General features: G+C 72.2%; 53 protein-coding genes (2 of these 53 running past the window's edge). 31 read left to right on the forward strand and 22 right to left on the reverse strand.

The window, feature by feature from the left end; genetic code table 11:
- The 7 genes from AC3WLB_RS14080 to AC3WLB_RS14110 form a co-directional block, all read left to right on the forward strand.
- Positions 1–595 carry the 3' portion of a mycofactocin-coupled SDR family oxidoreductase gene (locus AC3WLB_RS14080; protein ID WP_492506975.1) on the forward strand. Its footprint begins 248 nt before the window's first position, so 595 of the gene's 843 nt are visible here — the last part of the coding sequence; its start codon lies beyond the left edge, outside the window; its stop codon occupies positions 593–595.
- 41 nt (positions 596–636) lie between these two features.
- A complete protein-coding gene (locus AC3WLB_RS14085; RefSeq protein ID WP_492506977.1) occupies positions 637–1,563 on the forward strand; it encodes an AAA family ATPase in 927 nt (308 codons plus the stop codon).
- Positions 1,564–1,587: 24 nt separating this feature from the next.
- Positions 1,588–2,556: a vWA domain-containing protein gene (locus AC3WLB_RS14090; protein ID WP_492506979.1), complete on the forward strand. Its 969-nt coding sequence runs from the start codon at positions 1,588–1,590 to the stop codon at positions 2,554–2,556.
- Positions 2,557–2,622: 66 nt separating this feature from the next.
- Positions 2,623–3,969 (forward strand): pre-mycofactocin synthase MftD, encoded by a 1,347-nt coding sequence (mftD, locus tag AC3WLB_RS14095; protein ID WP_492506981.1) that lies wholly within the window; start codon positions 2,623–2,625, stop codon positions 3,967–3,969.
- 47 nt (positions 3,970–4,016) lie between these two features.
- Complete coding sequence (gene mftE / locus AC3WLB_RS14100) at positions 4,017–4,778, forward strand: mycofactocin biosynthesis peptidyl-dipeptidase MftE (RefSeq protein ID WP_492506983.1); 762 nt, start codon at positions 4,017–4,019, stop codon at positions 4,776–4,778.
- Complete coding sequence (mftF, locus tag AC3WLB_RS14105; protein ID WP_492506985.1) at positions 4,775–6,295, forward strand: mycofactocin biosynthesis glycosyltransferase MftF; 1,521 nt, start codon at positions 4,775–4,777, stop codon at positions 6,293–6,295. Before mftE ends, mftF begins: the two co-directional genes overlap by 4 nt.
- A 167-nt stretch (positions 6,296–6,462) precedes the next feature.
- Entirely contained in the window at positions 6,463–7,851 is a 1,389-nt protein-coding gene (locus AC3WLB_RS14110) for a sensor histidine kinase (protein WP_492506987.1), read from the forward strand.
- Between the two features lie 12 nt (positions 7,852–7,863).
- On the opposite strand, the gene AC3WLB_RS14115 is transcribed toward AC3WLB_RS14110, so the two are convergent.
- Complete coding sequence (locus tag AC3WLB_RS14115; RefSeq protein WP_492506989.1) at positions 7,864–8,328, reverse strand: anthrone oxygenase family protein; 465 nt, start codon at positions 8,326–8,328, stop codon at positions 7,864–7,866.
- A gap of 36 nt (positions 8,329–8,364) precedes the next feature.
- On the opposite strand from AC3WLB_RS14115, the gene AC3WLB_RS14120 reads away from it, so the two are divergent.
- On the forward strand, positions 8,365–9,021 hold the full coding sequence (locus AC3WLB_RS14120) for a TetR/AcrR family transcriptional regulator (protein ID WP_492506991.1): 657 nt from the start codon (positions 8,365–8,367) through the stop codon (positions 9,019–9,021).
- Positions 9,022–9,030: 9 nt separating this feature from the next.
- Positions 9,031–9,699, forward strand: a complete 669-nt coding sequence (locus tag AC3WLB_RS14125; RefSeq protein ID WP_492506993.1) for a response regulator transcription factor — start codon at positions 9,031–9,033, stop codon at positions 9,697–9,699.
- 19 nt (positions 9,700–9,718) lie between these two features.
- On the opposite strand, the gene AC3WLB_RS14130 is transcribed toward AC3WLB_RS14125, so the two are convergent.
- A complete protein-coding gene (locus tag AC3WLB_RS14130; RefSeq protein ID WP_031283483.1) occupies positions 9,719–10,594 on the reverse strand; it encodes a LysR substrate-binding domain-containing protein in 876 nt (291 codons plus the stop codon).
- Between the two features lie 112 nt (positions 10,595–10,706).
- On the opposite strand from AC3WLB_RS14130, the gene AC3WLB_RS14135 reads away from it, so the two are divergent.
- A complete protein-coding gene (locus AC3WLB_RS14135) occupies positions 10,707–12,026 on the forward strand; it encodes an MFS transporter (RefSeq protein WP_492506995.1) in 1,320 nt (439 codons plus the stop codon).
- A 113-nt stretch (positions 12,027–12,139) separates the two neighbouring features.
- Here the strand turns inward: AC3WLB_RS14135 and AC3WLB_RS14140 are convergent, their stop codons facing one another.
- A complete protein-coding gene (locus AC3WLB_RS14140; RefSeq protein WP_492506997.1) occupies positions 12,140–13,351 on the reverse strand; it encodes a geranylgeranyl reductase family protein in 1,212 nt (403 codons plus the stop codon).
- Between the two features lie 82 nt (positions 13,352–13,433).
- Here AC3WLB_RS14140 and AC3WLB_RS14145 point away from each other — a divergent pair, with 82 nt between their 5' ends.
- On the forward strand, positions 13,434–14,237 hold the full coding sequence (locus tag AC3WLB_RS14145) for an oxygenase MpaB family protein (RefSeq protein ID WP_492506999.1): 804 nt from the start codon (positions 13,434–13,436) through the stop codon (positions 14,235–14,237).
- Here the strand turns inward: AC3WLB_RS14145 and AC3WLB_RS14150 are convergent.
- Positions 14,228–15,070, reverse strand: coding sequence for an ABC transporter ATP-binding protein (locus AC3WLB_RS14150; protein WP_492507001.1), 843 nt, complete (start codon positions 15,068–15,070; stop codon positions 14,228–14,230). The genes AC3WLB_RS14145 and AC3WLB_RS14150 overlap by 10 nt on opposite strands.
- Positions 15,071–15,202: 132 nt before the next feature.
- Between AC3WLB_RS14150 and AC3WLB_RS14155 the strand changes: the two genes are divergently transcribed.
- The gene (locus tag AC3WLB_RS14155) at positions 15,203–16,084 is read left to right on the forward strand and encodes a manganese catalase (RefSeq protein ID WP_492507003.1); all 882 of its coding nucleotides are present in this window, start codon (positions 15,203–15,205) and stop codon (positions 16,082–16,084) included.
- A 45-nt stretch (positions 16,085–16,129) separates the two neighbouring features.
- Here the strand turns inward: AC3WLB_RS14155 and AC3WLB_RS14160 are convergent, their stop codons facing one another.
- Complete coding sequence (locus AC3WLB_RS14160) at positions 16,130–16,720, reverse strand: protealysin inhibitor emfourin (RefSeq protein ID WP_492507005.1); 591 nt, start codon at positions 16,718–16,720, stop codon at positions 16,130–16,132.
- Positions 16,704–17,852, reverse strand: coding sequence for a M4 family metallopeptidase (locus tag AC3WLB_RS14165; protein ID WP_492507007.1), 1,149 nt, complete (start codon positions 17,850–17,852; stop codon positions 16,704–16,706). Before AC3WLB_RS14165 ends, AC3WLB_RS14160 begins: the two co-directional genes overlap by 17 nt.
- 124 nt (positions 17,853–17,976) lie before the next feature.
- On the opposite strand from AC3WLB_RS14165, the gene AC3WLB_RS14170 reads away from it, so the two are divergent.
- Both AC3WLB_RS14170 and AC3WLB_RS14175 read left to right on the forward strand, forming a co-directional pair.
- A complete protein-coding gene (locus AC3WLB_RS14170) occupies positions 17,977–19,518 on the forward strand; it encodes an AlkA N-terminal domain-containing protein (protein ID WP_492507009.1) in 1,542 nt (513 codons plus the stop codon).
- Positions 19,515–20,015 (forward strand): methylated-DNA--[protein]-cysteine S-methyltransferase, encoded by a 501-nt coding sequence (locus AC3WLB_RS14175; protein WP_492507011.1) that lies wholly within the window; start codon positions 19,515–19,517, stop codon positions 20,013–20,015. The genes AC3WLB_RS14170 and AC3WLB_RS14175 overlap by 4 nt, the downstream gene beginning before the upstream one ends.
- A 123-nt stretch (positions 20,016–20,138) precedes the next feature.
- On the opposite strand, the gene AC3WLB_RS14180 is transcribed toward AC3WLB_RS14175, so the two are convergent.
- Positions 20,139–21,173: an LLM class flavin-dependent oxidoreductase gene (locus AC3WLB_RS14180; protein ID WP_492507013.1), complete on the reverse strand. Its 1,035-nt coding sequence runs from the start codon at positions 21,171–21,173 to the stop codon at positions 20,139–20,141.
- A 179-nt stretch (positions 21,174–21,352) separates the two neighbouring features.
- Between AC3WLB_RS14180 and AC3WLB_RS14185 the strand changes: the two genes are divergently transcribed.
- Entirely contained in the window at positions 21,353–22,060 is a 708-nt protein-coding gene (locus AC3WLB_RS14185; RefSeq protein ID WP_022897411.1) for an SDR family oxidoreductase, read from the forward strand.
- Positions 22,061–22,196: 136 nt separating this feature from the next.
- On the opposite strand, the gene AC3WLB_RS14190 is transcribed toward AC3WLB_RS14185, so the two are convergent.
- Positions 22,197–22,610: a DUF3224 domain-containing protein gene (locus AC3WLB_RS14190; RefSeq protein WP_492507016.1), complete on the reverse strand. Its 414-nt coding sequence runs from the start codon at positions 22,608–22,610 to the stop codon at positions 22,197–22,199.
- A 137-nt stretch (positions 22,611–22,747) separates the two neighbouring features.
- Between AC3WLB_RS14190 and AC3WLB_RS14195 the strand changes: the two genes are divergently transcribed.
- The 3 genes from AC3WLB_RS14195 (at position 22,748) to AC3WLB_RS14205 (ending at position 25,590) form a co-directional block, all read left to right on the forward strand.
- Positions 22,748–23,080 carry a nuclear transport factor 2 family protein gene (locus AC3WLB_RS14195; protein WP_022896699.1) on the forward strand — a complete coding sequence of 111 codons (333 nt, stop codon included), beginning with the start codon at positions 22,748–22,750 and terminating at the stop codon, positions 23,078–23,080.
- A 54-nt stretch (positions 23,081–23,134) separates the two neighbouring features.
- Positions 23,135–23,989, forward strand: a complete 855-nt coding sequence (locus tag AC3WLB_RS14200; RefSeq protein ID WP_492507018.1) for a universal stress protein — start codon at positions 23,135–23,137, stop codon at positions 23,987–23,989.
- 614 nt (positions 23,990–24,603) lie between these two features.
- On the forward strand, positions 24,604–25,590 hold the full coding sequence (locus tag AC3WLB_RS14205; protein WP_022897408.1) for a DnaJ domain-containing protein: 987 nt from the start codon (positions 24,604–24,606) through the stop codon (positions 25,588–25,590).
- 29 nt (positions 25,591–25,619) lie between these two features.
- Here the strand turns inward: AC3WLB_RS14205 and AC3WLB_RS14210 are convergent, their stop codons facing one another.
- On the reverse strand, positions 25,620–26,597 hold the full coding sequence (locus AC3WLB_RS14210; RefSeq protein WP_492507021.1) for an NAD(P)H-quinone oxidoreductase: 978 nt from the start codon (positions 26,595–26,597) through the stop codon (positions 25,620–25,622).
- 36 nt (positions 26,598–26,633) lie between these two features.
- Here AC3WLB_RS14210 and AC3WLB_RS14215 point away from each other — a divergent pair, with 36 nt between their 5' ends.
- The 3 genes from AC3WLB_RS14215 to AC3WLB_RS14225 all read left to right on the forward strand — a co-directional run bounded on the left by AC3WLB_RS14215 (position 26,634) and on the right by AC3WLB_RS14225 (position 30,083).
- Entirely contained in the window at positions 26,634–27,950 is a 1,317-nt protein-coding gene (locus AC3WLB_RS14215) for an SGNH/GDSL hydrolase family protein (RefSeq protein WP_492507023.1), read from the forward strand.
- A 34-nt stretch (positions 27,951–27,984) separates the two neighbouring features.
- On the forward strand, positions 27,985–29,589 hold the full coding sequence (locus tag AC3WLB_RS14220) for an AMP-binding protein (protein WP_492507025.1): 1,605 nt from the start codon (positions 27,985–27,987) through the stop codon (positions 29,587–29,589).
- A gap of 110 nt (positions 29,590–29,699) precedes the next feature.
- Positions 29,700–30,083, forward strand: coding sequence for a VOC family protein (locus AC3WLB_RS14225; RefSeq protein WP_022898181.1), 384 nt, complete (start codon positions 29,700–29,702; stop codon positions 30,081–30,083).
- Between the two features lie 67 nt (positions 30,084–30,150).
- Here the strand turns inward: AC3WLB_RS14225 and AC3WLB_RS14230 are convergent, their stop codons facing one another.
- Together AC3WLB_RS14230 and AC3WLB_RS14235 are read right to left on the reverse strand one after the other, a co-directional pair.
- On the reverse strand, positions 30,151–30,498 hold the full coding sequence (locus AC3WLB_RS14230; RefSeq protein ID WP_022898182.1) for a GNAT family N-acetyltransferase: 348 nt from the start codon (positions 30,496–30,498) through the stop codon (positions 30,151–30,153).
- A 60-nt stretch (positions 30,499–30,558) separates the two neighbouring features.
- Positions 30,559–31,185, reverse strand: coding sequence for a DNA-3-methyladenine glycosylase I (locus AC3WLB_RS14235; protein ID WP_492507028.1), 627 nt, complete (start codon positions 31,183–31,185; stop codon positions 30,559–30,561).
- A 43-nt stretch (positions 31,186–31,228) separates the two neighbouring features.
- Between AC3WLB_RS14235 and AC3WLB_RS14240 the strand changes: the two genes are divergently transcribed.
- Positions 31,229–31,390: a hypothetical protein gene (locus AC3WLB_RS14240; RefSeq protein WP_022898184.1), complete on the forward strand. Its 162-nt coding sequence runs from the start codon at positions 31,229–31,231 to the stop codon at positions 31,388–31,390.
- Positions 31,391–31,718: 328 nt separating this feature from the next.
- Here AC3WLB_RS14240 and AC3WLB_RS14245 read toward each other — a convergent pair whose 3' ends face one another.
- Complete coding sequence (locus AC3WLB_RS14245; RefSeq protein ID WP_022898185.1) at positions 31,719–32,153, reverse strand: YdeI/OmpD-associated family protein; 435 nt, start codon at positions 32,151–32,153, stop codon at positions 31,719–31,721.
- Positions 32,154–32,232: 79 nt separating this feature from the next.
- On the opposite strand from AC3WLB_RS14245, the gene AC3WLB_RS14250 reads away from it, so the two are divergent.
- On the forward strand, positions 32,233–32,619 hold the full coding sequence (locus AC3WLB_RS14250) for a MerR family transcriptional regulator (RefSeq protein WP_492507031.1): 387 nt from the start codon (positions 32,233–32,235) through the stop codon (positions 32,617–32,619).
- The gene (locus AC3WLB_RS14255; RefSeq protein ID WP_492507033.1) at positions 32,616–33,596 is read left to right on the forward strand and encodes an aldo/keto reductase; all 981 of its coding nucleotides are present in this window, start codon (positions 32,616–32,618) and stop codon (positions 33,594–33,596) included. Before AC3WLB_RS14250 ends, AC3WLB_RS14255 begins: the two co-directional genes overlap by 4 nt.
- Positions 33,597–33,671: 75 nt before the next feature.
- Here the strand turns inward: AC3WLB_RS14255 and AC3WLB_RS14260 are convergent, their stop codons facing one another.
- The 3 genes from AC3WLB_RS14260 to AC3WLB_RS14270 are packed head-to-tail and all read right to left on the reverse strand — an operon-like array spanning position 33,672 to position 37,903.
- The gene (locus tag AC3WLB_RS14260; protein WP_492507035.1) at positions 33,672–34,466 is read right to left on the reverse strand and encodes a ferritin-like domain-containing protein; all 795 of its coding nucleotides are present in this window, start codon (positions 34,464–34,466) and stop codon (positions 33,672–33,674) included.
- Between the two features lie 12 nt (positions 34,467–34,478).
- Entirely contained in the window at positions 34,479–36,890 is a 2,412-nt protein-coding gene (locus AC3WLB_RS14265; RefSeq protein WP_492507037.1) for an HAD-IB family hydrolase, read from the reverse strand.
- Positions 36,887–37,903, reverse strand: a complete 1,017-nt coding sequence (locus tag AC3WLB_RS14270; protein WP_492507039.1) for a hypothetical protein — start codon at positions 37,901–37,903, stop codon at positions 36,887–36,889. Before AC3WLB_RS14270 ends, AC3WLB_RS14265 begins: the two co-directional genes overlap by 4 nt.
- Positions 37,904–38,009: 106 nt before the next feature.
- On the opposite strand from AC3WLB_RS14270, the gene AC3WLB_RS14275 reads away from it, so the two are divergent.
- From AC3WLB_RS14275 to AC3WLB_RS14285, 3 genes are read left to right on the forward strand one after another with little or no spacing between them, the layout of a single operon-like run.
- The gene (locus tag AC3WLB_RS14275; protein WP_492507041.1) at positions 38,010–38,804 is read left to right on the forward strand and encodes an SDR family NAD(P)-dependent oxidoreductase; all 795 of its coding nucleotides are present in this window, start codon (positions 38,010–38,012) and stop codon (positions 38,802–38,804) included.
- The gene (locus AC3WLB_RS14280; protein ID WP_083890454.1) at positions 38,801–39,553 is read left to right on the forward strand and encodes a lysophospholipid acyltransferase family protein; all 753 of its coding nucleotides are present in this window, start codon (positions 38,801–38,803) and stop codon (positions 39,551–39,553) included. The genes AC3WLB_RS14275 and AC3WLB_RS14280 overlap by 4 nt, the downstream gene beginning before the upstream one ends.
- Positions 39,550–41,298, forward strand: a complete 1,749-nt coding sequence (locus AC3WLB_RS14285; RefSeq protein WP_492507044.1) for an FAD-binding oxidoreductase — start codon at positions 39,550–39,552, stop codon at positions 41,296–41,298. Before AC3WLB_RS14280 ends, AC3WLB_RS14285 begins: the two co-directional genes overlap by 4 nt.
- A gap of 80 nt (positions 41,299–41,378) precedes the next feature.
- Here AC3WLB_RS14285 and AC3WLB_RS14290 read toward each other — a convergent pair whose 3' ends face one another.
- The 4 genes from AC3WLB_RS14290 to AC3WLB_RS14305 form a co-directional block, all read right to left on the reverse strand.
- Positions 41,379–41,948, reverse strand: coding sequence for a TetR/AcrR family transcriptional regulator (locus AC3WLB_RS14290; protein WP_492507046.1), 570 nt, complete (start codon positions 41,946–41,948; stop codon positions 41,379–41,381).
- Positions 41,949–42,187: 239 nt separating this feature from the next.
- On the reverse strand, positions 42,188–42,829 hold the full coding sequence (locus tag AC3WLB_RS14295) for a TetR/AcrR family transcriptional regulator (protein WP_492507048.1): 642 nt from the start codon (positions 42,827–42,829) through the stop codon (positions 42,188–42,190).
- 139 nt (positions 42,830–42,968) lie between these two features.
- Positions 42,969–45,251, reverse strand: coding sequence for a coiled-coil domain-containing protein (locus tag AC3WLB_RS14300; protein ID WP_492507050.1), 2,283 nt, complete (start codon positions 45,249–45,251; stop codon positions 42,969–42,971).
- A 69-nt stretch (positions 45,252–45,320) separates the two neighbouring features.
- Positions 45,321–45,704 carry an RNA-binding S4 domain-containing protein gene (locus AC3WLB_RS14305; protein WP_031283768.1) on the reverse strand — a complete coding sequence of 128 codons (384 nt, stop codon included), beginning with the start codon at positions 45,702–45,704 and terminating at the stop codon, positions 45,321–45,323.
- 127 nt (positions 45,705–45,831) lie between these two features.
- On the opposite strand from AC3WLB_RS14305, the gene AC3WLB_RS14310 reads away from it, so the two are divergent.
- Positions 45,832–48,369, forward strand: coding sequence for a DEAD/DEAH box helicase (locus AC3WLB_RS14310; RefSeq protein ID WP_492507052.1), 2,538 nt, complete (start codon positions 45,832–45,834; stop codon positions 48,367–48,369).
- A gap of 94 nt (positions 48,370–48,463) precedes the next feature.
- On the opposite strand, the gene AC3WLB_RS14315 is transcribed toward AC3WLB_RS14310, so the two are convergent.
- The 3 genes from AC3WLB_RS14315 to folP all read right to left on the reverse strand — a co-directional run bounded on the left by AC3WLB_RS14315 (position 48,464) and on the right by folP (position 51,266).
- Positions 48,464–49,162, reverse strand: a complete 699-nt coding sequence (locus AC3WLB_RS14315) for a trimeric intracellular cation channel family protein (protein WP_492507054.1) — start codon at positions 49,160–49,162, stop codon at positions 48,464–48,466.
- 426 nt (positions 49,163–49,588) lie between these two features.
- The gene (locus tag AC3WLB_RS14320) at positions 49,589–50,353 is read right to left on the reverse strand and encodes a pyrimidine reductase family protein (RefSeq protein WP_492507056.1); all 765 of its coding nucleotides are present in this window, start codon (positions 50,351–50,353) and stop codon (positions 49,589–49,591) included.
- 10 nt (positions 50,354–50,363) lie between these two features.
- Complete coding sequence (gene folP / locus AC3WLB_RS14325) at positions 50,364–51,266, reverse strand: dihydropteroate synthase (RefSeq protein ID WP_492507058.1); 903 nt, start codon at positions 51,264–51,266, stop codon at positions 50,364–50,366.
- Between the two features lie 52 nt (positions 51,267–51,318).
- Here folP and AC3WLB_RS14330 point away from each other — a divergent pair, with 52 nt between their 5' ends.
- The 3 genes from AC3WLB_RS14330 to rox form a co-directional block, all read left to right on the forward strand.
- Positions 51,319–52,377 (forward strand): NUDIX hydrolase, encoded by a 1,059-nt coding sequence (locus AC3WLB_RS14330; RefSeq protein WP_492507060.1) that lies wholly within the window; start codon positions 51,319–51,321, stop codon positions 52,375–52,377.
- 250 nt (positions 52,378–52,627) lie between these two features.
- Entirely contained in the window at positions 52,628–53,695 is a 1,068-nt protein-coding gene (locus tag AC3WLB_RS14335) for a DNA-3-methyladenine glycosylase family protein (protein ID WP_492507062.1), read from the forward strand.
- Between the two features lie 229 nt (positions 53,696–53,924).
- On the forward strand, positions 53,925–54,447 hold the 5' portion of the coding sequence (gene rox / locus AC3WLB_RS14340; protein WP_492507064.1) for a rifampin monooxygenase. 905 nt of this gene lie beyond the right edge of the window; only the first 523 of its 1,428 coding nucleotides appear in the window; its start codon is at positions 53,925–53,927; its stop codon lies off the right edge, out of view.

The raw sequence follows: 54,447 nt of genomic DNA on the forward strand, positions 1-54,447 counted from the left end.
CGCGCTGAAGGCCGCGCTCGACGAGGGCGTCGCCGAACTCGGGCACGTCGACATCGTGTCGGCGAACGCGGGCATCTTCGCGTTCGGCGAGCAATCGCAACTCGTCGAGGACGCGGAATGGGAGATGGTCAACGACATCAACGCGAAGGGCGTGTGGCACACGGCCAAGGCGGTCATCCCGCACCTGATCGAGCAGGGCACGGGCGGGTCGATCATCCTCACCTCCTCCACGGCCGGGCTCAAGGGCACGCCGAACGTGGTCGCGTACACCGCGTCGAAGCACGCGGTGGTGGGCATCATGCGCACGCTCGCGCTCGAGCTGGCGCCGCACCGCATCCGGGTGAACACCGTGCACCCGACCGGGGTGGCGACCGACATGATCCTCAACGAGGCCACGTTCAAGCTGTTCATGCCCGACGTGGAGCACCCGACCCAGGAGGCGGCGGCCGAGATCTTCGCCACCACCAACGCGCTGCCCATCCCGTGGGTCGAGCCGATCGACATCTCGAACGCCGTGCTCTATCTCGCCTCGGATGAGGCGCGGTACGTCACGGGAACGGAGCTGAAGATCGACGCCGGGTACACGATCAAGTGACGAGCGACCGAATGACGAGCGCGGGCGAGTGAGGGGGCGGAATGGGTGAGACGGATGTCGCCGAGACCCGGCGGCGCATCGCCGCGCACCTGGTGGGCCGCGAACGTGAGCTGGAGCTCGCGCTCGCGGCCGTGGCCGCCGGGCGCGACCTCGTGCTCGAAGGGCCGCCCGGCACCTCGAAGACCACGATGCTGAAGGCGATCACCGAGGAGTGGGGCATTCCGCTGCTGTTCGTGGAGGGCAACGCCGATCTGACTCCGGCCAAGCTGGTGGGGCACCACAACCCCGCGCGGGTGCTGCGCGAGGACTACAGCGCCGACAACTTCGTGGCCGGCCCGCTCGTCGAGGCGATGCGGCAGGGCGGCTTCCTCTACATCGAAGAGTTCAACCGCGCGCCCGAGGACACCCTCAACACCCTGCTCACGGCCATGGCCGACCGCGCGGTGGAGGTGCCGCGGGTGGGTCTCATCGAGGCGCAACCGACCTTCCGGGTGATCGCGTCGATGAACCCGTACGACAACGTCGGCACCACGCGCCTGTCGACCTCGGTGAGCGACCGGCTCAACCGGATCGTCGTCGCGTACCAGGACGCGGCGTCGGAGGAGGGGATCGTCGCGCTGCGCACAGGGCTCATCGGGCCGCTCGCCGAGCGCATCATCCCCGACGCGGTGGCGGTGACCCGGGCCACCCGCGTGCATCCGGATGTGCGCCAGGGCTCGAGCGTGCGCGGCGCGATCGACTGCGCGCTGGTCGCCCACGAGCTGTTCGCCCTCCGGGGTGTGGATGTCGCGGGGGTGGTCTCGGTCGATGACGACGCCTACCAGGCCACCCTGTTCGACGCGATGCTCGTGGCGCTGTCGGGGCGCATCCGTATCGACGAAGCGGCCGAGACCACGCCCGAGCGGGTGCTGCGGGAGATCTGGGAGGACCACTTCATTCTCGAACCCGCGCGTGCCGAGCCGGGGTGAAGAGCGGTCGAGGCCGACAGCCCGGTGTCGCGGCGGAGCACGGAGCCGCCGCGCGGCGCGAAACCGCTGCGCCGCAAACCCAAGCAGCTCGATGCCGACCCCACGGTGTTCGACGTGGCGGGTTCGGGATCGGGACTGGTGCTCCGCCCGCAGCCCGGCCGCGGCGGCGGCGCGGCGGCCCGCCGGCCGACCGGTTCGGGGGCAGGCTTCACCGACGACCCGGCGGCACTCATCCCGCTCGAGGACGAGGATGCGGTGCTCGACCCGGTCGTGCGGGCGCGAGCCGCGCAGATCGCGGCCCGGCTCTCGGTGCCGAAGCCCCGGGTCGACACGGCGCGCGACCGCGGCGCCGGACACTTCGCGAGCGTGCCGTACCGCGGCGGCAGCGACGACATCGACCTCGACCAGACCCTGCAGATGCTCGCCGAGCATCCGGTGCCGGACGACGAGGACATCATCGTGCGGGAGCGGGTGCGGGCGCGGCGCTCGGTGGTGCTGGCGGTCGACGTGTCGGGCTCGATGAAGGGGGAGCGGGTGCGCACGGCCGCGGCGACGGTGGGGGCGCTCGCCGCCGAGCTCGGCGCCGGCGGGCAGGACGCGCTCGCGGTGGTGGCGTTCTGGTCGGACGCGGCGGTGCTGCAGCGGCTCGGCGACCCGGTGCGGCCGATGGAGTTGCTCGACGAGATGCTGCGCATCCCGGCGCGGGGCCTCACGAACATCGCCTTCCCGTTGCAACTGGCCGCGGCGCAGCTCGCCGGCGTGCCGGAGCGCAACGCCCGGGTCATCCTGCTCTCCGACTGCGTGCACAACGCCGGGCCCGATCCGAGACCGTTCGCCGCGCGGCTGCCGCGGCTCGACGTGCTGCTCGACACGAGCGGGGAGAAGGATGTGGAGCTCGGCCGGGAACTGGCCCGGATCGGTCGCGGCGGGTTCCGGGCCATCCGCACCTTCCACGACATCGCGCCGGCGCTCGGGGAGTTGTTCCGGCGATGAGGCGTTTTGTTTTGGCACTCGGTGTCATATGGTGTCTGTAACGGTGATCACGAGGAGAGTGAGATCATGAACCCCTGGTTCGAAACGGTCGCCGAGGCGCAGCGTCGCGCGAAGAAGCGGCTGCCCTCGTCGGTGTACGGAGCCCTGGTGGCAGGGTCGGAGCGCGGCCTGACCATCGAGGACAACATCGGTGCGTTCTCCGAGCTCGGCTTCGCGCCGCATGTCGCGGGGCACAAGCCGACGCGTGACCTCGCGACATCGGTGATGGGCCTCGATCTGTCGTTCCCCGTCATGATCTCGCCGACCGGGGTGCAGGCCGTGCATCCGGACGGCGAGGTGGCGGTCGCGCGCGCCGCAGCGAACCGGGGCATCTCGATGGGGCTGTCGTCGTTCGCCTCGAAGCCGGTCGAGGAGGTGACGGCCGCGAACCCGAACACGCTCTACCAGATGTACTGGACGGGCACGCGGGATGCGATGATCCAGCGGATGGACCGTGCCCGGCGCGCGGGCGCCCGCGGCCTCATCGCCACCCTCGACTGGTCGTTCTCGAACGGGCGCGACTGGGGCTCGCCGTCGATCCCGGAGAAGCTCGACCTCAAGACCATGGTGACGTTCGCGCCGAACGTGCTCCCGCATCCGAAGTGGCTGCTGGCGTACCTGCGGCGGCGCGAGCTGCCCGACCTGACCGCCCCGAACCTGCAGCCGCCCGGCGGAGCCGCGCCGACCTTCTTCGGCGCCTACTACGAGTGGATGCAGACACCCCCGCCCACCTGGGAAGACCTGGCGTGGCTCCGCGAGGAGTGGGGCGGGCCGTTCATGCTGAAGGGCGTCACCAGGGTCGACGATGCACGACGGGCGGTGGATGCCGGGGTCACCGCCATCTCGGTGTCGAACCACGGCGGCAACAACCTCGACACGACGCCGGCGACCATCCGGATGCTGCCGTCGGTGGTCTCCGCGGTCGGTGACCAGATCGAGGTCGTGCTCGACGGCGGCGTGCGCCGCGGTGGCGACGTGGCGAAGGCCGTGGCGCTGGGGGCGAAGGCCGTGATGATCGGGCGCGCGTACCTGTGGGGGCTGGCCGCCAACGGCCAGGCCGGGGTGGAGAACGTGCTCGACATCCTGCGCGGCGGGCTCGACTCGGCCGTGCTCGGCACCGGCCACTCGTCGGTGCACGAGCTGGGGCCGGACGACCTGGTCATCCCGGCCGGGTTCACCCGCACGCTCGGCGCTGGGGGCGAGAGCGACCCGGCGGCATCTGGCGCGCCGGCGGGCGGAGCCGGCGGTGCAGCCGGGACGGAAGCGGCCGCGGCGACCGCGTCGGCCACTCCGCCCGCGCGCAAGGCGACCACGACAACGCCGCGCACCCGCACCGCCAAGCCGCTCGCGAAGGCCGAGGCCGAGCAGAAGTAGGGGGTGTGTCCGCCGGGGCGGGGGAGGATGCGGATAACGTGGAGACCGTGTCCCGACTCGATTCGCTGAGCTGGCCGGCGGTGCCATCGGGTGCGACGGTGCTGCTGCCGGTCGGGTCGACCGAGCAGCACGGACCGCACCTGCCGTTCGACACCGACACCCGGATCGCCGTGGCGGTCACCTCCCTCGTCGCCGAGCGGATGCGTGGGGCCGGTACCACCGCGATCGTCGCGCCGGCGCTGGCGTACGGCGCGAGCGGCGAGCACCAGTCGTTCGCGGGCACGACCTCGATGGGGCACGCCGCGTTGCGGGCGGTGCTGATCGAGCTGGTGCGATCGCTGTCGACCTGGGCGGAGCGGATCGTGCTCGTGAACGGTCACGGCGGCAACGTGCCGACCCTCGCGGCCGCGGTGCCGCAACTCCGCTCGGAGGGGCACGGCGTCACGTGGCTCTCGTGTTCGCTGCCGCCGGCGCAGCCGCAGCCGCTGCCGCTCTCGGGCGCCGGCCGCGGTGCCGCCGCATTCGCGGCTGATGCGCACGCGGGCCGGGTCGAGACGTCGTTGCTGTTGCACATCGCGCCGGCGACGGTCACCCTGCCGCTGCCCGAGGCGGGCAACACGCGACCGGTGACCGAGTTGCTGCCGCTCATGACCACGGGTGGGGTGGCGGCGGTGTCGCCCTCGGGCATCCTCGGCGACCCGACCGGTGCGACCGCCGAGGAGGGCCGGGCGCTGCTCGACCTGATGGCGACCAACGGCTTCCGCCGCATCAGCGCCGAGAACCCCGACGCGCGCGGGATGCTGCGGTGACCGCGCCGGTACCGGGCGCCGCCGGCTTGCCGGTCGGGAGCGTCGTGCGCCTCAACCGCCGCGTTCGGGTGAAAGACGGCGGCCGCGCGCTCATCGGCGGCGCACCGACGCGCGTGCTGTACCTCTCGGCCGCGGCGGCACGGATGTTCGAGGGGCGCGAGCTGCGCATCCGCGACCGCCCGACCGCGACCCTGGCCGACCGCCTGCTCGAAGCGGGCATCGTCGACCCTGTCGAGTCGTCGCTGCCGCCCGGCGACCTCGCCGACGTCACCTACGTCATTCCGGTGCGCGACCGCCCCGCGGCGCTGGCGCGCCTGCTGACCGCGCTCACCGGCGGTGCGCCGGTCGTCGAAGTACCCGGCGGCGGTGCATCGCGCTCGGCGTCGCGCGTCACCGGCGGCGCCAACGAGTCGGACCCCGGTCGGGGTGGAGCGGGCGGGCCACGCATCGTGGTGGTCGACGACGCGTCGGTCGACGCGGCGGCCACCGCTCGGGTCGCGGCGCGGTTCGGTGCGGAGGTGATCGCCCTGGCCGAGAACGTCGGGCCCGCCGCCGCCCGCAACGCGGGGCTGCGGGTGGTGACCACCCCGTACGTCGCGTTCGCCGATTTGGACGTGGTGGCGCATCCGGAGGCCGTCGAGACGCTGCTCACGCACTTCGCCGACCCTCGTGTGGCGCTCGTCGCACCGCGCGTGCTCGGGCTGCCGGGGGAGCGGGGGCTCAACTGGATCGGCCGCTACGAAGACGCCCGCTCCTCGCTCGACCTCGGCGAGCAGCCCGCGATCGTGCGGCAGCGCGCCCCGGTCTCGTGGGTGTCGAGCACCTTCCTGGTGGCGCGGGTCGACGCGCTCGGCGACGGGTTCAGCGCCGACATGCGGGTGGGCGAGGACGTCGACCTCGTCTGGCGCCTCGCCGACGCGGGGCTGCGGGTGCGCTACGAACCCGCAGCGACGGTCTGGCACGAGCACCGCACGACCGTGCGGGCGTGGCTGGCGCGCAAGGCGTTCTACGGCACCGGTGCGCATCCGCTCGCCGAGCGGCACCCGCACGACATCGCGCCGGCCGTGCTCGCCCCGTGGAGCGCCGCGGTCGTGGCCGCATTGCTCGCGCAGCGGAAGTGGTCGGTGCCGGTCGCGCTCGCGATCAGCGCGGTCACGGTCTGGCGGCTGGCGGGGAAGCTCGGCAAGAGCGAGCATCCGGTGCGCGTCGCCGCCGGGCTCACCGCGAACGGGCTGCTGGCCTCGCTCGTGCAGGCGATGGCCCTGCTGCTGCGGCACTGGTGGCCGGCGGTGGCGATCGGATGCCTGTTCTCGCGTCGGCTCCGGCGCGCCGTGCTGGTGGCGCACCTGGTCGACGTCGCGATCGAGCACCGGCGCACCCGGGTGCGGCTCGATCCGCTGCGGTTCGGGCTCGCGCGTCGCCTCGACGACCTCGCCTACGGCGCGGGCGTGTGGGTGAGCGCGTTGCGCGGCCGCTCCTGGGGGGCGCTGCTGCCCGACATCCGCCGCCACCGCTGAGGCGCGGCCGAGCCGAGGGGGCCCAGGAGCAGCTCCGAGGAGAGAGGAGGGGGGATAACCCCCGTGCCGGTTCGTGAGGGGGCCGGATGGGCTGGGCGCGGCGGCTTCGCGAGGCTGGAGATCAGCCAGAACCGGTCGAGGTGCTGGGATGATCGAAGGGAAACGCCATGACCATGACCATGACCGAGAGCGATGAGATCGTGGCCCCACCCGACCGCCCCCGCGGCACCCTGTACGGCCGCCTGTGGCGGGGTGTGCCCCGCGAACTCGGATTCCTCCTGCCGACGCTGCCGATCGTGATCGCCGGGTTCGTGACGCTCGTCACGCTGTTCAGCACCGGCGTCAGCACCCTGATCATCATGGTCGGGTTCTTCCTGCTCGTGGCGACGATGTGGGTGGCCCGGGCGTTCGGCGCCCTCGAGGTGCGGCGGCTGGCGGCAGCGGGGTTTCCCGCTATCGCGTCGCCCGAGTGGCGCGTGGCCGCCGGCGGGGGCTGGTTCGCGCGCCTGTTCGGGGTGTTCCGCAACGGGCACTACTGGCTCGCGCTGCTGCACGGGATGATCAACTTCGTGGTGGGGGTGGCGACCTGGACCATCACGATCGTCTGGGCCGCGACCGCCCTCGGCGGGCTGACCTACTGGTTCTACAGCCGCTGGATCCCGGAAGGGGATCGCGAGTGGAGCTTGTTCAGCGTCATCGCGGACTTCTTCGTGCCGGGCGCCGACACCGCCTCCGCGGTGGGTCAGCGGCTGGGCGACAACATCGTGCTGTTCGTGGCGGGTGTGATCGCCCTCGCCACGCTGCCGTTCGTGACGCACGGGCTGGTGTCGATCCATCAGGCGATCGCGCGCGGGCTGCTCGGCCCGTTCCGGTCGGATGCGCTGCGTCGCGAGGTGCTCGAACTCTCCGCTTCGCGCGGTGACGCGGTGGCCGCCGAAGGGCATTCGTTGCGCCGGCTCGAGCGCGACATCCACGACGGTCCGCAGCAGCGCCTCGTGCGTCTGCAGATGGATCTCGCCGCCGCCGGACGCCAGCTCGACGGCGATCCGGACCAGGCGCGGCGGCTGATCGACGAAGCGATGACCCAGTCACGGGAGGCTCTCGACGAGCTGCGGGCACTCTCGCGTGGCTTCGCGCCGCCGATTCTGCTCGATCGGGGACTCGTCGCCGCCCTCGAGTCGGCGGCGGTGCGCAGCGCGGTGCCCACGCGGGTGCTGAGCACGATGCCGGAGGGACTGCGTGCTCCGGAGGAGATCGAGCGCAACGCCTACTTCGTGGCGAGCGAGGCGCTCGCGAACGTGGCGAAGCACGCGGGGGCGCGGGCGGTGGAGGTGCGCGTCGGAGTGCGGGGCCCGGCTGCCGGCGGCGATCCCTCCTGGCTCGACCTGACCGTGACCGACGACGGGCACGGGGGCGCGACGGCTCGCGAGGGCCACGGGCTGGAGGGCCTGGCTCAGCGGGTGCGGGGCGTCGGGGGAGTGCTCGAGGTGACGAGTCCGGCGGGCGGTCCGACCGTGATCGCGGCGCACCTCCCGTTCACGCAGGCACCCGCCTGAGGCCTCGTCCCGTCACGCGTGATCGAGGGCGAAGGCCACGAGCGCCAGGGCGAAGGCGAGCACCGCGGCCGTCGACCGGAAGACGTCGATGCGTTCCCAGCGACGCACGACGTCTTTCCAGTCGGCGGGTGGCGCATCCGGGGTCCAATCGTTCACCCGGATGTTGATCGGCACCGTTCCGAGGAACGAGAAGCCGAGGAAGGCCACCAGCGCGGCGAGTGCGGCCCAGCGCACCGCGGCGCCCGGGCCGGCACCGCCCGCCACGAGGGCGGCGACGGCGAGCACGACGGTGGGCGCCATGAGGGCCGGCACCAGGATGCGCAGCCGGCGCACGAGCGCTTGGCGCGCGAGCACATGGGGCAGGTCGGGCAGGGCGGAGAGCGCGGGCTGGACGCCGTAGCGCACGACGAACTCCTCTCCGGCCAGCAGTCCCGCGAAGACGAGTGCGACGAGTTCGATGACGATGACGGCGTTCATGTGGATAGCCTACCTGCCGACCGGTAGGCTGATGACATGAATGCAGACACGAAGCGATCGGGGCCGCAGACCCGCGCCGAGATCCAGCAGGTCGCGCTCGACCTGTTCAGTTCGCGCGGCTACGACGCGACGTCGCTCCGCGAGATCGCCGAGCGGGTGGGCATCACCAAGGCGTCGCTGTACTACCACTTTCGCAGCAAGGAGGAGATCGTCGCCTCCGTATTGGGGTCGCGGGGTGACGAGGCCGCGGAGCTGCTCGACTGGGTGCGCGCCCAGCCTCCCAGCACTGACCTGCTCGAACAGGCGGTGCTGCGCTGGGTGGACTCCCACACGGGCGAGAAGCTGCGCGGCATCCGCTTCGTGACGGCCAATCCCGGACTGATGCGCGCGATCTCGCGCGACGCCGGTGGGCCCATCCGTGATGCACTCACCGGGGTGGCGGAGCTCTTGGCCGAACGGGCCGGCCAGGGAGACGTCGAGCCGGCGCCCGATCCGGAGCGGGTGCTGCTCGTGCGGATGGCCCTGCTCAGCATCAACGCCGCCGTGGCCGCGTCGGCGGGGGCGGAGTTCGGCGACGAGGAGATCCTGTCGGCGGCGCGGGCGGGGGCGCTCGGGATCGTGTCGCAACTGCGGGAGGCGCCGGGCGAGCGGACGGGCGCGGCTGCGGAGACGCCGGATCGCCCGTCCGTCTAGGCTGAGCGGATGAGCTCGCCCCAGACGTCGTCGCCCGGGCTGCGCGTCGTGGTCGCCGACGACTCGGTGCTGCTGCGCGAAGGACTCGTGCGGGTGCTCGCCGAGACCGGGGTCGAGGTGGTCGGCGCGTACGGCGACGGCGACGCGCTGCTCGCGGCGCTCGCCGACACGACGCCCGACCTCGCCGTGCTCGACGTGCGGATGCCGCCCACGTTCCGTGACGAGGGTGTGCGCGCGGCGATCCGGGCGCGCGAGCTACGGCCCGGGATGGGCATCCTGCTGCTCTCGCAATATGTCGAGGTCACCTACGCCCAGGAGCTGCTCGCCGCCGGCGCCGGCGGCATCGGGTACCTGCTGAAGGACCGGGTGGCGTCGCTCGACGAGCTGGACGACGCGGTGCGCCGCATCGCCGCGGGCGGAACCGTGCTCGATCCCGAAGTCGTGGGGCAGCTGCTCGGGCGGCGGCACGATCCGCTCGAGACGCTGACGCCTCGCGAGCACGAGGTGCTCGCGCTGATGGCCGAAGGGCGCACCAACGTGGCCATCGCGGCGCGCCTCGTGATCGGCGTCGGCGCGGTGGAGAAGAACGTGACCTCGATCTTCCAGAAGCTCGGTCTCGACGACTCGGGCACCGACCACCGCCGCGTGCTCGCGGTGCTCACCTGGCTGCAGCGCTGACGCGCCCTGCCCCACGCGCTCAGGCGCCCGTGCGGGAGAGGGCGCGACCCAGGATGGCGGAGGAGAGCGCCTCGACGGGCTCGGTCGGCGCCGCCGGATTCGCGAGCAGCGTGAAGTCGACCTCACCGAGGTCGGGGAGGTCGAACTTGTTGCTCACCTTCACCAGGTCGTCGGGGATGAGCGTGTGCGGGAACGCCGCCACCCCGATGCCCGCCCGCACCGCCGCGAGCACCCCGTTCACCTCGCGGGTGTTGCAGGTGATGCGCCAGGTGCGCCCGGCCGCCTCGAGCGCGTCGATCGCCACCTGCCGGCTGATCGACGGCGCCTGGTAGGCGATCATCGGCACGGGCTCGCCGGGTTCGATGATCGTCTTCTCCTCCGCGATCCACACCATCGTGTCGCGCCGCACCACCCGGCCGATCTCCGGGATCGCGGCGTCGGGCGCATCCGGGATCTGTTTGATGAAGATGAGGTCGAGCCGCCCTGCCTTCAACTGGCGGTAGAGCGGCAGGCTCTGGTTGACGGTGAGCTCGAGGTTGATCTGCGGGTAGAGCTGCCGGAAGTGCCGCAGGATGCGCGGCAACTGGGTGATGGCGAGGTCGTCGGCGGCGCCGAAGCGGAGCCGCCCGCGCATCGCCGATCCGGTGAAGTAGCTGTCGGCGGCCGCGTGCGCGGCGAGGATGCTGCGGGCGAACCCGGCCATCGCGTCGCCGTTGTCGGTGAGCGTGACCACGCGGGTGTCGCGGGCGATCAGGAGGCGCCCGGAGGCGGTCTCGAGCTTCCGAACCTGCTGGCTCACCGTCGGCTGGCTGAGCCCGAGCTGCGCCGCCGCCCGGGTGAAACTGTGCGTCTCGGCGACGGCGAGGAAGGTCTTCAGGAGCACGGGGTCGAACATCGAGGCATCCACTCATTCGAAAAGCCAATAGGACTTATAGCTCCAATTTACTCTCGGAATGGATGCCGCAGCCCTACCGTTGTAGGAGACGAACTATCTATCAGGAACCGATGTGACCGCGACACTGAACGACTACCCCAAGACCGAACCCATCTCCATCCAGAGCTCACCGCCCCCGTGGCGCCACACCCTCGTCTCCCTCTCGGTGCGCAACTACCGCATCTTCGCCATGACGAACCTCGTGGCCATGACCGCGGTGTGGATGCAGCGCATCGCCCAGGACTGGCTGGTGCTCCAGCTCTCCGGCAGCGTCACCGCCGTGGGCATCACCGTCGCCCTGCAATTCGCACCGATGCTGGTGTTCGGGCTGGTGGGCGGGGTGATCGTCGACCGGTACCCCAAGCGCCTGCTGCTCATGATCACGCAGACCGCCGCGGTGTTCACGAGCCTCGCGCTCGCCATCCTCACCCTCACCGGAACGGTGCAGGTGTGGCACATCTACCTCGTGGCCGTGGTGCTCGGCTTCGTCACCGTGGTCGACAACCCGGCCCGGCAGGTGTTCACGAACGAGCTGGTCGGGCCGCAGTACCTCCGCAACGCGATCAGCCTCAACTCGTCGATGTTCCAGCTCGGCGGCCTGATCGGGCCGGCGGTGAGCGGGGCGCTGCTGGTGGCGGTGGGCGCCGGCTGGTCGTTCGGCATGAACGCCGTCGCGTGCGCGTTGGTCGTGTTCGCGTTGAGCCGGCTGCGCGTGAGCGAGCTGTTCCCGTCGCCCGTCGCGGCGCGGGCCAAGGGGCAGTTGGTCGAGGGCATCCGCTACGTTCGGGGCAAGCCGGCCATCTTCTGGACGATCGTCATCCTCGCGGTGCTCGCTGTGTTCTCGCAGAACATGCCCGTGATCCTCGCCGCCTACGCGAGCGAGGTGTTCGACGCGGGGCCCGGCGGGTACGGGCTGTTCAACACACTGGTGGCCGTGGGTGCGCTGACCGGCGCGCTGCTGTCGACCCGGCGGCGGGTGGTGCGGTTGCGCACCGTGGTCGGGCTCGCCGGCGTCTACGGGCTGCTGCAGGCGGCGAGCGGGTGGATGCCCACCGAGTGGGCGTTCGGAGCGGCGCTCGTGCTCGTGGGCTTCGGCTGGCTGATGTTCATCACCTGCGCGAACGCGCTGGTGCAGATGTCGTCGAACACGGCGATCCGCGGGCGGGTGATGTCGCTGTACGTGCTGGTGCTGCTCGGCGGGCAGTCGGTGGGTGGGCCGATGATGGGCTGGGTGGTTGAGCACTTCGGTGCCCAGGCGGGCATGGTGCTCTCGGGTGCGGTGCCGGCGCTGGCGGCCGCGGTGATCGCGGTGCTGATCGCGCGCCGCGCCGAACTGCGGGTGCGGGTGAGTCTGCGGCGGCGGGAGCCGCTCGTGGCGGTCGTCGCGCGCTGAGCCGCGGCCGCCCGCGGCGGTGCGCTGCGGGCGGGCTGCGGGCTGTCGGCTGTCGGCGTCGCTGCGCGCAGGCGTCGGCGCCGCGCGGGTTCGGTGGGCCGGGCGGATGCGCGTCAGCGCGCCGCGGGGGAGCGGCCCGCGAGGGTGCGCACGATCCGCATCGCCCAGCGGTGGCGGGCGAAGCGCGCGAGCGTGGTGTCGCCGCGGCAGAAGCGCACGAAGTACCGTGCGCCGCGCCGGGTGCGGAGCAGGCTGTGCACCAGCCCGCGATGCCGCTCGAACGCACGGAGGATCACGGCGCCCGCGCGTTGTTCGGCGCCGAGTTCGGCGTCGACCCGTGCCGCGTAGGCGTCGAGCGGGTCGGGTGCTTGCACGGCGGCGGCGGCCGCCTCGCCCGCCCAGGCGCCGGAGCGGAGGGCGAACGAGATGCCCTCCCGCGTCCACGGTTCGAGCAGGCCGGCGGCGTCACCCGCCACGATCACCCGGCCACGGCGGAGCGGGGAGGTGTCGGTGCGCCACTGGGTGAGGTGTCCGGACGAGTGCAGCGTCGTCGCGTCGGCCAGCCCCAGCTGGGCGCGCCAGGCGGCGAGGTAGTCGCGCGTCGCATCCGGAGCCCCCTTGCGCTGGATCACCCCGACCGTCAGCGAGTCGGCCTTGGGGAAGACCCAGGCGTAGCTGCCGGATGCACCGCCCCAGTCGAGGTGGACGGTGTCGCGCCAGCGGGTCTCGTCGGCGGGCATCGCGATCTCGTCCTCGAGGCCGAGGTCGATGCCACCCGGCACGACCCCCACGTAGCGGCCGACCCGGCCGCCCGTGCCGTCGGCGCCGATCACCACCCTGGCGCGCACGCTGCCGACGGTGGTGCGCACGGTGACCAGCGAGTCGGACTCGCTGATCTCCCGCACCGCGACGCCGTCGACGAATCGGGCCCCGGCGGCCTGAGCGGCGGTGACGAGTGCCTGGTCGAACTCGATGCGGCGGACCATCGCGAGGTAGGGCGTGCGGCTGCGGAGCCGCATCCTGCGGGTGAACCCCGATGTGATCACGGCATCGCCCACGCGGGTCTCGACCGTGGCGCGCGCCGCATCGGGGATGAGCCGCAGCGACTCGCCCAGCAGTCCGCCCCCGCACGTCTTGTAGCGCGGGAACGCGGCGCGGTCGAGCAGCAGCACGCGTGCCCCGCCCTCGGCGGCCGTGCGGGCGGCACTCGCTCCGGCGGGGCCGGCGCCGACCACGAGGACGTCCCACACCGTCGCCGCCCAGTCGGCGGTGGTGTCGGCGGTGGTGTCGGCGACCTGCGGGTCGCTGGCGGAGTGGGCGGGCACGCGTCCAGGCTAGCCGCCGACGCCCTGCGCTGCCTGTGGCCGAGGCCGGGCGCCGGTGGAGGGGCGGTGGTAGCGTCGCTGCATGCTGACGCTCGCCGACGTGGCGCCCGAGGGTGTGCTGCTCGCGGGCGCAGGGCGGGCGATTCTGCTGCAGATCGCGCATCCGGCCATCGGCTACGGCGTCGCTAGGCACAGCGACTTCGCGAACCGCCCGATGGACCGCCTCAACGCCACCCTCAGCTACATCTACGCCCTCTCGAACGGCTCCGACGACGACGCGCGCATCATGCGCCGCGCCGTCAATCGCGCCCACGCCCCGGTGCGCAACCCGCCGCGCGGCGCCGCCCCAGGAGCAGCCGCGCCCGCCGGCGACCCGCCGTACGACGCGCGCGACCCGGCCCTCCAGCTGTGGGTCGCGGCCACCCTCTACGACACCGCGCTCACCGTCTACGAGCGGGTCTACGGTCCGCTCGACGACGCCTCCGCCGAGCACGTCTACCGCGAGTACGCGCGCCTCGGCACCGCGCTGCAGATGCCCGCCGAGTTGTGGCCGCCCGACCGTGCCGCCTTCCGCGCCTACTGGAACGAGACGGTGGCGACGCTGCGGGTCGACGACACGATCCGCGGGGTGGCGGATGCGCTCCTCCGCGCCGAGAAGGCGGCGTGGCCCATTCGCGTGGCGATGCCCACGGCCCGGTTGGTCACCGTCGCCCTGCTGCCGGAGACGGTTCGCCAGGAGTACCGCTTCGCCTGGTCGGCGCAGCGCGACCGCCGCTTCGAGCGCCTCGTGCGGGTCGCGGCACCCGTGTACCGGGTGCTGCCGCGCTCGCTGCGGCGCTGGCCGCAGCGGTACTACCTGGCGCGCATCCGCAGCCGCTACGCCTGATCGCCGGCCGTGCGGTGTGCGGCCGAGCGCGCATGCCAGCGCCCGTGGCGATGCTCGATCTCGATGGGGTGGTCGAAGCATGAGGTCACGTGCTCGGTGGTGAGCACCTCGGTCGCCCGCCCGATCTCGGTGACGCGACCCGCGGCGAGCAGAACGGCGTGCGTGGTGCTCGAGGGCAGCTCTTCGAGGTGATGGGTGACGAGCACCGACGCGAGCGACGGATGCGCCACCCGCACCCGGTCGACCGTCTCGAGCAGCTGCTCGCGGGCGGCCACGTCGAGGCCGGTCGACGGTTCGTCGAGCAGCAGCAGCTCGGGGTCGGTCATGAGCGCCCGGGCGATGAGGGTGCGACCGCGTTCGCCCTGCGACAGCGTCGTCCACGGCTCGTCGGCCTTCCCGTCGAGGCCGAGCAGGTGCACGTAGTCGTCGGCGCGCTCGAGTTCGGCCCGCGTCGGCACCCAGCGCGGCACGAGCTCGACGGTGCCGGTGAGCCCGGTGAGTACCACGTCGCGGATGGTGAGCGGCGAGCCGAGCGGATGACGCGGATTCACGTGCCCGATCGACCGCCGCAGCGCCTGCAACTCGACCCGCCCGATGCGGTGCCCGAGCACGAACACCTCACCCGCGGTCGGGTGCTGCAGCGCCCCGCACAGGCTGAGAATGGTGCTTTTGCCCGCCCCGTTCGGGCCGATCAGCGCCCAGTGCTCACCCGGCCGCACCACGAAGTCGATGTCGTCGAGGATGACGCGGCCATTGCGCACGAACCGCACCCCGCGCAGCTCGAGCACGGTGTCGGGCGACGCGGCGGATGCGGTGGGCGAGTCGGCGTGCATCCGTCCATTCTCCCGCGTGCGCGTCCTACTCCCGATGCGGGAGCCTGTCCAGCCCCTCGCCGGCCGCGAGCCCGGTCGTAGGTTCGCGACCATGCGGTCGCCGTCCGGGTGGCCCGGAGTGGAGAGTCACCGATGTTCTTCCATCGACAGGAATTGCAGTTCAAGGCGTCGCCGTCGAAGCCCGATGCCGTGTATGCGCGGCGGCTGCAGGAGGTGCTCGGCGGTCAGTACGGCGAGATCTCGGTGGCCATGCAGTACGGCTTCCAGGCGTGGAACGCCCACAAGCCCGGCAAGTACCGGGATCTGCTCTACGGCATCGGCGCTGAGGAGTTCGGGCACGTGGAGATGCTCGCCATCATGATCGCGCAGCTGCTGGAGAAGGCGCCGGTGGAGCAATCGGAGGCCGCGATGGCGGCCGACCCGGTGCTGGGCGCCGTGATCGGTGGCACCGACGTGCAGGCGGCGATCGTGGCCGGTGCCGGCGCGCGGCCGGTCGACAGCAACGGCAACCCGTGGCAGGGTTCGTACGTCACCGCCAGCGGCAACCTGCTGGCCGACTTCACGGCCAACGCGAACGCCGAGATGCAGGGTCGCGTGCAGGCGGCGCGCCTGTACAACATGACCGACGACAAGGGCGTGCGCGATCTGCTGTCCTTCCTCATCGCCCGCGACACCATGCACCAGAATCAGTGGCTGGCCGCCATCGCCGAGTTGCAGGCCGAGGGCACCGAGAAGCTGCCGGTGCCGGGCAACTTCCCGCTCAGCCAGGAGCAGCGCGATGTCGCGTACGAGTACATCAACTTCTCCGACGGAGCCGCTGCCGCGGAGGGATCGTGGGCGTCGGGGCCGACACCCGACGGCCGGGGGGAGTTCAGCTACCGCGACGGCCCCGAGACCTCCGTGCCGATGCCGCCGCCCACCCAGCCCGACCCGCGCTTCTACGGCACCGACGCGAAGCCGAACGTGGTCGACAAGGCGGAGGGTGTCGTGAAGGACAAGCTCAGCACGAAGTGACGGATGCGCGGGGTGCCTGCCGCCGAATCCGGCGTGAGGCGTCGCTCAGCGGCGTGGTTCGGCGTGCCCGGCGTCTTTGACGCGGTCGACGAGGTCGCGCCACGGGCCGTCGAGGCGTTGCTCAGGTACGCGGGCGTCGCGCTCCTCGGCGCTCGGCAGGAAGACGCGGATCGTGTAGACGAACCGGTCGGCGCCGCCGACGGTGGCGGTGGCGGTGGCGCCGGGTGCGTCGCCCGGCTCGGGGGCATCCCAGGGGCAGGACTCGACGAGGGCGAGCCAGGAGTCGACGTCCGCCTCCGCCGAGGCGGTCACGGTCCACCGCGGGCCGGTGCCGAGCAGGCCGCCGGAGCGCGCGACCGTTATCCGCAGCTCGCTCCCGGCGGCGTCTGAGTCGTCCCCGGTCGCCGGCTCGCTGCCGGCGGAGTCTGAGTCGTCCCCCGTCGCCGGCCTGCTGCCGGGCGCCGCCTCGGTCGCTGCGCCGCCGCGGTGCGGTTCCACGCCCCTAGCCGCAGCCGCCGCCGCGCCGCCGCGGTGCGAGCCCGCGCCCCTGGCCGCAGCCGCCGCCGCGCCGCCGGTCGCCTGCTCGGCGCCGCGCGCCGCGCCGAGCGGGGCGGGGTCGTCATCGTGGGTCGTCATCACTCCTCACGCCCACGGTACGCCATGCCCTGTGGATCGCCGAGGCCTCGGTCGACTCCGCCCCGAACCGCGCGTGTGCGGCCGTCACGGTCGCCGCCGCGAACTCCGAGAAGGTGGCTCGCGGTGACACGGGTGCCGGTGCGCCCGGTGCCCCCACGAGCGCGTCGTACCAGACCCGCCCGGCGCGTTCCCAGGCGAAGCCGCCGAGCTCTGTGGCGGCCAGCGCGAACGCCCGGTTCGGGATGCCCGAGTTCAGGTGCACCCCGCCGTTGTCGTCACGCGTGTCGACGTACCCCGCCATGTCGGCCGGCTGCGGGTCTTTGCCCAGCACGTCGTCGTCATACGCGGTTCCCGGCTCCGACATGGAGCGCAGCGCCCGGCCCTGCACCGCCTCGGTGAACAGGCCCTCGCCGATCAGCCAGCTCGCCTCCTCCGCCCGCTGCCCGCGCTGATGCTGCTCCACGAGCGCCCCCAGCACGTCGGAGAACGACTCGTTCAACGCGCCCGACTGCCCCTCGTAGACCAGCCCGGCGGTGTACTGCGTCACGCCGTGGGCGAGCTCGTGCCCGATCACCGAGAGCGACGCCGTGAACCGGCCGAACACCTCGCCGTCACCGTCGCCGAACACCATGCGCTCACCATCCCAGAACGCGTTGTCGTAGTCGCGGCCGTAGTGCACGGTGGCCAGGAGCGGCAGTCCGGCGCCGTCGACCGAGTCCCGACCGAACACCTCGAGCAACAGCGCGTAGGTGGCGCCGAGCCCCTCGAACGCCTCGTTGACGGCGACGTCGTCGGCCGGCGCATCCGTCTCGTCGCGCACCGGGCGGCCGGGCAGCGACTCGGCGTTGCCGGCGTCGAAGATCGTGCGCCGCACGGTGGGCGTGGCGGCCGCCCGCACCGACGCCGGTGCCGCCGGCGTGGCGACCGCCGCCCGCTCCCGCTCGACGCGCAGCGCCGGGTCGGCCAGCAACGACCGCCGTGCCGCCTCCGCCGCCCGCGGCATGCCGTGCGCGTCGGCCTCGGCGAGCCGCGCCAGGAGGTAGGGCGGCACGATGAACCCTGGCCGAGCGGGCACCGAACCCGTGGCCGGGCGGTGGAGTGCGGATGCGGGTGGTCGCGTCGAGGAGGGCATGCGTCGACCCTACGGCGGCCCTCCGACACTGCACCGTCGCTGCTGCACCACCGCTGCACCGCCGCTGAACTGCGATGTCCGATTTCCGCCAGAGGGTGTCGGTGGAGCGTGTCAGACTCGATCCATGGACTTCGACGAACGGTACCGGATCATCGCCTCCCGCGATGCCCGCTTCGACGGTCAGTTCATCACGGCCGTGCAGTCGACCGGCATCTACTGCCGGCCGAGCTGCCCGGCCCGCACCCCCAAGGCGTCGAACGTCACGTTCTACGAGACGAGCGCCGCCGCACACGAGGCCGGCTACCGCGCCTGCAAGCGCTGCCTGCCGGAGGCCGTGCCCGGCACGCCCGCCTGGAACCTCCGCGACGACCTCGCCGCCCGCGCGATGCGCCTGATCGGCGACGGCGTCGTGGAGCGCGAAGGCGTCGAGGGACTCTCGCGCCGGCTCGGGTACTCCTCGCGGCATCTCACGCGCGTGCTCACGCAGGAGCTCGGCGCCGGGCCGCTGGCGCTCTCGCGGGCGCACCGCGCGCAGACGGCGCGCACGCTCCTCACCTCGACCGACCTGCCGATGGGCGACATCGCCTTCGCAGCCGGGTTCGCGAGCATCCGCCAGTTCAACGAGACCGTGGGGGAGGTGTTCGAACTGACGCCCAGCGAGATCCGGGCCCGGCAGTCGCGGGCGAACGCCGCCGCGCCGGGCACCATCGAACTCGCCCTGCCGTACCGTGAGCCGTTCGATGCGGCCGGGGTGTTCGCGTGGCTCGCCGCACGGGCGATCCCCGGTGTCGAGATCGCGACGGCCGACTCCTACACCCGGTCGCTGGCCCTGCCGGGCGGTCCGGCGTGGTTCACCGTCCGGCACAACGGCGGGCGTCTGCTGCTGGCTGCGCACCTCACCGCCCTGGGCGACCTGCCGGTGCTGGTGGCGCGCATCCGCCGGCTCTTCGATCTCGACGCCGACCCGGTCGCGATCGACACCGCGCTCGCCGACGCGGGGCGTGAGGCGCTCGACGCGCCGCGCCGCGCGCTCGCGGATTCGGTGGCGGCGACGCCCGGCATCCGCCTGCCGGGTGCGGTGGATGCGCACGAGATGCTGTTCCGCGCCATCATCGGCCAGCAGATCACCGTCGCCGCCGCACGCACGCTGCTGCACCGGCTCGCGGTGGCCGCAGGGTCGCCGTTCGATGCGGGTGCGTCCGTCGACCAGGGAGGGGTGCCGACACTGCTCTTCCCGACTGCGGCGCAGGTCGCCGAGCATGCCGGGCACGTGCTGACCGGGCCGCGCGCGAAGATCGCGACGGTCGTCGCGGTGGCGGAAGCACTCGCCGCCGGGGAGCTCGAGCTCTCGGCCGGCGACGACTCCGCCGAGTTGCGCCGTCGGCTCGTCGCGCTCCCGGGAATCGGCGACTGGACCGCAGGCTACCTGGCCATGCGCGTGCTCGGCAGCCCGGATGTGCTCCTCACCGGCGACGTCGCCGTGCGCACCGGTGCCCGTGCCCTCGGGTTCCCGGATGCGCCGCGCGCGCTGGCCGGCTGGGCCGCGTCGTACGCACCCTGGCGTTCCTACCTGTGCCTCCACCTCTGGCGCGCAGCCGCCCCACCGCCGCGTGGCCCCGTCGTATCCGCCACCACCGCCCCCGCCTCGAAGGAGATCCCCGCATGACCGCCATCGTCCAGTTCGTCGACACCCCCGACGGTCCGTTCGGCATCGTCGCCGACGAGGACGGGCGTGTGCTCGCGTCGGGGTGGACCGCCGAGGCGGCCGCCCTGCTCGCGCGGCTCACCCCGAGCATCCGGCCCGCCGCGGTCGAACCCGGTGAGGTCGCTGCCGCCGATGCGGTGCGTGCCTACTACGCGGGCGACCTCGCCGCGATCGACGGCGTCGAGGTGCTGCAGAGCGGCGGCGAGTTCCACCTGCTCGGGTGGCGCCGGCTGCGCTCGATCGCGCCCGGGCAACCGCTCACCTACCAGGAGTTCGCGGCCGCGCTCGACCGCCCCACCGCTGTTCGTGCCGCCGCAAGCGCCTGCGCCCGCAACGCGCCGGCCCTCTTCGTGCCCTGCCACCGGGTGCTCCGCAGCAACGGAGCGATGGGCGGATTCGCGTGGGGCGTCGACGTGAAGCGTTCGCTCCTCGCGCGCGAGGCCGCGCAGGCCGCGTAGCCGCGCAGGCGCGTAGGCCGCGCAGGCGGCGCGTCCCGCCTGACCCGCGCCGCACCCGCGCGCCGAGCTACGCGAGCGGCACCCGCGCGCTGCGCTCTGCGCGAGCAGCTCGCGCACCGCGCGCTACGCGAGCAGCTCGCGCACCCGCGGCACCACCTCGGTGCCGTAGAGCTCGATGCTGCGCAGCAGCTTCTCGTGCCCGAGCCCGCCGTTGCCGTACTTGAGGTCGAACCGGTCGATGCCCAGCGTGCGCACGGTCGCCGCGATCTTCGTCGCCACCGTCTCGGGCGAGCCGACGTAGAGCGACCCCGACGGTCCCGCCTCCTGCTCGAAGTGCCCGCGCCCCATCGGCGACCAGCCGCGCTCGCGGCCGATGCGGTTCATCATCGCCGAGTAGTGCGGCCACAGCTCCTCGCGCGCTTGCTCGTCGGTGTCGGCGATGTGGCCGGGCGAGTGCACGCCGATCGGCTGCCGCGGCACCTCGAACTGGTCCTGCGCGCGCTGGAAGAGGTCGACGTAAGGCGCGAACCGCGCCGGATCGCCCCCGATGATCGCCAGCATCAACGAGAACCCGTAGCGCGCGGTGCGCACCACCGATTCGGGGCTGCCGCCCACGCCCACCCAGGTGCGAAGCAGCCCGTGCTCGACCGGCGGGTACACCCGCTGCCCGTTCAACGCCGGTCGCTTGGCACCCGACCAGGTCACCGGCTCCTGCTTGCGCACCTCGGCGAAGAGGTTGAGCTTCTCCTCGAAGAGCTCCTCGTAGTCGGACAGCTCGAAACCGAACAGCGGGAACGACTCGGTGAACGACCCGCGCCCGAGGATCACCTCGGCCCGCCCGTTCGACAGCGCATCCAGGGTCGAGAACCGCTGGAACACCCGCACCGGGTCATCCGACGACAGCACGGTGACGGCCGAGCCGAGGTGGATGCGCGTGGTTCGTGCCGCCACGGCCGCCAGCACGACTTCGGGGCTGGTGACGGCGAAGTCGCTGCGGTGGTGCTCGCCGAAGCCGATGAAGTCGACGCCCAGTTCGTCGGCGAGCACGGCCTGCTCGACGAGGTTGCGCAGCACCTGGGCGTGCGGCAGGGGAGTTCCGTTCTCGTCGGCGGTGACGTCGCCGAAGGTGTCGAGTCCGAGTTCGATCTGCTGTGCCATGGGGGCTCCTCGTCGTGGCGGCCGCTGCCGCCCGTTGCTCTGGTCTATGCAAACGCATCGAACACGTCGGCGCTGACAGGAACGACCGGATGCGTTCCAGTATTCCGCGAGACGGCATGCGTCGTCGACGCCCGTGCCCGCATGCTAGGTTTGATTTCACAACTCAGGAGGAGCGAACAATGTCACTCAGCACTTTGGAATCGGCCGTGGTGCTCGTCACCGGCGCGAACGGCGGACTCGGCACCGAATTCGTGCGGCAGGCGCTCGACGCCGGTGCCGCGAAGGTCTACGCCACCGCCCGCACCCCGCGGGACTGGGCCGACGAGCGGGTGGTGCCGCTGCGGCTCGACGTCACCGACGCCGAGTCGGTCGCCGCGGCCGCCGCAACTGCGAGCGACGTGACCGTCGTGATCAACAACGCGGGCATCGGCGCGGGCACCGGCATCGCCACGGGAACCGACGCCGACCTCCGCGCCATGTTCGACACCAACTTCTTCGGCGCCGTGGCGGTGGCCCGCGCGTTCGCCCCGGTGCTCGCGGCGAACGGTGGCGGGGCGCTGCTCAACGTGCACTCCGTGCTCAGCTGGATCGGCATCGCCGGCGCCTACAGCGCGGCCAAGGCGGCGCTGTGGTCGGCCACCAACTCGCTGCGCCTCGAGCTCGCGCCGCAGGGCACGCTCGTGACGGGCCTGCACGTCGGCTGGATCGACACCCCGATGGCGGCGCACACCTCCGACCCGAAGAGCGACCCGGCCGACGTGGTCGCCGCCGCGTACGCCGCGCTGCTGGCGGGGGAGTACGAAGTGCTGGCCGACGACCTGAGCGTCTCGGTGAAGCAGGGCCTGGCCGCCCCCATCACGGCGCTCTACCCCCAGCTCGCGGGCTGACCCCCACAGCGCCCGCCCAACGACGGATGCCAGAACGACGGATGCTCGCGCCAACGACGGGCCGGGCATCCGTCGTTCCCGCGCCGGGCGCCAGAACCCCGTCGTTGCGGCGTGGACCGGGAGGGGCAGCCGCCGCTCAGGTGCCGATCGTGAACACGAAGTACGGGCCCTCGTCGTCGTGCACGATGCGGGCCTGGCCACTGAAACCCGCGAAGTCGCCGGTTCCGGTGCCGGGCACGATGTAGCCGAAGGCCGAGTCGTCGCTCGGGTGCTGCAGCGCCCCGTGGTGCACCGTGAGCGCCCCCGAGCGGCCGTCATCGAGGGTGCCCGTGATGCGCTCCACCGCCAGGTAGCCGCGCCCCGACTCCTCGTCGCCCGACGACAGGAAGTGCGCCACGCTCGACCCCACGAGCCCCGCCGTGTAAGTCTTGCGCATCGTCACGGCTCCCACCCAGTCCGGGGCGGTGCCGTCGTCGGTGAGCCCGGGCAGCTCGGCCGGCTCCCAGCCGGTGACGGAGAAACGGGCGGTGACGGTCTCGTGGTCGCTCATGGCTCCAGGGTACGGATGCGCGGGGCCGCCGCGCTTGAACGTTCGCGACAGCGCGTATCCGCTCGTTCGCGCGGCACTCCCTGGGGACACGCCCACGGTGGCTGGTGCGCATCCGTCGCAGCCGACAGGATGGAGGCATGACCGGCCTCGAGAAGCTCCCGCCCGCGATCGCCGACTTCTTCGACGCCACGAACCAGGGCGACCGCGGCCGGTTTCTCGCGGCGTTCGTCGACGACGGCGCGGTGCTCGACGACTGGGGCCGGACGTTCCACGGCCGCGAGGGCATCGCGACCTGGAACGAGAACGAGAACATGGGTGTGCAGAGCCACTTCGAGGTTGCCGGGTTCACCGAGACGAACGGCGTTTACGCGGTGTCGATCACCGTCACGGGCAACGGCTACAACGGCGGCGGCACGATCGCGTTCACGCTCGACGGGCACCGCATCGCGCGGGTCGACATCACGGGCTGAACGCAGATCGACCCGATCGACCCGATCGACCCGACACCGACAGGAGGAAACAGGATGAGCGGCACCATCGTGGTGGGGTACGACGGATCGCCGTCGGGCAAGGTGGCGCTCGACTGGGCGCTGCGCCGGGCGGAGGCCACGCAACAGGCGGTGCAGGTGATCTACGTCGCCGACACCTCCTGGGATTCCGAGGCGTTCACCGCCGCGCCCCTGCTCGAACAGCACGGCGAACTCGTGCTGAGCAAGGCCGCATTCAACGCCGACACGAAGGCGCCGCACGTGCCGGTGACCTCGCGGGTGCTCTCGGGCAACCCCGTCACCGTGCTCTGCGCCGAGGCGGAGAGCATCGGCGCCGACCTGCTCGTCGTGGGCACCTACCGCAAGGACGCGTACGAGCGGCTCACCACGAGCGCCGTCAGCGTTCGGGTGGCGGCCGCCGCGAAGGTGCCGGTCGCGGTGGTGCCCGACCTCCCCGTGAGCCGTCGACTGGGCGTGGTCGCGGGCATCGACGGGTCGGATGCGTCGGCACACATCCTCGAGACGGCCGTCGCCGAAGCCGCACGCCTCGGCGAGCCCCTGCACGTCGTCAGCGCATGGACCGTGCCACCACTGTCGATGCCCGACTTCACCGACGGCTCCGAACTCTACGATGCCCTCGAAGACCGCGCCCGCGCCGGGGTCGAGACGGCACTCGCGCAGATCGGCCCCGACCATCCGGAGGTCGAGATCCGCACCACGGTCGAACTGGATGCCCCCGCCGCCGCCCTCGTCAAAGCTGCCGCCCACGCCTCCCTCCTCGTGATCGGCAGCCACGGCCGGCGCGGCCTCAGCCGGTTCCTCCTCGGCTCGGTCAGCCACGACGTGCTGCTGCACGCGCCGAGCCCGGTGCTGGTGCTGCGGGTGGGGTAGCTGTTTTTTCGGGCTCGCCCGGCCTTCGGCTGGGCGGGCCCTTATGGCTCGCGCCGCCGCTTCTGCGGCGCGAGGCGACATGTGAGCGTTCGGTCGCTGACGCGGCCGAGCGCTCACCCTGGGTCGTCGAGCGCGGCCCGCGGCCTGCGCTCGCGTACCCCACGTCGTGGGCTGCATCGAGTCTCCAGGTGTTGTCGGAATAGGTGGAGACTCGACGGCGGCTGGGCGGGGAGTGGAGGCGTTGGGGGGCGGGGGACGGGTGACGGTGGTGTCGGGGGTTCCGGCGGTGTCGTGCGCGGACTTCTCCAATCCAGACGGCTTCCGGCGGGCCCCACGGCCGCGCATCGACTCGTGGTTGGAGAAGTCCGCCGCCGAGAAGCGTTGCAGCGAGATCGCAAGCCGCGGGCCGTACTCGACGACCCAGGGTGAGGGGGTGGCCGAGGGGTGCGACCGCAGGCCGCGCCTGTCGACCGCGCCCTCACATGTCGCGTCGCGCCGGGCAGGGACCGGCGCGACCCGGGCTGCCCGAGCGAAGCCCGGGCCGCCCGGCAGCCAGCACAGCCGCCCGGCAGCCAGCACAGCCGCCCGGCAGCTAGCCCCGCTACCATTACCCGGTGCCCGAAAGTCCCGTCGACCCCACCCCCTACGAGGTGCTGGGGGTCGACCCGCGGGTGGGGCAGGAGGAGTTGCGGCGCGCGTACCGGCGGCTGCTGCGGCAGACGCATCCCGACACCGGGGGCGACGCGGTGTTGTTCGTGCGGGTGCAGCGGGCCTGGGAGCGGGTGGGTACTCCCGAAGACCGCGCCGCTTACGATCGCGGGCAGGGCGCCCGTTCCGTCGCGCCCGAGGGTGGGCCGGCCCACGCGGCGGGCGCATCCGGTTCGGCCGCCACGCCCGGGAGCGGCTTCCAGGCGGGCTTCCGCTCGCGGCGTGCCCCGAGTTCGACGGTCAAGGCGCGCAGCTACGGGCATCCGGGCGGTCAGGAGCGCGAGCAGTACCTCGCGTTGTTGCGCGAGTGGGTGGGGCGCGGCGTGAGCATCGCCGACCCCTACGATCCGGCGCTCGTGCGGTCGGCGCCGCGCGAGATCCGCGCGTGGCTCGCCAAGGCGATCGCCGAGGAGTCGACCGCCGGCATCGTCGGCACGCTCGGCATCGGCTACACGATCTGGAACAACGTGCTCACCGGCCGCACCCTCGGCGGCGTGCCCGAGACGATCGACCATGTCGTGCTCGGGCCGGCGGGCCTGTTCGCGATCCAGTCCGAGGACTGGGGCGGCGAGGTGCGGCTGCGCAAGGGCGAGATCGTGGGGGAGGGTGTGCACCCCGACGAGGAGCCGCTGCGCGAACTCGGCCGCGGCGCCCGGTCGCTCGCGCGCTCCCTGGGGGTGCGGTTCACCTCGCTCGTCGTCGTGGTTCCGGATGCGGCCCTCACCGAGCCGATGGCCGTGGTCGAACGCGGGCGGCTGGCCGGTGCGGTCGTGGTGCGGCGCTCCCTGCTGCCGCAACTGCTCCGCAACGGCGTCGGCAGCGCCGACCGCGCGAGCATCGACCGTGCGTTCGAGCTGCGCACCCGCCTGCAGAACGGCATCCGCCTGGCCTGAGGGCGGAGCGGCGCGCCCGGCATCCGCCGTCAGACGGTGAGCAGGATCTTGCCGATGTGGGTCGAGCTCTCCATCAGCCGGTGCGCCTCGGCCGCTTGCGCCAGCGGGAACCGGGCGCCGATCACCGGATGCACGGTGCCGTTCTCGATCAGCGGCCACACGTTCTCGCGCACGCTCGCCACGATCGCCGCCTTCTCGGCGGCGGGGCGGGCGCGCAGGCTGGTCGAGCGAATGGTGCCGCGTTTCATCATCAGCGCGTTCAGGTCGAGCCGGGCCTCCCGGCCGGCGAGGCTCGAGATGTTCGCGATGCGTCCCTCGACGTTCAGCGCCCGCACGTTGCGGTCGAGGTAGTCGCCGCCGACGACGTCGAGGATGACGTCGGCCCCGCCCGCCTCGGCCTTGATGCGCTCGACGAAGTCGTCCCGGGTGTAGTCGATGAGGATGTCGGCGCCCAACTCCCGGCAGGCCTCGAGCTTCTCGGCCGAACCCGCCGTCACGGCGACGCGCGCGCCGAACGCCCGGCCGAGCTGCACCGCCATCGTGCCGATGCCGCTCGATCCGCCGTGCACGAGCAACGTCTCGCCCGCCCGGAGTTCGGCGAGCAGGAACACGTTCGACCACACCGTCGCCACCACCTCGACGAGCCCCGCCGCAGCCACGAGGTCGACGCCGGTAGGCACCGGCAGCACCTGCCCCACCGGTACCGCGACCCGCTCGGCGTAGCCGCCGCCACCGAGCAGTGCGCACACCGGGTCGCCCACGGCGAATCCGGCGGCTGCCGTGCCCGGCCCGAGCGAGGCGACCACGCCCGAGACCTCGAGCCCCGGCCACGCCGGTGACCCAGCCGGCGACGGGTACACGCCCTGCCGCTGCGCCACATCCGCCCGGTTCACCCCGGCCGCGGTCACGTCGATGACCACCTCGCCGTCAGCGGCCACCGGGTCGTCCACCTCCGCGAGCTGCAGAACGGATGCGTCGCCGGGCTCCCTGACCACCACTGCCTTCATGTCGACCACGCTACGCCGTTCGGCTACTCTGCAGATGTGCATCGACGCCCCTCCCTCCGTCCCGGCCGCGTGCTCGCGACCGCCGCCCTCGCCGTCGCGATCGCCACGGTGCCAGCCGTGAGCGCGACCGCCGTGCCTGCCGTGAGCGCCACCACAGCACCTGCCGTCGGTGACGCCGACCTCTCCGGGCTGGACTACGTCGCCCTGGGCGACTCCTACTCGGCCGGTTTCGGCCTCACCCCGTTCAGCTACTCCACGCCGGCCGACGGATGCTTCCAGGCCGAACAGAACTACCCCCACCAGGTCGCGGACCGGCTGAATCTGAACCTCGACGACCGCACCTGCAGCGGCGCCGTGACGGCGAACATCCGTGACACCCCGCAGCCCACCATCACCGGGCTCGGCACCGCGCCGGTGCAGTCGCAGTACCTCAGCGCCGACACCGACGTCGTCACGGTCACGATCGGCGGCAACGACCTCGGCTTCGCCGATGTGGCCGCGTTCTGTGTGTCGCTCGGCCCGGGTGAGCCGATTCTCGGGAATCCGCTGTTCACCAACTGCTCCGACTACTACCACCCGTTGCCCGACGTCGACCTGCTGGCCGACAAGCTCGACGACGTCGTGGCGCCCGCCCTCGCCAGCACCTATGCGCTCATCGCCGAGAAGGCGCCGAACGCGGCCGTGATCGTGGTGGGGTACCCCGCCATCGCGCCCGACGTCGAGAACGTGCCCGCGGGCGGCTGCTTCACCCCCGCTCTCACCTCGAACGGGCCGCCCTACCCCGAGAACGCCTTCCCGTACACCGCGGCCGACACCACCTACCTGCACAGCGTGGAAGCCAAGCTGGATGCCGCCATCCGCACCAACGCGGAGGCGGCGGGTGCGCACTACGTCTCGACGCTGCCGCTCACCGAGTCGAACAGCGCCTGCCAGACCGACGGCAGCGCCTACGTGAATGGCATCACCCTCCTGTTCGACCAGCCAGGAGCGGGAACGCCGACTCCCGACCCCGACCTGTTCGTGAAGCTCGGTGCGCTGCACCCCAACGTCGCGGGTGTGCACTTCCTCGCCGACCAGGTCGCCGCTGCGGTCACGGCGGCGGTCGGCGACGGCGATGGCGGCGTGGGTGACGGTGACGGCGGCAGCGGCGGCGGTGGTGGCGGCGACAACGCCGGCACCGGCGCGGGTGACTCGGGCGGCTCCTCGACCGCGGACGCGCCCGCCGCGCACCTCGCAGCCACCGGCGCGGCGCCGCTCGCGGGGCTCACGCTGGCCGGCGGCCTCCTGGCCGCGGCAGGCCTCGCGTTCGTTCTCGCCCGCCGTCGGGGCTTGCGGAGGAGTGCTGAGCGGTAGTCAAATAGGGCACGACTATCGAAGGAGATAGCTCATGACCCGCTCGACCTTCCCGGACGTCGACATCCCCGCCGTCAGCGTCTACGAGTTGCTCTTCGCGAACCTCGACGACGCCGATCTCGACCGCACGGCCCTCGTCGACGGCACCACCGGCGACGAGACCAGCTACCGTCAGCTCATCGCCCAGATCGACGCCCTGGCGGGCGCGCTCGCGGCGCGCGGTCTCGGCGTCGGTGACGTCGTCGGCATCCTGTGCCCCAACATCCCGGCGTTCGCGACGGTGTTCCACGGCATCCTCCGCGCCGGCGGCACGGCCACCACCGTCAACTCGCTCTACACGGTCGGCGAGATCGCCGGTCAGCTGCAGAACGCGGATGCGCACTGGCTGTTCACGGTGTCACCCCTCCTCCCGCAGGCGGCCGAGGCGGCAGCCGTCGCGGGCATCGCCGACGACCACCTCGTGGTGATCGACGGTGCGCCCGGGCATCCGTCACTGCACGACCTGCTCTTCGACCGCGCCGCTCCACCGGTGGTCGACTTCGACCCGGCCACGCACCTCGCGGTGCTGCCGTACTCGTCCGGCACCACCGGGCATCCGAAAGGCGTGATGCTCACCCATCGCAACCTGGTGGCGAACGTGCTGCAGACCGAGCAGGTCATCCCGCTCGAACGCGACGACCGGGTGCTCGCCGTGCTGCCGTTCTTCCACATCTACGGACTCTCGGTGCTGCTGAACTTCGCGCTGCTGAAGCGTGCCGCCCTCGTCACCATGCCGAAGTTCGAGCTGGCCGAGTTCCTCCGCATCGCGAGCGCCGAGCGGTGCACCTGGTTGTTCATCGCGCCGCCGATCGCGGTGGCCCTGGCGAAGCATCCGCTCGTCGCCGACTACGACCTCTCGAGCGTGAAGGTCGTCTTCTCCGGCGCGGCGCCGCTCGACGGCGCGCTCGCCGCGGCCGTCGCCGAGCGCATCGGCTGTGCCGTGTGCCAGGGCTACGGCATGACCGAGGCGAGCCCGGTGACGCACGCCATCCCGGTGTCGCGCGCCGACATCGATCGCTCCGCGATCGGTCTCGCGCTGCCGAACACCGAGTGCCGGGTGGTCGACCCCGAGACCGGGCGCGACCTGCGGGTGCCGCGCAAGGGCCCCAGCGCGCCGGGGGAGCTGCTCATCCGGGGCCCGCAGGTGATGCGCGGCTACCTCCGCGACGAGGAGTCCACCGCCCACGCGCTCGACCGCGACGGCTGGCTGCACACGGGCGACATCGCGACCGTGGACCGCGACGGGGTGTACACGATCGTCGACCGGCTGAAGGAGCTCATCAAGTACAAGGGCTATCAGGTCGCGCCGGCCGTGCTCGAAGCGGTGCTGCTCACGCATCCGGACATCGCGGATGCGGCCGTGATCGGCATCGACGACGAAGACGGCCAGGAGGTGCCCAAGGCGTTCGTGGTGCGGCGGGCGGCCGAGGGGGTCGAACTCGACGAGGAGATCGTCATGGCGTTCGTGGCCGAACGGGTCGCGGGGCACGAGAAGGTGCGCATGGTGGAGTTCATCGACGTGATCCCGAAGTCGACCTCGGGCAAGATCCTGCGGAAGGATCTGCGGTCGAAGGTGGGGCGGCACGCGGCGGTCGGCTGATTGGTGCTCGGCTGATCGGCGCTCGGCTGATCGGGCGCCGGCGCTGGCGCTCGCCCGCCGTTCGTGACACTGTGGACAGTGTTCACATTCGGACGCGAGGAGGGGTGCACATGCTCACCACGAAGTACAGTTTCAGCGGATTCAGTGTCGACGACATCGAGGCCGCCCGGGTCTTCTACGGCGAGACCCTCGGCTTCACGGTGAAGCTCAACGAGATGGGCATCCTCGAGATCACGCTGCCCGGCGGAGCGGTGGCCATCGCCTACCCGAAGGACGACCACGCACCCGCGACCTTCACGATCCTCAACTTCGAGGTCGACGACATCGATCGCGCGGTCGATGAGCTCGTCGCCGCCGGGGTCACGCTCGAACGCTACGAAGGGATGCCGCAGGACGAGCGCGGTGTGCTGCGGGGCAAGGCGGCAGGGATGGGGCCCGACATCGCGTGGTTCCTCGACCCGGCCGGCAACGTGCTGAGCGTGCTCGACAGCTGACCGCATCCGGGCGGTGTCCGGGGCACCCGGGCCCGCCGCCGGCCGCGGCGCCCGGGCGCGGCGCGTGTCAGCGGAGCGAGGCGCGCAGCTCGATCGTGGCCGGTTCGACGACGTCGTCGAACTCGTGGTGGCGCTCGAGGTAGGCGGCCATGAACGGGCAGATCGGCACGGCGCGCAGCCCCGCATCGCGCACCTGGCCGAGAACACCCGCCATCAGAGCGCTGCCGTAGCCCTTGCCCTCCTGCGCCTGATCGATCTCGGTGTGCAAGAACACCCGCTTGTCGCCGCGGTCGGTGTAGGTCGTGAAGCCGACCTGCTCACCGCCGACCTCGATCACGTAGCGGTGCCGCTCCGGCACCTCCTGGATGCGTGCCGTCTCGCCGGTGCGGGTCTCTTCCTCGTTCACGTCGCTCATGCCTCTAGCGAACCAGACCGCGGCCGGATGCGCGAGCCCGACCTGCCGCGGGTCGTGCGCTCAGCGCGGCCACACGCCCGACGTTCCGCGGCGATGACTGGCCATCAGATGAGTGTCGACGATGCCGGCCGCCTCCATGAGGGCGAACATGGTGGTGGGCCCCACGAAGCGGAAGCCTTTGGACCGCAGCGTCGCCGCCAACGCGATCGACTCGGGTGAGGTGGTGGGGATGTCGGCGAAGGTCTCCGGCTCGGGTGTGCGGGCAGGCTGGAACGACCAGATCAGCCCCGCCAGGCCGCCGGTCACCTCCGGGTCGTCGCGCAGCGCGACGGTCGCGCGCGCATTGCCGATCGTGGCAAGGATCTTCGCCCGGTTGCGGATGATGCCCGCGTCGCCCACCAAGCGCTCCACCTCGGGGTCGCCGTAGGCGGCGACCGCATCCGGGTCGAACCCGTCGAACGCCGCCCGGAACGCCGGCCGCTTGCGGAGGATCGTCGCCCACGACAACCCCGACTGGAACGCCTCGAGGCTCACCCGCTCGAACAGCCCCCGCTCGTCGCGCACCGGCATACCCCACTCGGTGTCGTAATACTGCTGCAGCAACGGGTCGACGGATGCCCACAACGGCCGGGCGAGCCCGTCGGCACCGCGCACCACGGCGGGTGTCTCGTCGGCTGGTTCGGTCACACCCTCTAGTATTGAGGAGGCCACTGACACAGGAGGAAAGTCAATGAACGTGCTCGCTGCAATCGGAGCCATTCTGCTCTTCCTCGTCGGGCTCTTCCTCTTCGGCCAGTTCTCGAACGCGTGGGTGTTCTTCGCGGGCATCCTGTGCGTGTCGGCGTCACTGTTCATCGTGTTCTCGGTGCTGCCGACGCAGCGGAGGCACTAGCTGCGGTGCGGCCCGGGCTTCGCTCGGGCTGCACCGGCGTCGCCGGTCCTTGCCCGGCGCCGCGCGACATGTGAGCGCGCGGTCGAACGGCGCGGCCTGCGGTCGCACCGTTCGGCCACGCCCTCACCTTGGGTCGTCGGGTACGGCCTGTTGCGTCCGCCCTCGGGGCGACGTCGGGGTGAACGCCCCTAACCGCCGGCTGGAACGACGGAGGTTGCGGCTGGGGTCGGAGGGTGGCTCCGTCGTTGCCGTGGTGAGGCGCCGAAGTCCGTCGTTGTGGACGACGAGGGGCGGGCGGCGAGGCGCGGGCGGCGCGCGGGCGGGCGGGTCAGACGAGGTCGGTGAGGGCCTTCTCGATGCGGCGGAGGCGGGTGGCGTCGGTCTTGGCGGATTCGACGGAGAGCACGACGGCGCGCTTCTTCGAGTAGGAGAGGGCGGCGAACGCGGCCGCGGCGTCGGCATCCTGAGCCAGCGCGGCGGCGAGGTCGGCGGGCACCTCCACCTCGCGGGGCTGGTCGTCGAGCTGCACCTCGACCTCGATCTCGTCGCCGGCCGCGACACCGGCGCCGGCGCGGTTCTCGGCGCTCAGCGCGATGAGGAACTGGCCGGTGTAGAACACGATCGAGCTGCGGTAGCTGTAGCCGTTGATGGTGACGACGACGGGGATGCGCTTGCCCGCATCCAGTGCCTCCACCACGCTTTCGGGCACCGGGATGCCCGTCGCCGTCTTGCCGCTGGCCAGAACCGTCGTCGTGAACCTCATGAAGGCATTATCCGGGTTCGCCGTGAGGCCCGCCAACCCGTTTGACTTCGAGCGCACTCGAAGTCTTATCGTGAGTGCCATGACCGTCATCGACCAGCCCCTCACGATCGCCGAGGTGGCCGACCTGGTCGGCGTCTCCACGCACACCCTGCGCTACTACGAGCGCGAGGGCCTGCTGCTGCAGCCGGTCGGCCGGGCCGCCTCCACCCACCGCCGGTACACCGAAGCCGACGTGGGGTGGCTCCAATTCCTCACGAAGCTGCGACTCACCGCGATGCCGATCGCGCGCATCAAGGAGTACGCGGAGCTCGTGCGGCGCGGCGAGGACACGGAACAGGCGCGCCTCGAACTGCTGCTGCACCACCGCGCCACCGTGCTCGCCCAGCTCGACGAGATGACGAAGAGCCTGGCCGCGATCGACTTCAAGATCGCGACCTACCAGGAAAGGAAAGAAGACACCCGATGAAAAAAGTGACCCTCGGAATCCAGAGCCCCCTCGAGGTCTCCCAGCTCGGCCTCGGCTGCATGGGCATGAGCGCCTTCTACACCGGCGCCGGCACCGATGAGGCGGAGTCGATCCGCACCATCCACCGCGCCATCGACCTCGGCGTGAGCTTCTTCGACACCGCCGAGATGTACGGACCGTACGAGAACGAGAAGCTGCTCGGCAAGGCGCTCGGCAGCCGCCGAGACGAGGTCGTGGTGGCCACGAAGTTCGGCACCCTGCGGCACCGCACCGACGGGTCGTACGGCCTCGACGGCAGCCGCGAGAACGTGCGGCTCGCCGTCGAGGGCTCGCTGCAGCGGCTCGGCACCGACCACATCGACCTCTACTACCAGCACCGGATGGACCCGGACACCCCGATCGAGGAGACCGCCGGCGCGCTCGGCGAGCTGATCGACGAGGGCAAGATCCTGCACTACGGTCTGTCGGAGGCCGCGCCCGCGACCATCCGTCGCGCCCACGCCGTGCGCCCGGTGACCGCGCTGCAGACCGAGTACTCGCTCTGGACGCGGGACCCCGAGGCCGAGATCCTACCCGTCCTCCGCGAGCTCGGCATCGGCTTCGTGCCGTACTCGCCGCTCGGCCGCGGCTTCCTCACGGGCACCATCCGCTCGGTCGACGCCCTCGACGAGAGCGACTTCCGGCGGCAGAACCCGCGCTTCGAGGGCGAGAACCTCGCGGCGAACATCCGCATCGTCGAGACCGTGGATGCGGTCGCCGCCGAACTCGGCGCCACCCCGGCGCAGGTGGCACTCGCCTGGTTGCTGGCGCAGGGCGACGACATCGCGCCCATCCCCGGCACGAAGCGCGTGTCCCGCCTCGAGGAGAACGTGGGGGCGACGGATGTCGCGCTCACGCCCGAGCAGCTCACCCGCCTCGACGCGATCTCCCCCGCCGCGGGCGACCGGTACGCGGACATGTCGACCGTCAACCGCTGACCCCGTCCTCGCGACCCGTCAGTTTTGGCCCTATAACCGAAGGTTTAGGGCCAAAACTGACGGGTCGCGAAGAGGTCAGGCGGCGATGCCCCGGGCGTCGAGCGCGTCCTGCACGATGGTGAGGCCGTCGAGGCCCGGCATGCGGGCGATGTGGGCGTCGATCTTCGCGGCCTCGCGGCGGCCGTCGGGCCCACCCATCAGGTGGCCCATCACGTGCTTGACCTCGGCATCCGTCATGACGCCCGAGCCCACCGGGCCCCAGAAGTTCTTCAGCGCGAAGCGCGCCAGCACCTGCGCCTTCTTGCTCTTCGCCAGCCGCGCGCGCGCCTGGGTGGCGTAGAACGCGACGTGCCGCGCCTCCTGCTTGGCGATGCGGCGCAGCAGCTCGGCGAGCACCGGGTGCGCCTCGAGGTCGGCCAGCCGGTTGTAGGCGGCGACCGCCGACCATTCGTTGGCGGCGCCCCACACCATGTGCACGGCGATGAACCCCGAGCCCACGATGTTGCCGAGCAGCGACTGCTTGACCGGGTCGAGCCGGTCCTTCCAGCCGAGCTTCAGTCGCGTGGCCTTCAGCTCGTCGAAGTCGACGATCACGTCGTGCTCGGCCAGCACCGCCGCGAGGGCCTCGCCGTGCCAGAACTCCTCGCGGTTCCACATCGTCATGAACGCTGTGACGTCCTCGTCCTTGTGCGAGGGCGTGACGAGCATGTCGCGGAGGTAGCAGACCGTGTGGTACTCGATGTCGCACATGTAGCGCAGCGACCGCAGCGTGCCCTCGGGCAGCGGATGCTCGCGGAAGTCCGAGAAGTCGAGGTCCTGCCACGCGACCTTCGTGGAGGTCTCGGTGTACTTGTCGATGTCGAATGCCATGAGAGTCGTCGGTCAGCGCGCGTCGTTCGCCGACCGGTCTCCTTCCTCGGGTGCGGTACCCGTCGCGGCGGTACGCGGCGGGTCAGGGAGCAGTGTCAGGGTACCGGGCGTCAGCTGGTTGTCGGATGAACGTCTGGTCCAGTCCTCCACCGTCCACTTTGTTCGTTGCGCGTGCCGATACAGATCGGTGTCGGGGTTGACGACGGTCGCGTTGCCGAGCAGCTGCAGCCACGCGACGTCCGCGAGGCTGTCGCCGTAGCCGTACGACTGGGTGAGGTTCGCGCCGTGCTCGGCCGCGTATTCGCGGAGCCACGCGGCCCGGGCCTCGTCGACGAGCGGCGGGGTGGCGAGGTAACCGGTGAGCACACCCTTGTTGGCGTGCATCTCGCCCGCCACCACCTCGTCGAAGAACTGCGCGAAGGGGGCTGCTGCCGAGGAGGTCGCCCCGGTCACGAGCACCGTGCGGTGCCCGGCGGCGCGGTGCTGGGCGACGCGGTCGAGCGCATCCGGAATGGCCCGCGACAGCATCGCCGCGCCGAACCGGCCGCGCACCAGCTGCTCGAGGTCGGCGACCTTGATGCCGCGGTACCGGCGCACCAGGGTGCGGATGAACTCGCCGCGGTCGCGGTGGTCGACGCGGAGGTACTTCGGCACCGAGAGCATGAGCGAGGCGAACTCCTGCGGCCACTGCGCCTTGGGGATGAGGCCGAGCCGCACCCAGAGGTACTGCTCCACCAGGTTCGACTCGACGACGGTGCCCTCGAAGTCGAACACGGCGAGCACGTCGCTGCGCACCGGCAGAGCGCGCTTGGCGCGGGCGCGGCCGGCGGGCCGCGACGCGTAGGCCTTGGTGAGCCCCGTGATGGAGGGGAAGTGCACGTTCTGGAAGTAGTCGTGCCAGTCGATGTCGACGACGTCGAAGGTGCGGTCGGCCGCAACAGCGCCGGATGCGACGGCCTCCGCCAGGGTCGCGTTCAGCGCGCGGGTGTTGCGGTCGTCGAAGATGAGCTCGGTCTGCACGTAGGCGCGGTAGAGCTCGGCGAAGTAGCGCAGCTGCCCGAGGCCGGCCTGGCGGCGGTGCAGAGCCTGCGTCCAGCGCCGGGTGCGGGTGGTGGAGGGCATCCGGCCGACCACGTCGTCGGCGGCGGAGGCCAGGCGCTCCTGCAGCTTCAGGGTGCGCTCGACCGAGCGGCCACCCGGGAACCGCCACGACGGCACCTGGATGGGCCCGTCGTCGTGCGGCATCGGGTTCGTGGTGAAGAACTCCTTCACGTTCTCGTACATCGAGTGGAAGGGGAGCGGGTTCCGCGCTCCCGAGACCACCTGGTAGTAGTTCGGCTCGTCGACCTTCGCGGGGGTGACCGCGGCGGCGAGGATGGCGTTCACCACGAAGTCGACCGGGATGACGTCGAGGATGGAGTCGGGCACGCCGGGGAACTCGGGCAGCTGCCCGCGCCCGTAGGCCATGATCAGCGGGTCGGCCACCTTGAAGCCGTCGAGCCAGCCCGGGAACGGATGCCGCAGCGCACTCTCGATGATCGACGGGCGCACGATCGACAGGCGGTGCCCGGCGGTGCCCCAGAGCTCCTCGGCGGCACGCTCGGCGAAGGCCTTGGTGAGGGTGTAGACGTCGGTCCAGCCGAGCGATTCGGCCCGGATGCGGCCACTCTCGACGAGCCGCTTCGTCACCCACTCGATACGGGCGGCCTCGGCGTCGGCGGCGACGGCTTGCGGGCCGACCTTGCCGAGCTTCGCGCGCGACGCCGCGAGCAGCGACTTCAGCACCTCGGGCTGGCGGGAGGCCATCTCCACCCGGCGCCGGGCCGACTTCGCGGCCGCGTTCTCGGCGCGCCAGTCGATCTCGTGCTCGAGCGGCGCCTCGAGGCGCACGCCCTTGCGCATGCCGCCGACATACGCGGTGGAGACGTGCACGACGTGCGGGTCGCTGCCGGAGGCGAGCAACGCGCCGTAGATACCGGTCGCGCCGTCGACGTTGGTCTGGAACGCCTCGTCGATCGGCGGATCGAACGACACCGTCGACGCGCCGTGGATGACGACGTCGAGATCGCCAGGCAGCTCGCCCGGGTTCGCGAGGTCGCCCTGCACGACGGTGATGCGCTCGCGGATCACCCGCTCCACCTCGGCCTCGCCCACGGCCTCACGCCAGCTGCGGAAAACCGGCTTCTTGAGCAGGGTGGTGAGCCGCGACTCGCCGCTGGTGCTCGACTTGGGGCGGATGAGCAGCGAGATGCGGGTGTCCGGATGCGACGACAGCAGCCGCTCGAGCACGGCCTGCCCCACGAATCCGGTGGCCCCGGTGAGCAGCACGTGCGACGAGCCGAGCGAGAACGAGGGGTCGGCCGAAGCGGCGGGGGTGGTGTCGGTGGTGGCGGTCGTGGGCTCGGTGGGGGAGGCGTCGGTCATACTGGCGCTCCGCCTTTCTGCTCGGTGTCGGCTTGGCCGGCTGCGCCGGCGGTGTCGGTGGGGCCGGCCAGGCCGGCTGTGTCGGTGGGGCCGGCGGTGCCGGCGGATGTGGGTGCGGCGGCCGTCGCGGTGGTGGCGCGCGGATGCCGCACGAGCGACGCCGCGCGGCCGAGCCGTCGGGCCGCCCGGTTCGCCGCGCCGCCCTTCGCGAGGGCGCGGCGGCGGGCGGTGCTCACGACCGTCAGCGCCTCGAGCCCCGGCAGCTCCCGCTGCACGTGCGCATCCACCTCCGCGGCCAGCGCCTCGTCGACGAGGGTGCGGTAGAAGAACGCCGTCTCCGAGCGCTGCAGGCTCGCGGCGCCGATCGGCCAGCTGGTGCGGGGCAGCGCCCGGCGGGAGAGCGAGCGAGCCCGCTTGGACTCGCCGAGCCGGCGCACCGCATCCGGTTCGACGAACAGGCGGTGGCGCGCCTTCACCGTCTGCACCGTCTCGAGCAGCTTCACGAGCTCGGGATGCGGGTCGAGCTCGGCGAGGCGGAGGTACGCGGCCTCGGTGATCCACTCGTCGATCGTGACCGACGCCAGGTGCAACCCGATCACGTCGGGGCCGATGGAGTTGGCCCGGAACGATTCCACGATCGGCGTCGCCCGCTCCGCGAGTTCGAGCCCCAGTGCGCGCAGTCGCGGAAGCTCCTGGATGCGGGAGGAGTCGTAGCCGTGGGCCTCCACGATCACCTCGAACGCGTCGGCGATCCAGAACTTCTCGAACGCCCAGGTGGTGAGGAAGGCGGTGACCCGTGCGTCTTTGTGCGTCGGGGTGACGAGCACGTTGCGGAGGTAGGTCATGGTGGAGCGCTCGAGCTCGCGCAGATATGCCAGCACCCGCACGGTGTCCGGGGCGAGCGGATGCTCGGCGAAGGCCTCCAGGTCGATGGCCGACCGGTGGCTGCCCACGGCTGTGCGCGCGAATTCGCGCACGTCGAAGCGAAGCGGTGCTCCTTCTTCAACGGTCATCGTCTGCTCTCCGGACAAGGGAATCCCTCCGCGTGGGCGGCGTGCTCGAGGTGGATTTCGCGGGCGCGCGTCGGTCGCTACGCACTCCGTAGCGTATCCTAAGCAGATGGCGACGGCTCTGGTGACCGGTGGCACATCCGGGATCGGTGCCGCATTCGCTCGAGCGCTCTCCCTGCGGGGCTACGACCTCGTGCTGGTCGCTCGCGACGAATCCCGGCTCCAGGCGATGGCCGACGAACTCGGCCGCGACGGTGCGACGCGCGTCGAGACCATCTCGGCCGACCTCGCGGTGCGCGCCGACATCGACCGGGTCGCCGAGCGCCTGGAGAGCACCGACGACCCCATCGACTTCCTCGTCAACAACGCCGGGTTCGGCATCCACGGGTCTCTGCTCGAGCGCGACGTGAGCGTGCAGGAGCGGGCGCTGACCGTGATGTGCCTCGCCGTGCTCATCCTCGGCGGCGCGGCCGGCCGTGCGATGACGGCGCGGCACAAGGGCACCATCCTCAACGTCTCGAGCGTCGCGGGCACCATCGCCACCGGCAACTACTCGGCGGTCAAGGCTTGGACGACGGCGTACACCGAGTCGCTGGCCGTGGAGTTGAAGAAGACGAACGTGCAGGTGAGCGCCGTGCTGCCCGGCTGGGTGCGCACCGAGTTCCACGAGCGGGCGGGTATCCGCACTCGCTCGATCCCCGATTTTCTCTGGCTCGACGCCGACGACCTCGTCGAGGAGTGCCTCCGCGACGTGGCGCGCGGCAAGGTGCTCTCGGTGCCGTCGGGCCGGTTCAAGTTCCTTCTCTTCTTCACCCGCCACCTGCCCCGGCGCATCATCCGCTGGGTCTCGGGCAAGATCTCTTCGAGCCGAAACAAGCCGACGGAAGCGACGGTGACGCAATGACGGACAGGCATCCGCACCTCATCCGTGCCCCCAAAGACCGCTTCACCTCCGGTGTCATGGCGGGGTTCCGCTTCGTGGCCCAGCGCATGGTGCTGAAGCCCGTGGTGTGGTCGATCACGCGCGTGAGCGTGCGCGGGCACGACGCCGTGAAGGGGGTGCAGGGCGCGTTCATCGCGGTGGCGAACCATTCCAGCCACCTGGATGCGCCGCTCATCATGTGCGCGCTGCCGCGCCGGCTCGGCCGGTACCTCGCGGCGGGAGCCGCGGCCGACTACTTCTTCGACATCTGGTGGCGGCGCATCCTCACCGCGCTGTTCTTCAACGCGTTCCCGATCGACCGCAGCGGCACCGCGGCGAAGCCCGGCGTCTCGAAGCGGTTGCTCAACCGTGGGGTGCCGCTCTTGGTGTTCCCGGAGGGCACCCGCTCGAAGACCGGCGAGATGGCAGGGTTCAAGCCCGGCGCCGCGGCGCTGTCGATGTCGTGCGACGTGCCGCTCGTGCCCGTGGCCATCGTCGGGGCGAGCCTCGCGATGCCGCGCGGGCGCAACTGGCCCATCCCCGGGCGGCCGCCGGTGGCCGTCGTCTTCGGCCAGCCCATGCTCGCGCTGCCCGGCGAGACCGCCGATCAGTTCTCCTCCCGCATCGAACGTGAGGTGCGGCGACTGCACTCCACCGGGGCCGGCACCGCTGCCATCCCCGCGCTGCCGACCGCCGCCGACACCCGCACCACCCAGAAAGGCGCAGCATGACCGACGTGAAGCACATGAAGTGGTGGGGCTGGGGCGTCGAGGGCGTCGGCTTCCACTTCGAGGACAAGCCCGAGTTCGTGCCGTTCGTGCAGAAGGCCGTGGCGCTCGACGTGCGCACGCCTCCCGTGCCGCCGCTCGACTTCGATCAGCTCACCGTCGCCCCGCCCCGGCTCTCGCCGTCGTTCGAGACCACGCTGGTCGCGATCGTGGGGGAGGAGAACGCCCACACCGACGACCTCGCCCGCGTGGTGCACACCTACGGCAAGTCCATCCGCGACCTGTTGCGCATCCGTCGCAACGAGATCGCCCGCGTGCCCGACATCGTGGTCTACCCGGCCGACGAGTGGGACGTGCAGCAGATCGTCGACGCCGCCGTCGCCGAGGGCGCCGTCATCATCCCGTTCGGTGGCGGCAGCAACATCGCCGGCAGCCTCGAGCCGTTGCCCGACGAGACGCGCACCATCGTCTCGCTCGACCTCGGCCGGCTGAACCGTGTGCTCGAGATCGACGAGGGCTCGGGGCTGGCGCGCATCCAGGCCGGCGCCCAGGGCCCCGACATCGAGGAGCAGCTCGGGGCGAAGGGCTGGACGCTCGGACACTTCCCCGACAGCTTCACCCACTCCACCCTCGGCGGCTGGGTCGCCACCCGGTCGTCGGGCATGCAGAGCGACAAGTACGGCGACATCGCCGACATCGCCCGCGGGCTCCGGATGGTGCGCCCCGGCACGATCGTGGAGCTGCGTCCCCTGCCGTCGACCTCGACCGGGCCGAGCGTGCGCGAGATGATCATCGGTTCGGAGGGGCGCCTCGGCGTCATCACCGAGGTCACCGTGCAGGTGCACCGCGTGCCCGAGGTGCGGGAGGTGCAGGCCTATTTCTTCCCGAACTGGAAGGCGGGGCTCGCCGCCATGCACGAGATCTCGGAGTCGGACGCATCGCCGTCGGTCACCCGGGTGTCGGATGCCCGTGAGTCCGGTTTCTCGCTGGCCACCCGCAAGGCGTCGAAGGGCGTCTCGGGTGCGGCTCAGGGCATCCTGATGTCGGTGCTGAAGCGTCGCGGCTGGAACCTCGAGGACATGTGCCTGTCGTTCATCGGCTACGAGGGTTCGGCCTCGCACGTGTCGTACGAGAAGAAGCTCGTCGGCGCGATCGTGAAGAAGCACGGCGGCATCGGCGTGGGCAAGGGCCCGGGCGCGCTCTACGACCAGAAGAAGTTCGACACGCCCTACCTCCGCGACTTCCTGCTCGACCGGGGCGCGGCGGCGGATGTGTCGGAGACGGCGGCGCCGTGGTCGAAGCTGCAGGAGGTGTACGACACGACGGTGGCGGCCGCGAACCGGGCGTACGACGCGCTCGGGGTGCACGGCTGGATCATGTGCCACCTCTCGCACTCCTACCACTCGGGTGCGTGCCTCTACTTCACGTTCGCGTTCGTGCACGGGGACGACCCGATCGCGCAGTACGAGGTGGTGAAGTACTCCATCCAGCAGGCGTTCCAGGATGCCGGTGGCACGCTCTCGCACCACCACGGCGTGGGTGTGGAGCACTCGCCGTGGATGGAGCAGGACATCTCGGCCGGCGGCGTCGCGCTCATGCAGGGCCTGTTCGACTCCGCCGACCCGGCGCACCTCTTCAACCCCGGCAAGGTGCTGGGCGTGCAGGTCTCGGCCGAGGACGTGGCGGACCTCGTGGCGCGCGCCCCGCGGGCCGCAGCCGCGCCCGCGGCGTCCCCCGCCGCCCCCTAGTCCCTTTTCCTCTTCGCGACCCGTCGATTTTGGCCCTTCCCGCCGGGTTTTAGGGCCAAAATCGACGGGTCGCGAAGAGGTCACTCGGGCGGGGTGAGGGCGGGCCAGAGCAGGGTGAGCAGGCGGTCGGCCCACTCCTCGTCGGGTTCGCCGCCGCGGATGACGTGGCCCACCGCCGAGCCCAGGAGCACGCTCACCACGAGCTTCACGTCGAGACCGGCGCGGAGGTCGCCGCGCGCCACCGCTTCGTCGAGGAACGCGACCAGCTGGTGGCTGCGCATCCGGATCATGTCGCGCAACTGAACGGTGAACGGCCCGTCGTCGTCGACGAGGATGGCGGCCACCGTGCCGCGCCCCACGATGTCCTGCACCCGGATGCGTGCCGCGCCGAGCAGCCAGTGCAGCGTGTCGTAGGTGGACATGCCGCTGGGGAGGGTGACCTCGGTGGTTGCGGCGTCGATCGCGGCGGTGAGCAGCGCCTCGCGGTCTTCGTACCGGCGGTAGATGGTGGTCTTCGCCACACCGGATGCGGCGGCCACCGCCTCGACGTTGACCCCCGCCGGCCCGCGGTCGCGGAGCAACTGCAGCGTAGCGGCAACGATGCGCGCGTCGGCCCCCGGCGGGTTCCCATCGACAGCATGGTCGCTCATGCGCCTAGCTTATCGGCGCCCCTGTTCCCGCCACTGACTCCCACAACCTGGCTAATGCCTCGACGCGGCACCCGCGTTCGCAAGCTGCGGGCCGTACTAAACGACCCAGGGTGAGGGTGTGGCCGAGGGGTGCGACCGAAGGCCGCGCCCCTCGACCGCGCCCGAACATGTCGCGCGGCGCCGGGCAAGGACCGGCGCCGCCCGGGCAGCCCGAGCGAAGCCCGGGCCGCCCGGCAGCACTACAGCCCGCGGTCGACCATGTCGAGCAGGCGCTCCGTGCTGTAGTCGATCATGCGGTCGTCGAGGCCGCGGAGGGGCCCGTCGATCACGAGCATCCCGAGGCCGTGCACCGCCGCCCAGGCGAGGAATTCGGCGTTCTCGCGCCGCTCCGGCGGGATCAGGCCGACGGTCACGAGTTCGTCGAGCGCCCCGCCCACCAGCTGGAACGGGGTCTGACCGTTACGGCCCGCCTTGGCCGGCGACGCGGCCTGCCGGAGGTCGTCGGGCACTGAGAAGGCGGTGCGGAACAGGCCCGGCTGCTCGCGCGCGAACGCGATGTAGCCGAGGCCGACGGCGCGCAGCCGCATCCGGGCATCCGCTTCGGTGTCGCCCGTGCGCGGATGCTCGTCGAGCGCCTGCTGGATGCGATCGGCTGCGAAGCCGAGACAGGTGTCCGAGACGGTGTGCAGCAGCGCCGCGCGGTCGGCGAAGTGGCGGTAGGCGGCGTTGGGGGAGACGCCGGCCCGGCGCGTGGCCTCGCGGAGCACGACCGCCCGGGGGCCGCCCTCGCGCGCCATCTCGACTCCGGCGGCGATCAGTGCGCCGCGCAGGTCGCCGTGCCGGTAGGTGGTGCGGGTCGGTGCCCCGGCGTCGTCGCTCATCCGAGCCTCCTGAGGGGAGGGACGACCGGGCCGGTGGCCCGGTCGAGGTGGCTGGGTGCGTGCTCGCTCGTCGGGCGTGCGTGCATCCGTGTGGACAGTGTACACATCCCCGGAAGGGTGCAGCTCACGACCCGCGCCCTCAGTCGGCCTCGCCCGCGATCGCGTTGAGCACGAGCACGGCGGAGTCGTTGGCGCCGATGGCGTACTCGTTCGTCTCGTCCTCGGCGCAGAGCTGACCGGTCGCGATCTCCTCGATCTCGTCGACGAGGGCCTTCGTGCTTCGGAGTTCGGCCTCGATCGTCGTGACCGAGAGGTTGCGGCTGGCCTGCAGCTCGGTGAGCGCGTCGCTCAGGCGCTCCCGGTCTTCGAGCGAGATGGCGGAGTCGGACAGCGCGCGATCGCGCTCGTCGGCGAGGATGCCGATCTCGGTGCGGGCGTCGCGCAACTCGTTCTCGAGCTCGGCCACCTTCGCGCGGGCCTCCGCGAGCTCGGCGGGCTCGGCGGCGGGTGTCGTCGCCGCGGCCACGGACCCGGCCGCGCGCTCGGCATCGGCACGGGCCGCGTCGGCCGCCGAGTTGGCAGCGGCGGCGGCTTCCGCAGCGGTGTCGGCGGCAGCCCGAGCCTCGCTGAGCTCCTGCTCCAGTTCGGCCACCCGGATGCGCGCCTCCTGCAGCGCCTCGGCGTCGGCCTCCGTGGGCGTCGCGTCGGCGAACACGGCGGCGCGGGCGGCGTCGCTCTCGTCTCGGGCCGTGGCGAGCTCGTTCTCCAGTGCGGTGATGCGGGCGCGGGCTTCGTCGAGCTCCGCCGCCGTCTGCGCGGCCTCCTCCTCGGCCGCTTCGCGGTCGGCGATCTCGGCCTCGAGCGCGGCGACCCGGGCTCGGGCGTCGTCGAGCTCTGCGGCGGTCTGCGACCCGGCGCCGTCGCGCTCGGCGGCCGCTGCCTCGAGTGCGGCGATCTCGGCCTCGAGGGCGGAGACGCGGGTGCGGGCATCCGCGAGTTCGGCCGCGGTCTGGGCGGCCTGGGCTTCGGTGCCTTCGCCCTCGGCGGCGAGACCCGCGAGGGTGGCGGCGTGCTCGGTGCGCAGCCGCTCGGCCTCCGCCTCGCTCGCGGCGCGGAGCTCGCCGGCCTCTGCGGCGTGCGCGGCCCGCAGCTCGTCGAGCTCGGCGCGCGCCGCCTCGAGTTCGGCCTGCAGGCTCTCCGCCCGCTCCTCGGCCTCCACCCGCATCCGCTCGATCTCGGCGGCGTGATCCGTGTGCAGCAGGTCGGCGGCGTTCGCCGCCTCGAGCCGCGTGTTCTCGGTCTCGCTGGCGTGCTGTGCGAGCACGGCGGCCGCTGCCGAATCGGCGTCCGCCCGCATCCGCTCGGCCTCGGCGGCCGCCTCGGCGCGCGTGCGCTCGAGCTCTGCGGCGAGCCCTTCCTGCTCCACCCGCGACTGTTCGGCGGCCACGGCGGCCTCCGCGCGCAGCCGCTCGGTCTCGGCGGCGTGCTCGGCCTCCAGGGCCGCCGCTGCAGCTGACGCTTCCGCCCGCAGTCGTTCCGTCTCGGCCGTGTGCTGTGCCGTGAGCTCGGCGAGCTCGGCCGCGTGCGCGGCCCGCAGCTGCTCGTCGTGCAGCCGCAGCTGCTCGGCCTCCGAGGCATGCCCGGCGCGCAACTCGGCGCTCTCGGTCTCGTGCGAGCGCTGCAGCTCGTCGAGCTGTGCGGTGTGCGCCGCGGTCAGCTGCGCGACCTGCTCCTCGTGCGAGCCGGTGAGCTGCGTGACCTGCGCGGTGTGTGCCGCGTGGAGCTCCTCGAGCTGGGTGGCGTGGGCGGCGAGCAGCCCGGCGATCTGCGCCTCGTAGCCGGCGGTCGAGGTCTGCTGCTCCTCGGTGAGCCGTGTGGTGGTAGCCGCGAGCTCGGCTTGCAGGCGGCCCGTCTCGTCGGCGAGCTGGGCGGCGTGCCGGTCGCTCTCGTCGGCGAGTTGCTGCTGCAGCGCGGTCGTGTCGTCGGCCAGCCGCTGCTGCAGCGCCGCCAGCTCGCTCTCCCGGGCGGCGAGCGAGGCCGCCGTCGCATCCAGTCGGGCCTGCGTGTCGTCGTACCGCGCCGTCATCTCGGCGAGCTGCGCCTGGGTGGCGGCGAGCTGGGTCTCGGCCTCGGTGCGCGCCGTGTCACGGGCCCGGCGGTCGTCGAACACGAGGCCGAGCTGCTCGCGGATGATCTCCAGCGGGTCATCCGTCTCCACCTCTTCGACCGGCACGACGACCGGCGGTTCGTAGGCCGGCCGCGCCGTGGGGTCGATGAAGTGGTGACGGTACAGCTCGTCGACGATCGCCTCGTAGCGCTGCCGGAACTCGGGGCTGCCGATCTGCAGCGAGGCGCCCACGAACTTCAGCGCGGTGCGGTCGCGCCCGGTGAGGGTGTATTCGGTCGTGGTGGCGTCAGACATGATGCTCCTACTGGCCTCGCGGGGGAAGGGATGGCGGCCGCAGCTCGTCGCGGATCGTCAGGAACAAGGTTAGTAGTCGTCCCTGACACCGCGCAGCCGCTCGATCTCCCGCCGATCGCGTTTGGTGGGCCGCCCCGCGCCGCGGTCGCGCACCGGCACGAAGGCGACGGATTCGCGGGGTGGCGGAGGCGGCGTGAGGTCGGTGAAGCACTCCGCGGCCACCGCGGCCGAACCGCGTTTCGAGGCGAGGGCACGCACGACGAGGATGCGGTCGAAGCCGCTGATCCGCGCCCGCACTTCGTCGCCCACCCGCACGTTCTGCGCCGCCTTCACCCGCTCGCCGTTGAGGCGCACGTGCCCGGCGCGGCAGGCAGTCGTGGCGAGCGAGCGCGTCTTGTACACGCGCACCGCCCAGAGCCAGCTGTCGACCCGAACCGAACCTTCCACGACCATGCGCACAGCCTGCCACACGCGCCTCCGCACTCCTCGCGACCCGTCGATTCTGGCCCTATTCCCGCGCGGGAAGGGCCAAAATCGGCGGGTCGCGAGGAGGGGAGTGGGCAGCACCTAGGCTGGACGGGTGCCGCCCACCGCCTCGTCCCGCCCCGCCATTCCGGTGCCCTACGACGCGGATGGCGCGTACGACGCCTTCGCGAGCTGGGCCGCCGACCGCGGCACCCCGCTCTACCCGGCGCAGGACGAGTCCGTCGTCGCGATCGTCTCGGGCGAGAACGTCATCCTCTCCACGCCGACCGGCACCGGCAAGTCGCTCGTGGCGGTCGCGGCGCACGCCGTGGCGTTGGCTCAGGGCATCCGCAGCTACTACACCGCCCCCATCAAGGCCCTGGTGTCCGAGAAGTTCTTCGACCTGGTCGAGATCTTCGGCGCCGAGAACGTGGGCATGGTCACCGGCGACTCGAGCGTGAACGCGGATGCGCCGATCATCTGCGCGACCGCCGAGATCCTCGCGAACCTCGCGTTGCGGCACGGCGAGGGCACCGAGGTGGGCCAGGTCGTGATGGACGAGTTCCACTTCTACGCCGACCCCGATCGCGGCTGGGCCTGGCAGGTCCCCATCCTGACGCTCCCCGGCGTGCAGTTCGTGCTGATGTCCGCCACCCTCGGCGAGGTGGACTGGCTGGCCGAAGACCTCTCTCGTCGCACCGGCCGCGAGACCACCGTCATCTCGGGCGTCGACCGCCCGGTGCCGCTGACCTACAGCTACGCCACCACGCCCATCCAGGAGACGGTCGAGGAGCTCCTCGCCACCCAGCGCGCACCGATCTACATCGTGCACTTCGCCCAGCTGGCGGCGATCGAGCGCGCGCAGGCGCTGTCGAGCATCCAGGTCGCCACGCGCGCGATGCGCGACGAGATCGCCGAGCTGATCGGGCCGTTCCGCTTCACGACCGCCTTCGGCAAGACGCTGTCGCGGCTGCTCCGGCTCGGCATCGGGGTGCACCATGCGGGCATGCTGCCGAAGTACCGGCGGCTGGTGGAGCGGCTCGCGCAGCGCGGCCTCCTCCGCGTCATCTGCGGCACCGATACGCTCGGCGTGGGCATCAACGTGCCGATCCGCACCGTGCTGCTGTCGGCGCTCACGAAATTCGACGGCACCCGGATGCGCCAGCTCACGGCGCGCGAGTTCCACCAGATCGCGGGGCGAGCCGGCCGGGCCGGCTTCGACACCGCCGGAACCGTGGTGGTGCAGGCGCCCGAGCACGAGACCGAGAACCTCAAGGCGCTCGCGAAGCTCGGCGACGACCCGAAGAAGCGCCGCAAGTTCATCCGCAAGAAGGCGCCCGAGGGCTTCGTCTCGTGGGGTGAACCGAGCTTCGAGAAGCTGATCGCCGCGCAGCCCGAGCGGCTCACCTCGCACCTCACCGTCACCCACGCCATGGTGCTCAACACCATCGCGCGCGGCGGTGACGTGTTCCAGGCCATGCGCGACCTGCTCGAGGACAACCACGAGCCCCGGCCCCGCCAGCGCGACCTCATCCGCCAGGCGCTCGCCATCTACCGCACCCTCCGCACCGCGGGGGTGGTGGAGGAGGTGACGGATGCGACGACCGGCCAGACCCTCATCCGCCTCACCGTCGACCTGCAGCCGAATTTCGCGCTCAACCAGCCGCTCTCGCCCTTCGCGCTCGCGGTCTACGACCTCCTCGACGAGGAGTCGCCCACCTTCGCGCTCGACGTCGTGTCGGTGACCGAGGCGATCCTCGACGACCCGCGTCCGGTGCTCTCGGCGCAGCAGTTCGTGGCGCGCGGCGAGGCGGTCGCGGCGATGAAGGCCGAGGGGCTCGACTACGACCAGCGGATGGACCTGCTCGAGGAGGTCACCTACCCGAAGCCCCTCGCGGGCCTGTTGGGCGAGGCGTTCGACACCTACCGGGCCTCGCAGCCCTGGATCGGCGACTTCGACATCTCGCCGAAGTCGGTCATCCGCGACATGTACGAGCGGGCGATGTCGTTCGGCGAGTACATCGCGTTCTACCGGCTCGCCCGCTCCGAGGGACTGGTGCTGCGCTACCTCTCGGATGCGTACCGCACCCTCCGCACCACCGTTCCCGACGAGTACAAGAACGACGACCTGCTCGACCTCATCGAGTGGCTCGGCGAGCTCGTGCGGCAGACCGACTCGAGCGTGCTCGACGAGTGGGAGGCGCTGGTCAACCCGTCGGCGGTGGCCGCCGCCGCGGCCCGTGAAGACAGCGAGGAGGCGATCGTGCCGCCGGCGCCGCGGTTGCTCACCTCGAACCCGCGGGCGTTCCGCATCCTGGTGCGCAACGAACTGTTCCGGCGGGTCACGCTCGCGGCCCGTGAGGCGTGGGCCGAGCTCGGCGAACTGGACGCTGCGGCCGGCTTCGACGCCGACCGCTGGGCCACGGCGATGGATCACTACTACGACGTGCACGACTCGGTGGGCATCGGGCCGCACGCGCGCAGCGCGGCCCTGCTCATCCTCACCGAAGGGCGCGACGTGTGGGAAGCGCGGCAGATCTTCGACGACCCGGCCGGCGACCACGACTGGGGCATCTCGGCGACCATCGACCTCGCCGCGTCGAACGAGGCCGGCGTCGCCGTGCTGCGCGTGACCGCCGTCGACCAGCTGTAGCGGGCGGCCGCGCGCCGGCGCCGCCGCATCGAGTCTCCAGTTCTTGACGGAATGCGGCAGGTGATTCCGACGACTTCTGGAGATTCGATGCGCCTCAGGCGACGGTGAGGTGCGGGAGCTGCCAGTCGAACGCGATGGCGAAGATGCGGAGGGTCGCGCACACGGCGAATCCGATCGTCATGGCGGCGGGCGGGCTGAGCCGCAGGCGCGCGGCGACGAGCACGGCGAGGGCGCCGGCGGCGGCCGCGGACGCGTAGACGCTCGAGGTGAGCACCGAGGGGATACCGCCGAGCAGCAGGTCGCGGGTCACGCCGCCGCCGACCGCCGTGAGCGTGCCGAGGATGACGACGACCCAGCCGTTGGAGCCGTGATCGAGTGCTTTCTCGGCGCCGGTGATGGCGAACAGGGCGAGGCCGAGGGCGTCGAGCACGGCGAAGAGATCGTCGGGTGCCGGCACGTCGCTCGCCACGACCGCGATCGCCGCGAGCGACCCGATGAGGGCGACCAGGATGCGCGAGGGCGACCGGAAGGCGAACGGCGGCGTGTCGCCGAGCAGCAGATCGCGCAGGATGCCGCCCACGAGCGACGACGCGCAGCCCACCACCGCGATGCCGAACAGGTCGAGCCCGGCTTCGCCCGCGAGCCTCGCCCCCTCGAACGCGAAGAGCAGCGTCGCGAGCAGATCGGCGACCGTGAAAGCCGTGACGCTCCGCGCGCTGTGCCGCGACCATCCCGTGCGCGCCGCGCGCGCCGTGCCCACGGCGGCGCCGGGGTCGCCCGCTGAGCTCGTCATGAGCCGAGGCTACGGCCCAACTCCGCCTCCGCCGCTGCGCGCCCCGGGCGTGCCGCGCACCGGCCGGCCGCCCGTCCGCCAGGCCGCCCGCGCACCCGCCCTCGCCGGTGCACCCGTCGGCGCACCGGCCGGCCGGGCGTTCGCCGGGCCGCCCGCGCACCCGCCCTCGCCGCTGCACCCGTCGGCGCACCCGCCGGCCGCGTGTTCGCCGGGCCGCCCATTCCCGTGCCCTCGCCGCTGCGCCCGCCGCCTCCGCCCAGCCGAGCGTGCGTCGCCGCTATTCAGGCGATCCGCCCGAGTTCAGGCCCGCAGAACCTGAATACGGGCGGATGCGCCGCTTACCCCTGGATGCGGGCCTCGCGCCGGCGCAGCCGCCCGGCCGCAGCGCGGCTGCGCCCGGCGCCACCGGCACGACCGCAGCGCCGGTCAGGCGCGCGACCAGCGGGAGAGGAGCATGCTGCCGCTCCGCAGCAGCAGCGCGAGGTCGAGGTCGCGGGGCACCACGACGCCGTCCGCCCGCGGGGAGCGCGCGATGCGCGGCCCCGCCCCGCCTTCGAGCACCGGGCTGAGGGTGAGGCACAGCTCGTCGACGAGGTCGCTCGCGATGAGGTCGCCGAAGAAGGTGGGGCCGCCCTCGCAGAGCACCTGAAGCAATCCGCGCGCCGTGAGCTCGTCGCGCACCCGCGCCGCGTCGACCCGGGCGTCGTCGGGGCCGCTCGCCTCGATGAGGGTGGCGACGCGGGCGAGGCGGTCCCGCGCATCCGTCGGTGCCGACCGCGCGGTGAACACGAGCGGCGGGGTGGGCGCCTTCGTGAAGAGGTCGCCCGCCGGATCGAGATCGAGGCGCGCACTCACGAGCGCCATCGCCGGATGCGGGGCGAGGCCCGCTGCCTGCCGCCAGGCCACGTCGTCCGGCCCCACCGTCAGCGCGCCGTACCCTTCGGCGCGCGCCGTGCCGGCGCCCACCAGCACCACGTCGGCCACCGCGCGCAGCAGGTCGAAGACGATCTTGTCGGCCGGTTGCCCGAGCCCGCCGGAACGACCCTCGAGGGTGGCCGACCCGTCGACGCTCTGGATGAAGTTCACCCGCACCCGCGGTTCGCTGCGGTCGCCGGGCGCGTAGCGCGCAAGCAGCGCCGCCCGGTCGAGGGGCCCACCCGGCTCGGGGAAGAGTTCGACGATCTCGGTCATGCCACCCGCTTCATACGTTGTGCACCGCCCACACCGGTTGCCGGAACCCGAGCACGGCCTCGAGCATCCGCATCGCCGCCACCGAGGCGCGCACGTCGTGCATGCGCACGATCCGCGCCCCGAACAGCACGCTCGCGGTCGCCGCCACGAGAGACCCCTCGAGGCGGTCGCGCTTCTCGGCGCCGATGCTCTCGCCCACGAAGTCCTTGTTCGACACGGCGGCGAGCGTGGGGATGCCGATCTCGGCGATCTCGGCCATCCGACGCGTCAGCTCCAGGCTCTGCACCGTGTTCTTGTTGAGGTCGTGCCCGGGGTCGACGAACAACCGGTCGGGGCGCACCCCCGCTGCCACGGCGCGCTCGACGCGGTCCTCGAGGAAAGCCCGCACCTCCGCCGCGACGTCGTCGTACTGCGGGTGGGGGTACGGCGTTCGGGGCGCAGCAAGGCTGTGCGTGATGACGAGCGAGGCTCCGGATGCCGCCACCACCCCCGCGAGGTCGGGGTCGCTGAGCCCGGTGGTGTCGTTCACGACATGCGCGCCCGCGGCGATGCAGGCCTCAGCGACGGATGCCCGGAAGGTGTCGACCGAGATCACCACGTCGCTCCGCGCCGCCAACGCCGCCACCACCGGCAGCACCCGATCGAGCTCCTCCTGCGCGGGGATCTCGGGCCCGGGTGCGAACTTCGCGCCGCCGATGTCGACCCAGTCGGCCCCGGCCTCGGCCGCGGCGAGGGCCGCGTCGACGGCGCGATCGAGGGCGAAGGTCGCGCCCTGGTCGTAGAAGGAGTCGGGGGTGCGGTTGACGATCGCCATCACCGCGATCTGCCGGTCGAAGTCGAACTGCCGGGAGCCGAGCTGCCGTCGCGGATGGGCCAGGGGCGGGAGGTAGGGCGTTCCCGGTGCGGCGTGCATGCCTCCATCATGGCCGTTCGGGGTGGGCGGCAGGCCGTGAGAAGCTGGGAGCATGTCCGAACTGCCGCCCCGCCTCACGCCGCGCGACAGCGGCGACGCCTGGGTGGAGGGGCCCGACGGGCGCCGGTTCTGGGGCCGTTACGGTGCAGCGGGGCTGCTCGTGCACGACCCGGCCGCGGGCATCCTGCTGCAGCATCGGGCCGAGTGGAGTCACTTCGGCGGCACCTGGGGGTTGCCCGGCGGCGCTCGGCACGAGGGGGAGTCGGCGGTGGCTGGGGCCATCCGCGAGGCCGGTGAAGAGGCCGGAGTGCCGGCGGATGCGCTTGCCATCGCCTTCACCTCGGTGCTCGATCTCGGCTTCTGGTCGTACGAGACCGTGGTCGCGCGGGCGGCGCGCCCGTTCGATCCCCGAATCGGCGACGCCGAGAGCCTCGAGCTGCGGTGGGTGCCGGTCGAAGAGGTCTCGGCGCTGCCGCTGCACCCCGGCTTCGGCGCCTCTTGGCCGCGGTTGCGGGAACGGTTGGGGGAGCACATCCGGGTGGTGGTCGACGCGGCGAACGTGGTGGGGTCGCGGCCCGACGGCTGGTGGAAGGATCGCGCCGGGGCGGCCGCGCGGCTGATCGGGCGCGTGGAGGCGCTCGCCGACCACGGCGTCGACGCGGGCGACTTCGGCCTGGGTCCGGGGCGGGTGTGGCCGGCGGTGTCGGTGGTGCTGGAGGGCGCGGCGCGGGCGGGGGCAGAGCCCGGTGCCGGGTCCGCGGTCGGTGCCGGCGCCGGTGGAACGCGGGTTAGCGACCAGAAGACGGCGGAAGCGGCGCAGGCGGCCGCCGATCGCGTCGGCGCGGCAGCGGTGCGGATCGTGCATGCGTCCGCGTCGGGAGACGACGAGATCGTGGCCGAGGTGGAGCGGGTGCGGGGGGCGGGGCCTGCGGAGCGGGAGCCGACTGCGCGTGCGTCCGATGGGAAGGCGGAAGCCGAACCGTTGCGCCTGACGGTGGTCGTGACGGCCGACCGAGAGCTCAGCCGGCGCGTGTCGGCTCTCGGCGCCGAGGTGCGCGGCCCGCGCTGGCTGCTCGACCAGCTCGACGCGGCCGACGCTCGGCGCGGCTGACGCTCGGCGCGGCGGCTACGGCTTCCCGGCGGTGCGGTCCGCGGTGCTTGCTCGGCGCGGCTGACGCGGCCGATGCGCGGCGCGGCTCACCCACGGCGTGCCCGGTGCGGCTCCCGGCGCGCGGTGGTTGCTCGACGCGGCCGACGCGCGGCAGGGCTGACCCACGGCGCGGCGGGGCAGCGGCCGGCCGGGCGGCGCGCGGATGGCGGATGCGGTGATGTCCGCGGCCTGACGTAGTCTGCTGTGCGACATGACGATCACGCGCGAGCAGCCCCCGGGGACGCACGAGGACGACCCGGGTGCGCGTGCGCTGGGGGTGTCGGCCGCCGTGGCCGGCGCTGCGCGATTGGCGACACAGCGAGACGTGCCGGCATCCGCCCGACCGCCGCACGCGGGTGACCGACATCTCGAGTTGATCTACGCGCCCAGGGTCCCCGTCGACTTCCGTGCCACGCTGGCCCCGCTGCGCCGGGGCCCCGGCGACCCCTGTGTGCGCTTCGACGACACCGGCACCGCCCTCTGGATCGCGTTGCGCACCCCGACGGGCACGGCGAGTCTGCACGTCTCGGGCACCCGCGACGGGGTGCGGGTGCGCGCGTGGGGGAGTGGCGCATCCGCCGCGCTCGAGACGGTGCCCGAGCTGCTCGGCCACGGCGACGACTGGAGCTCGCTCGACGCATCCGGCCACGAGCTCCTCGCCACCGCACTGCACCGCAACCCCGGCCTCCGGCTTACCAGAACCGGTCGTGTGCTCGACTCGCTCGCCCCCGCCATCTTCGAGCAGAAGGTCACCTCCACTGAGGCGTTCCGCGCCTGGCGGGTGCTCGTCACCGCGCACGGCGAGCGGCCACCGGGCCCGGTGCCGCCGCAGCTGAGGGTGCCGCTGACGCCGGAGCAGTGGCGCCGCATCCCATCATGGGAGTGGCATCGCGCCGGCGTCGACCCGCGGCGGTCGCGCACCGTGATCGCCGCCGCGACGGTGGCCGCCGGCCTCGAACGCACCCTCGTGCACGAGCGTGGCGGAGCCGAGGTGCAGCGCCTGCTGCGCACGGTGACGGGAGTCGGCGTGTGGACGGCGGCCGAGACGGCGCAGCGCTCGCATGGCGACCCGGATGCGGTGAGCTTCGGCGACTACCACCTCGCCGCCCAGATCGGCTGGGCCCTCGTCGGCGAACCGATCGACGACGACGCGCTCGCCGAGCTGCTCGAACCCTGGGCCGGGCAGCGGCAGCGGATCGTGCGGCTCGTCTACGCGAGCGGCTTCCGGGCACCGCGCCACGGTCCGCGCATGACGATTCAGGACCACCGCTGGCACTAGCCGCTCGACGACGGTGGGCCGTAGCCGGCCGGCGCCCGACGCCAAACCGCCGGAGCCGCGCGGGTCGCGATGGTCGCATGTCATCGGACACCCACGCTTCCGGCGCATTTCCAGGATAACGCTGCCCCCGCCCCTTGCCGCAAGCACCCCCCTCTGCGGCAGAATGGCTGGCCGCGCCACCGAGCGCGACACGAAGCCGCGCCACCAGGGCGGCAGAACAGGGGGACGGATGCACGACGTGATCATCAGCGGAGGCGGCCCGACGGGCATGATGCTGGCCGCCGAACTACGCCTGCACGGAATCGACGTGCTGGTGCTCGAGCGTGACGCGACGCCGAGCCGAGCGGTCCGTTCGCTCGGCCTGCACGCGCGGAGCATCGAGATCCTCGACCAGCGGGGCCTGCTCGAACGCTTCCTCGCGCACGGTCAGCAGTACCCCGGGGTGGGGCGCTTCGCGGGCATCGAGGCACCTCGTCCGCCGCAGCTCGACACGGCGCACGGCTACCTACTCGGCATCCCGCAGCCGGTCACCGATCGCCTGCTGACGGAGCGGGCCGAGGAGCTCGGCGCCGAGATCCGTCGCGGTGCTGAGCTCACGAGCTTCGAGCAGGACGACGAGGGGGTCTCGGTCGAGCTGGCCGACGGCACGAGCATCCGCTCACGCTGGCTGGTCGGCTGCGACGGCGGCCGCAGCCGGGTGCGCCGGCTGCTCGACGTGGGGTTTCCCGGCGAGGCCGCCACGACGGAATGGC

The sequence above is a fragment of the Herbiconiux sp. FW305-C-125 genome, assembly GCF_058783455.1.

What these genes read in the sequence shown, in the direction of transcription:
- AC3WLB_RS14085 (WP_492506977.1), top strand. Translation starts at nt 637, where the DNA reads ATGGGTGAGACGGATGTCGCCGAGACCCGGCGGCGCATCGCCGCGCAC.
- mftD (WP_492506981.1), top strand. Translation starts at nt 2,623, where the DNA reads ATGAACCCCTGGTTCGAAACGGTCGCCGAGGCGCAGCGTCGCGCGAAG.
- AC3WLB_RS14110 (WP_492506987.1), top strand. Translation starts at nt 6,463, where the DNA reads ATGACCATGACCATGACCGAGAGCGATGAGATCGTGGCCCCACCCGAC.
- AC3WLB_RS14115 (WP_492506989.1), bottom strand. Translation starts at nt 8,328, where the DNA reads ATGAACGCCGTCATCGTCATCGAACTCGTCGCACTCGTCTTCGCGGGA.
- AC3WLB_RS14120 (WP_492506991.1), top strand. Translation starts at nt 8,365, where the DNA reads ATGAATGCAGACACGAAGCGATCGGGGCCGCAGACCCGCGCCGAGATC.
- AC3WLB_RS14125 (WP_492506993.1), top strand. Translation starts at nt 9,031, where the DNA reads ATGAGCTCGCCCCAGACGTCGTCGCCCGGGCTGCGCGTCGTGGTCGCC.
- AC3WLB_RS14130 (WP_031283483.1), bottom strand. Translation starts at nt 10,594, where the DNA reads ATGTTCGACCCCGTGCTCCTGAAGACCTTCCTCGCCGTCGCCGAGACG.
- AC3WLB_RS14145 (WP_492506999.1), top strand. Translation starts at nt 13,434, where the DNA reads ATGCTGACGCTCGCCGACGTGGCGCCCGAGGGTGTGCTGCTCGCGGGC.
- AC3WLB_RS14150 (WP_492507001.1), bottom strand. Translation starts at nt 15,070, where the DNA reads ATGCACGCCGACTCGCCCACCGCATCCGCCGCGTCGCCCGACACCGTG.
- AC3WLB_RS14155 (WP_492507003.1), top strand. Translation starts at nt 15,203, where the DNA reads ATGTTCTTCCATCGACAGGAATTGCAGTTCAAGGCGTCGCCGTCGAAG.
- AC3WLB_RS14160 (WP_492507005.1), bottom strand. Translation starts at nt 16,720, where the DNA reads ATGACGACCCACGATGACGACCCCGCCCCGCTCGGCGCGGCGCGCGGC.
- AC3WLB_RS14165 (WP_492507007.1), bottom strand. Translation starts at nt 17,852, where the DNA reads ATGCCCTCCTCGACGCGACCACCCGCATCCGCACTCCACCGCCCGGCC.
- AC3WLB_RS14170 (WP_492507009.1), top strand. Translation starts at nt 17,977, where the DNA reads ATGGACTTCGACGAACGGTACCGGATCATCGCCTCCCGCGATGCCCGC.
- AC3WLB_RS14175 (WP_492507011.1), top strand. Translation starts at nt 19,515, where the DNA reads ATGACCGCCATCGTCCAGTTCGTCGACACCCCCGACGGTCCGTTCGGC.
- AC3WLB_RS14180 (WP_492507013.1), bottom strand. Translation starts at nt 21,173, where the DNA reads ATGGCACAGCAGATCGAACTCGGACTCGACACCTTCGGCGACGTCACC.
- AC3WLB_RS14185 (WP_022897411.1), top strand. Translation starts at nt 21,353, where the DNA reads ATGTCACTCAGCACTTTGGAATCGGCCGTGGTGCTCGTCACCGGCGCG.
- AC3WLB_RS14190 (WP_492507016.1), bottom strand. Translation starts at nt 22,610, where the DNA reads ATGAGCGACCACGAGACCGTCACCGCCCGTTTCTCCGTCACCGGCTGG.
- AC3WLB_RS14195 (WP_022896699.1), top strand. Translation starts at nt 22,748, where the DNA reads ATGACCGGCCTCGAGAAGCTCCCGCCCGCGATCGCCGACTTCTTCGAC.
- AC3WLB_RS14200 (WP_492507018.1), top strand. Translation starts at nt 23,135, where the DNA reads ATGAGCGGCACCATCGTGGTGGGGTACGACGGATCGCCGTCGGGCAAG.
- AC3WLB_RS14210 (WP_492507021.1), bottom strand. Translation starts at nt 26,597, where the DNA reads ATGAAGGCAGTGGTGGTCAGGGAGCCCGGCGACGCATCCGTTCTGCAG.
- AC3WLB_RS14220 (WP_492507025.1), top strand. Translation starts at nt 27,985, where the DNA reads ATGACCCGCTCGACCTTCCCGGACGTCGACATCCCCGCCGTCAGCGTC.
- AC3WLB_RS14225 (WP_022898181.1), top strand. Translation starts at nt 29,700, where the DNA reads ATGCTCACCACGAAGTACAGTTTCAGCGGATTCAGTGTCGACGACATC.
- AC3WLB_RS14230 (WP_022898182.1), bottom strand. Translation starts at nt 30,498, where the DNA reads ATGAGCGACGTGAACGAGGAAGAGACCCGCACCGGCGAGACGGCACGC.
- AC3WLB_RS14240 (WP_022898184.1), top strand. Translation starts at nt 31,229, where the DNA reads ATGAACGTGCTCGCTGCAATCGGAGCCATTCTGCTCTTCCTCGTCGGG.
- AC3WLB_RS14245 (WP_022898185.1), bottom strand. Translation starts at nt 32,153, where the DNA reads ATGAGGTTCACGACGACGGTTCTGGCCAGCGGCAAGACGGCGACGGGC.
- AC3WLB_RS14250 (WP_492507031.1), top strand. Translation starts at nt 32,233, where the DNA reads ATGACCGTCATCGACCAGCCCCTCACGATCGCCGAGGTGGCCGACCTG.
- AC3WLB_RS14255 (WP_492507033.1), top strand. Translation starts at nt 32,616, where the DNA reads ATGAAAAAAGTGACCCTCGGAATCCAGAGCCCCCTCGAGGTCTCCCAG.
- AC3WLB_RS14260 (WP_492507035.1), bottom strand. Translation starts at nt 34,466, where the DNA reads ATGGCATTCGACATCGACAAGTACACCGAGACCTCCACGAAGGTCGCG.
- AC3WLB_RS14265 (WP_492507037.1), bottom strand. Translation starts at nt 36,890, where the DNA reads ATGACCGACGCCTCCCCCACCGAGCCCACGACCGCCACCACCGACACC.
- AC3WLB_RS14270 (WP_492507039.1), bottom strand. Translation starts at nt 37,903, where the DNA reads ATGACCGTTGAAGAAGGAGCACCGCTTCGCTTCGACGTGCGCGAATTC.
- AC3WLB_RS14275 (WP_492507041.1), top strand. Translation starts at nt 38,010, where the DNA reads ATGGCGACGGCTCTGGTGACCGGTGGCACATCCGGGATCGGTGCCGCA.
- AC3WLB_RS14280 (WP_083890454.1), top strand. Translation starts at nt 38,801, where the DNA reads ATGACGGACAGGCATCCGCACCTCATCCGTGCCCCCAAAGACCGCTTC.
- AC3WLB_RS14285 (WP_492507044.1), top strand. Translation starts at nt 39,550, where the DNA reads ATGACCGACGTGAAGCACATGAAGTGGTGGGGCTGGGGCGTCGAGGGC.
- AC3WLB_RS14290 (WP_492507046.1), bottom strand. Translation starts at nt 41,948, where the DNA reads ATGAGCGACCATGCTGTCGATGGGAACCCGCCGGGGGCCGACGCGCGC.
- AC3WLB_RS14295 (WP_492507048.1), bottom strand. Translation starts at nt 42,829, where the DNA reads ATGAGCGACGACGCCGGGGCACCGACCCGCACCACCTACCGGCACGGC.
- AC3WLB_RS14300 (WP_492507050.1), bottom strand. Translation starts at nt 45,251, where the DNA reads ATGTCTGACGCCACCACGACCGAATACACCCTCACCGGGCGCGACCGC.
- AC3WLB_RS14305 (WP_031283768.1), bottom strand. Translation starts at nt 45,704, where the DNA reads ATGGTCGTGGAAGGTTCGGTTCGGGTCGACAGCTGGCTCTGGGCGGTG.
- AC3WLB_RS14315 (WP_492507054.1), bottom strand. Translation starts at nt 49,162, where the DNA reads ATGACGAGCTCAGCGGGCGACCCCGGCGCCGCCGTGGGCACGGCGCGC.
- AC3WLB_RS14320 (WP_492507056.1), bottom strand. Translation starts at nt 50,353, where the DNA reads ATGACCGAGATCGTCGAACTCTTCCCCGAGCCGGGTGGGCCCCTCGAC.
- folP (WP_492507058.1), bottom strand. Translation starts at nt 51,266, where the DNA reads ATGCACGCCGCACCGGGAACGCCCTACCTCCCGCCCCTGGCCCATCCG.
- AC3WLB_RS14330 (WP_492507060.1), top strand. Translation starts at nt 51,319, where the DNA reads ATGTCCGAACTGCCGCCCCGCCTCACGCCGCGCGACAGCGGCGACGCC.
- AC3WLB_RS14335 (WP_492507062.1), top strand. Translation starts at nt 52,628, where the DNA reads ATGACGATCACGCGCGAGCAGCCCCCGGGGACGCACGAGGACGACCCG.